We start from the raw sequence: 57,671 nt of genomic DNA on the forward strand, positions 1-57,671 counted from the left end.
TTCCCTGCGCAAAATATCGTGCATACCGAATCCTTAGCGTTGGGTTCTGCGTCGTTTACCCCAATGCAGTTGGTTCGCGGCTATGCGGTATTTGCTAACGGCGGTTACTTAGTTGACCCTTACTTCATCACCAAAATTATCGACGGTGAAGATAAAGTGGTCTTCGAAGCTAAACCGAAGGTTGTTTGCGAAAGCTGTAATCTGCCAGTGATCTATGGGCAAACGCCAAAATCCGTTGCGCTTACCGATGATAGCGTCGAAAACGTCGCCGTATCTCAGGATAGCAACGCTAACGCAGCGGTGCCGATGCCTCAGCTTGAGCAAGTTACACCAGCTCAGATGAATCAGGATTCAGATCAACAATATGCACCGCATGTGATCAACACGCCGTTGGCGTTCCTGATGCATGACGCGCTCAACAGTAACATCTGGGGTGAACCAGGTGGCGGCTGGATGGGTACCGGCTGGCGTGCAGGGCGTGATCTGAAGCGTCATGATATCGGTGGTAAAACCGGTACGACCAACAGTTCAAAAGATGCGTGGTTCTCTGGCTATGGTCCAGATATCGTGACCAGCGTTTGGATTGGTTTTGACGATCATCGCCGCGATTTAGGCCGCACCACCGCTTCTGGCGCGATTAAAGATCAAATCTCCGGCGGCGAAGGCGGGGCGAAAAGCGCCCAGCCAGCGTGGGACGACTTTATGAAAGCCGCATTAGAAGGCGTTCCTGAGCAGAAAATGGCACCACCACCGGGTATTGTTAGCGTAACTATCGACAAATACACCGGCAAACTCTCAGGCGGGGGCGCTGGCAGCAAGTCTGAATACTTCATTGATGGCACGCAGCCAACGGAGTACTCGGTACATGAAGCGGGTACCACGGTGACCGACAGCGGTGGTGAAAGCCACGAACTGTTCTAGTGCAGAACCACTGATACGATAAAGGGGCCAATTGGCCCCTTTTTTATATCTAGCGTTTGCGTTAATCAGCCAACGTTAACGGCTCGTGCAGCCAAAAGTTCTCGCACTAAGAACAATGCACTGACGCTGCGAGCTTCGCGGAAGTCAGGATCGTCAAGCAGCTCCATCATGCGCGCTATCGGCCAGCGTACAACCGGCATCTGTTCGGGTTCATCCCCTTCCAAACGCTCAGGGAAGAGGTCTTCCGCTAAAACAATATTCATCCTGCTGGAAAAATAGGAAGGCGCCATCGTCAGTTTATGCAAAAAAGTAAACTGCTCGGCACCAAAACCGGCCTCTTCCATTAACTCTCGATTTGCCGCCTGAAAAATGTCTTCTCCAGGATCAATCAGCCCTTTAGGAAAACCAAGCTCATAGCTCTCAATTCCGACAGCATATTCACGGATCAGCAGCAGATCGTCGCCGAGAATTGGCACAATCATCACTGCTTCGCGCTCTGAGGGACGCATACGCTCATACACGCGGCGCACACCATTGCTAAACTCTAAGTCCACCGACTCCACATTAAACAGGCGTGAGCGTGCAATGGTTTCCACGCTGAGAATTTTTGGCTTTTGTGGGAGTTTTTCCATGATGGCCCCGAATTAATGGTTTCCCGTCGATTATCGTAATACTGCAATATCCAAATCATGGGAATGGCGACTGACAGGCGACATATTTTGATTCGATATTTTCGTTTATAGATGCAGATCACAGTATTTAGTTACTCTGCATTGTGCGCAGAAGGTGTGAGATTCGCAACAATTGTTGAGTATATTTTGCAGTCTTGTTTCCAGCCAGCCTGAGCCAAAAAATTCCACTCAATATGCCGCTATTACTTGCCACACATGAGAAAAATCGGATAATGCCGATATAATCAGCAGACTCCGACTGCTAACCTTTTTACTTGAATATGCGACAATCTTTGCAAAACTATAAATAAAATCATTTCATAACATATATTTATATTCGCTTTATAATTCATCCGTATAATGTCCTTTTGGACAAGGTGGAAAGGTGATGATTACCAAACGGGGTCGGCATGAGCGCACCAGTTATCGCATCAATCCTACTGATCCTTTGCCTGCTGATTGCCGGATGTGCCTATTGGTCTAAGATGAAAAAATCTGCCTTATTAACAACATCTTTCCCATTTCTTAAAACTAAACTGCGCAAACTGCAAAAAGATGAACTTCAGGCCATTGAGCAATATCTCAATAAGCTAGAGTCTCCTTCAGGTTCTTCTCATGCACCCATGCCCGTAGCTCAACATCGCCTGATGCCTCAGGGGGATCGCGTTTACCCGCTCGTCCACGCGATAACCCGTTACGAACTCACTACCGACGATCCCAATAAAAGGCGCTATTACCTTGATAACATTGAGGTTCACCTGCCTGTTTTTTGGGAACAATATATCGCCGACGATAACCAGCTTGAGGTGATCAAAACTCATAGCATTCCTTTGGTTATCTCCATCAACGGCCACTCGTTGGTTGACGCTGCACAAGAGGATTTACTTCCTCCTCCCGATAGCACCAGCAGCGCTTCAATTCGTCAGACAGAAAGTGAAAAAGTCGAGCTGCAAGGCGTTCGCAAAGAAACCCAGTTGGAGTATCAGCTCAGCCAGCAAGGCGGCATCCGCGAATCTATCGTGATCGTGGTAGCATTACTGATGTTGTATGCCAGCCTAATGAGTCCTAATGCTTTAATGCCGTGGCTGCTTACCGTCGCCACTGGGCTTATTGCGTGGGGCATTTGGCGCTTATACAGTCGCCCTTCTGAACGCGACCTGAAAGAAATCCACTGCATTCGCGGTATCCCCAAGCGCTGGGGGTTATTTGGCGAGTCTAACGTTGGGCAAATCAACAACGTCTCGTTAGGCACCTTAGATCTCATCTATCCGGCACATTGGCAGAACTATATTCAAAAAGATCTCGGGCATAAAACCGATATCGAAATGTATCTCAGCCGCCACGTAGTACGTCAAGGCCGCTTCCTCTCGCTGCACGATGAGGTTAAAAACTTTCCCCTACAGCGCTGGGGACGTAATATCGTGCTGCTAGGCGGAGCGCTTCTTACGCTCACGTTGCTGCTCACGACTCAGCCTCTCAGCATCCCGTTCAAACTTAGCTCCGCGTGGTTACATGGAACACACAGCGTTGATGTGAATAGCGTGAAATCGCTGGCTGCACTGCCGCTGCACGTTGGGGATACTTTAAATATTCAAGGTACCGGCATGTGCCGTGTTCCCGCGTCCTATCAAGATGGCGTACGTTATCCCTTTATGCCTTTCGATTGCTCGGCGATTTACTGGAGCAATGCGACTCCGATGTCTGCACCCGCGTCTGATATCGTGGATAACGCAGCGGCGTTGCTTGCGACGGTGAACCGCCAGTTGAACGCGAACAATGAAGACCAGAAAGTTAACCCTGGACTGGCTAGCGCAATTCAAAAATCCGGCATGATCTTGCTGGATGACTTTGCCGATATTGTTCTGCGTACCGAAGATCTCTGTGCGCAGCAGTCAGAATGCACAAGGCTAAAAAATTCGCTGGTGAATCTTGGTAACAGCAAGTCATGGAGCGCCCTGCTGAAAAAAGCGCAAAACGGGGGGTTGGACGGTGTGAACGTGCTGCTACGTCCGGCAAGTGCCCAGCTATTATCAAACATCGTTAATAGCGCCGTCTCTTCGTTCTATTATCGCGAAACGCATCAGGCCGCACAGTCTCTCACCGCAACGCCGCCGGGCGGATTTTTGATTATCAGCGATGAAGGTAAGCAGTTGGTTAATCATCCACAGCCTGCCATTTCACTCTACGATTACACGGCTATCGATCAGTGGCGTGAGCTGGAGTCACTCTCACAGCAACTTCTGATGACGCCATTTAAAGCCAGCGGCGTGATCACCGAACTCAGCACCGATGCCAACGGTACTCGGCATATTATGTTGCACAGCGAACCCGATGGTCTAACGCTGTGGCGATACATTTTAACCTGCGCACTATTGCTCGCCGTCACACTGATTATTATCGTTAACGCACTGATGTTTATGTTCAGAATACAGAAATCTATGAATCGTATTCCTGAGATACAACGCTACTACGACCAGTGCATTAACCACAGCATCATGCCTTTTGATACCGCCCCGCGACGTTAATTTCATCGGTTGGCATGACAAGCCAATAGAGTAAAAATATAATTCCTTAAGGCCAGCATCCGCTGGCCTTTTCGCCTATCTAGCAGGAGCCTGTATGTCCCCTACCCTGAACCATCAGCCTAATTTTAATTGGCAAGAAATCGAAACCGTATTGCTAGATATGGATGGAACACTGCTCGATCTGGAGTTTGACAGCTATTTTTGGCTTAATCTGGTGCCGCAGACCCTGAGCGAGCGCCGCGGCATTACGCTCGATGAAGCCAAAAAACTCATCCGCCATGAATATAACGCGGTGCAACATACGCTGAATTGGTACTGTTTTGACTATTGGAGCGATCGTCTAGACTTAGACATCTATCAAATGACCTCCGACGTCGGCGCTCGTGCGCGTTTACGCCAAGATACCCAACCGTTTTTAGAGGCGCTTCGTACCAGCGGCAGAAAAACTATTTTGCTGACTAACGCCCATCCACACGGGCTTGCGGTGAAGTTGCAGCACACCGGACTCGATCAGCATCTTGATTTATTATTTTCCACCCACACATTTGGTTATCCGAAGGAAGATCAGCGACTGTGGCAGGCGGTACAAAAACGTACTGGTTTTAATCCTGCAACAACGCTGTTTGTCGATGATGCCGAACCCATTCTGGATGCAGCCCAAAGCTATGGTATTCGCTACTGCCTTGGCGTTCGCAACCCGGACTCAAGCATGGCCGAGAAACAATTCTCACGCCATCCGTCCATGAATGATTACCGCACATTATTACCAGCCTTTTAGCCACAGTAGTTCGCTGCGGCAGTAAAAGCTCGGTACCTTGGGCGAACTCATACAGGTAGGAGCCGACATGAAAGGTAAGAACGAACAGGAAGACAGCGCCATTCGTTTGGATAAATGGCTCTGGGCCGCACGATTCTATAAAACCCGCGCCATTGCCCGCAACATGGTCGACGGCGGTAAAGTCCATTACAACGGACAGCGCGGCAAACCGAGTAAGGCCGTGGAGATTGGCGCTGAAATCAAGCTACGCCAAGGCAATGACGACCGAACCGTTATCGTCACCGCGCTCACGGCACAGCGACGCGGCGCCGTAGATGCTCAGCAGCTTTATGAAGAAACGGCGGCCAGCATTGAAAACCGCGAAAAGGTGGCACTCGCACGCAAGATGAATGCGCTAACCATGCCGCATCCCGATCGACGTCCTGACAAAAAAGAGCGTCGCACGTTGCTGAAATTTAAAAGCGAACAAGCTTCAAACGAATAAATTTAAAAACGGCTAGCTGGATAAACCGGCAGTCCTAAGAGAGAAAACCATGTCTAATCACGACCAATTACATCGCTATCTGTTTGAAAATATGGCCGTTCGCGGCGAGCTGGTCACCGCCAGCCACACTTTCCAGCAGATGCTCGAAAACCACAGCTATCCGGCACCGGTACAAACGCTGCTGGGCGAACTGTTGGTTGCCACTAGCCTTCTAACCGCTACGCTGAAATTTGACGGTGACATCACCGTTCAGCTTCAGGGCGATGGTCCATTGAAAATGGCCGTCATCAACGGTAACAACCAGCAGGAAATGCGCGGCGTTGCACGTTTGCAGGGCGATATTGCCGAAGGCAGTAGCATGCGTGAAATGTTAGGTAATGCGGTGATGGTTATCACCATCACACCAAGCGAAGGCGAACGTTATCAAGGCGTCGTAGGTCTGGAAGGTGAAACGCTGGCTGAATGTTTAGAAGCCTATTTCATGCAGTCCGAACAGTTGCCAACCCGTTTGTTCATCCGTACCGGTGAGCACGATGGCAATGCATGTGCAGCCGGTATGCTGCTGCAAATCATGCCTGCACAGCCGAATAACGTGGAAGATTTATCGCATCTGGCTCAGCTGACCGCGACGGTAAAATCCGAAGAGCTGTTTAGTCTTCCGGCGAACGAAGTGCTTTATCGTCTTTATCATCAGGAAGAAGTCACCCTGTACGAGCCACAAGACGTCACTTTCCGCTGCACCTGTTCACGCGAGCGCAGCGCCAGTGCACTGCTGACCGTTCCAGTGGAAGAGCTGAACCACATGTTAGAAGAAGATGGCAACATCGATATGCACTGTGATTACTGCGGTAACCACTATGTATTTGATAAAATTGATATCGAATCATTACTGGCAGGTGGACAAAACCACAACGACGAGTGCGTTCACTAAGCATAAATGTCGTCATGCCGAACACGAAGCCCGCCATTGTGCGGGCTTTTTCATTGATCCTGCTCAGCATATATAGATTATCTACGCGCAAATTCCGTGGCATCCATCTCATAACTGAATGAAAGCCGGATGAAAATTGTTTTTTTTGATGGTTCTCTCGGTTAAACACGCTCCAATCTTTGACACTAGACCTAGTAAAAAATCTAATCTTACAAGGAAAGGAGTAGTGTCATGCATACGAAAGGCTTAACCCCACAGGATTTAGCAGAATATGGAATTACTGACGCAGCTGAGATCATCTACAACCCTAGCTATGACCTGCTCTTCCAAGAAGAAACCGCTCCTAATCTAGAGGGATATGAACGCGGAACAGTGACAACGCTTGGCGCAGTTGCCGTTGATACTGGGATTTTTACCGGTCGTTCACCGAAAGATAAGTACATTGTGCGCGACGATGTGACTCGCGATACCGTTTGGTGGTCAGATCAAGGGAAAGGCAAAAACGATAACCACCCTCTTTCCGTTGAAACTTGGCAGCATCTGAAATCGCTCGTCACCAAAGAGCTTTCAGGCAAGCGTTTATTCATTGTCGATGCATTCTGCGGAGCAAACAGCGACACCCGCCTAAGCGTTCGTTTCATTACCGAAGTGGCATGGCAGGCTCATTTCGTTAAAAACATGTTTATCCGCCCAACTGACGAAGAACTGGCAAGCTTCAAGCCCGATTTCATCGTTATGAACGGCGCCAAATGCACCAACCCACAGTGGAAAGAGCAGGGATTAAACTCTGAGAACTTTGTGGCGTTTAACCTTACTGAACGCATCCAGTTGATCGGCGGTACGTGGTACGGCGGCGAGATGAAGAAAGGGATGTTCTCCATCATGAACTACCTACTGCCGCTGAAAAATATCGCGTCTATGCACTGTTCTGCCAACGTGGGCGAAAAAGGCGATGTGGCGATTTTCTTCGGCCTATCTGGCACCGGGAAAACAACGCTCTCCACCGATCCAAAGCGCCAGCTCATAGGCGATGACGAGCACGGCTGGGACGACGATGGCGTATTTAACTTCGAAGGCGGTTGCTACGCGAAAACCATCAAACTGTCTGAAGAAGCAGAACCAGACATCTACCACGCGATTACCCGCGATGCACTGCTGGAGAACGTGGTTGTTCTGGAAGATGGTACGGTCGATTTTAACGACGGTTCAAAAACTGAAAACACCCGCGTTTCTTACCCGATTTATCATATTCAGAACATTGTTAAGCCGGTTTCAAAAGCCGGTCACGCGAAGAAGGTTATTTTCTTAACCGCCGACGCATTTGGCGTGCTGCCACCGGTATCTCGCTTAACCGCAGACCAAACTCAATATCACTTCTTGTCTGGGTTTACCGCTAAACTGGCAGGTACCGAACGCGGCGTAACAGAACCAACGCCAACCTTCTCTGCCTGTTTCGGTGCGGCGTTCCTGTCTCTGCATCCAACCAAATATGCAGAAGTGCTGGTTAAACGCATGCAGGCCGCGGGCGCTCAGGCCTATCTGGTGAATACCGGGTGGAATGGAACGGGCAAACGTATTTCCATCAAAGATACGCGCGCCATTATCGATGCCATCCTGAGCGGTGAGATTGATAACGCTGAAACCTTCACGCTACCAATTTTCGATCTGGCAGTACCAACGGCGCTGCCGGGTGTGAATCCTGACATTCTGGATCCACGCGATACCTACGCTAGCAAAGAACAGTGGCAAGAAAAAGCGCAAGATCTGGCGCAGCGTTTTGTCACTAACTTTGATAAATACACCGACACGCCAGCAGGTGCTGCACTGGTAAAAGTCGGCCCTAAAGTTTGATTTAGCGGTAAAAATACAAAAGGAGCCATTTGGCTCCTTTTATTTTTCTAGCTTGTTTAACTCAACTTATTCACATCGGCAAAGACGGCGAATCATCAGTGATGAGACTCTTTGTCTTTCTTCTTATGACTTGATTTTGAGTCATGCGCTGTAAGAGGATCTGACTCAGGCATTAATAGCAATGCGCGGATACGCAGCCCACCGCGTTCGCTGGTGCCGATATCCAAGCTGCCAGAGTGCCCGTCGATAATACGTTGCAGGATCGCCAGCCCCAGCCCTGTTCCGCTGGTTGTTCGGGCGCTTTCGCCCCGCACAAAAGGTTGGAAGAGATGCGCTAACTGCTCTGGCGCGATACCAGGGCCGTCATCTTCCACTTGGAACCATGCTCTTTTGCCTTCGGTGCCGCTGCTCACTTTAATCCAGCCGTTACCGTAGCGGGTAGCGTTAACCACCATATTGACCGCGGCACGCTTAATCGACAGCGGATGCACATCAACCAGTAGTTCGCCTTCGGCAAGATCGGTGTCGATCACCCGTTCATAACCACTTTCCGCAGCCACGACTTCGGCCAAAATACCGTTCAGATCGCAAACCTCGGTCTGCATTTCCTGCCCAGTACGCAGATAATCAATGAACTGCTCAATGATGGCATTACACTCTTCGGTATCTTTATTTATCGATTCCGCCAGATAGCCATCTTCGCTGCTCATCATCTCCGTCGCTAAACGAATACGCGTCAGCGGCGTGCGTAAGTCGTGGCTCACGCCCGCCATCAGCAGAGTGCGATCGTCGGCAAGTTGCTTAACCCCTGCCGCCATTTGGTTAAATGCCCGCGTCACGGAACGAACTTCAGACGCGCCATATTCACGCAGCGGTGGCGGTATATGTCCTTTCCCCACCTGTATGGCAGCATGTTCAAGTTCCACCAAGGGTCGGTTCTGAATACGAATGAATAGCCATGCGCCACCAATCGCCAGCAGCATAATCGCCAAGGTATATCTGAACAGCGGGGAGAAGTCCCCCTGATGGATCTCCGTCAGCGGAACGCGTACCCAAATATCAGGTGATAACCATGTTTTGAGCCACACCACCGGTGTGTTCTTACTTATTTCAACGCGAACATCGGTTGGGCCACCCAGCTGTTGCGCCATCTGCTGGCTGAGGAATTGATAGTGCTGCGCCCAACGCAGACCACTCTCCTCCGCCGCAGAATTGGTATACAGAGAAATGCCCAGCTCACGATAAATTTCGCGCCGAAACGCCGGAGGAACCTCCAGCTGTGTACCATCCTCAAGCTGTAGCTTGTCCGTCATCAACATACGGACTTCATACGCCAGCACTTTATTGAATTGCTGTAGGCTAGGCAGAATCGCGAAATTCAGCACCACCAAATAGGTTGTCACCAAACTGACAAACAGTAAGGTGACAATCAGCAACAACGTGCGGGCAAATGAGCTACGCGGCGAGAAGCGCAGTCGCCTCATGCTTTACTGCCGTCCGGCACAAAGACGTAGCCCAAACCCCAAACGGTTTGGATATAGCGAGGATGTGCAGGATCTTCTTCAACCATGCGGCGCAGACGTGAAATTTGCACGTCGATAGAACGTTCCATCGCACTGTATTCACGGCCACGTGCCAGATTCATCAGCTTATCGCGAGACAGTGGCTCACGCGGATGACTGACTAACGCTTTTAGTACCGCAAATTCGCCGCTGGTTAATGGCATAGGCTCATCTTCACGGAACATCTCGCGTGTACCGAGGTTCAGTTTGAATTTACCGAAGGAGATCACCGCATCTTCTTGTGATGGCGCACCCGGCAATTCATTGGCCTGACGGCGTAACACCGCACGGATACGAGCCAGCAGCTCACGCGGGTTAAACGGCTTAGGAATATAGTCATCGGCACCAATTTCCAGCCCAACAATACGATCGACCTCTTCACCTTTTGCCGTCACCATAATGATCGGCATAGGGTTACTTTGGCTGCGCAGACGGCGGCAGATAGACAAACCATCTTCGCCCGGTAGCATTAAATCCAGCACCATCAGGTGGAAAGATTCACGGGTTAGCAAGCGATCCATTTGCTCGGCGTTGGCGACACTGCGTACCTGAAAACCCTGTTCGGTCAGGTAACGCTCTAACAACGCACGTAGGCGCATGTCGTCATCAACAACTAAAATCTTGTAGTTCTCTTGCATGGTGTACTCCCAAAGGCGCCAAAGGCGGTATGCCCGACACGCTGAGCCGATATAATTAAAGCGATCTTTTTAAGGATGCCTATTGTTCAGAAACTGTGGCAATTGAGACAGCAGATAATGGTTTATATTCTAGCCTAAATTGTTACAAAGGTTATTTATCTTATGCTTACGGGCAGTTATTACACTTTTTATCACAAAAGTTATCGCAAAATGCGATCAAATTAGCATCGCAAGATGAAGCTTCTCGCCGCGAATTGTAATCTTACGATTCGTGATATAACGTTCCATCCCCGCCTCATGCAGGCAGAAATGAATACCTCGACTTCTTTTTCATGTGTTTTACAGGGCAGCAAAGAATGAAAACGCAACTGATTACACGCGGCGGCTACGAAAAGCTCAAGCAGGAGCTAGATTATTTGTGGCGCGAAGAGCGTCCTGAAGTGACAAAGAAAGTGACATGGGCAGCCAGCCTCGGTGACCGCAGCGAAAACGCAGACTATCAATATAACAAAAAGCGCCTACGCGAAATCGACCGTCGAGTCCGCTATCTCACCAAATGCCTTGAGCAACTGCGTATCGTTGATTATTCACCGCAGCAGGATGGAAAGGTCTTCTTCGGCGCATGGGTAGAAGTCGAAAATGATGAAGGCGTCATTAAGCGTTTTCGCATCGTGGGCTACGATGAAATTTTCGGCCAAAAAGACTATATCTCTATCGACTCACCGATGGCGCGCGCGTTGCTAAAAAAAGAGGTTGGCGATGCGGTTACCGTGACCACGCCGTTAGGTGACGCAGTGTGGTACATCAATGAGATTGAATATCCGAAAGCATAATTCGGCATTATCCGAGCGCTTCGCGGCCCCTTGAGCTGGCATGTTTATGCATCAAAAAGTATATACTTGCCCATAATTTTTAAACTTACGGACATACTGATTCTATGAATGATTCATTGAGCCGCATTATTGCGAGTGAACTGCAAGCGCGACCAGAGCAGGTTGATTCAGCCATTCGCCTCTTGGACGAAGGGAACACCGTCCCCTTTATTGCTCGCTACCGTAAAGAAGTTACCGGCGGTTTAGATGATACCCAGCTACGCCAGTTAGAAACCCGTTTGGGGTATCTGCGCGAGTTGGAAGAACGTCGAGCCACCATTCTGAAATCTATCGACGATCAGGGCAAACTGACCGAGCAGCTTGCCGGTGCCATCAACGGCACCATGAGCAAAACCGAGCTGGAAGATTTATATCTTCCCTACAAGCCTAAGCGCCGCACCCGTGGGCAAATCGCGATTGAAGCAGGTCTTGAGCCGCTGGCCGATTCGCTGTGGCAAGACCCGCAGCAAGATCCTGAAACGCTGGCCGCCAACTATGTTGATGCCGATAAAGGCGTTGCCGACACCAAAGCCGCGCTCGATGGCGCTCGCTATATTCTGATGGAGCGTTTCTCTGAGGATGCCGCACTGCTGGCTAAAGTGCGTAACTATCTCTGGAAAAATGCTCATCTGGTTTCCAAAGTGGTCGAAGGCAAAGAGGACGAAGGTGCGAAATTCCGTGACTACTTCGACCATCACGAGCCGATTGCTAATGTGCCTTCCCATCGCGCACTGGCGATGTTCCGCGGCCGCAACGAGGGAGTATTACAACTCTCCCTGAATGCCGATCCTCAGTTTGAACAAGCCCCGCGCGAAAGCTATTGCGAACAAATCATTATCGATCATTTAGGTTTACGCCTAAACAATGCACCGGCTGATGCATGGCGCAAAGCGGTGGTGAACTGGACTTGGCGCATCAAAGTGTTGCTGCACCTTGAAACTGAGCTGATGGGCACCTTGCGCGAACGCGCTGAAGATGAAGCGATTAACGTTTTTGCACGCAACATGCACGATCTGCTTATGGCTGCTCCGGCAGGTATGCGAGCAACTATGGGCCTCGATCCTGGTTTACGTACCGGCGTTAAAGTGGCCGTGGTTGATGGCACGGGTAAACTCGTCGCAACAGACACCATTTATCCACACACCGGACAGGCCGCAAAAGCCGCTGCCTCAGTGGCAGCGCTGTGTATCAAACACAACGTGGAACTGGTGGCGATTGGTAACGGTACCGCATCTCGCGAAACTGAGCGTTTCTATTTAGATGTTCAGCGCCAGTTCCCTGAAGTTAAAGGCCAAAAAGTTATCGTCAGCGAAGCGGGCGCATCCGTTTATTCAGCGTCTGAGCTCGCGGCGCAAGAATTCCCAGACTTGGATGTGTCAATCCGCGGAGCGGTATCTATCGCCCGCCGTCTGCAAGATCCACTGGCTGAGCTGGTGAAAATCGATCCGAAATCAATCGGGGTCGGTCAGTATCAGCACGACGTTAGCCAAACCCAACTGGCACGAAAACTTGATGCCGTTGTAGAAGACTGCGTGAACGCCGTTGGCGTCGATCTCAACACCGCATCGGTTCCACTGTTGGCTCGCGTTGCAGGGCTCACTCGTTTGATGGCGCAAAATATCGTCGGATGGCGTGACGAAAATGGCCGTTTCAGCAACCGTGAACAGCTGTTGAAAGTCAGCCGTTTAGGCCCTAAAGCATTCGAGCAGTGTGCTGGCTTCCTACGTATTAACCACGGTGACAATCCGCTGGATGCATCAACCGTTCACCCGGAAGCCTATCCTATCGTTGAACGTATTTTGGCAGCCACACGCCAGAGCCTACAAGAATTGATGGGCAACCCAACTGAGCTGCGCGGCCTGAAAGCTAGCGAGTTTACCGACGAGCGTTTTGGTGTGCCAACGGTCACCGATATCATCAAGGAACTGGAAAAACCAGGACGCGACCCACGCCCTGAGTTCAAAACCGCGACCTTTGCCGACGGCGTTGAAACCATGAACGACCTGCAGCTGGGGATGATTCTGGAAGGCTCTGTCACTAACGTCACCAACTTTGGTGCCTTTGTTGATATCGGCGTTCACCAAGATGGTTTGGTGCATATTTCTTCACTGGCGGATAAATTTGTCGATGACCCGCATAAAGTCGTAAAAGCTGGCGACATTGTTAAGGTCAAAGTGATGGAAGTCGATCTGCAGCGTAAACGTATTGCATTGACGATGCGTTTGGACGAGCAACCGGGCGAAAGCGGCTCTCGTCGCAGCAACCCAGAACGCACGCCAGATCGCCAACGTCCTGCGAACAATAATGCTCGCCAAGCGAGAAATGACAAAAAACCAGACAGCGGTAATAACAGCGTAATGGGCGACGCACTAGCCGCCGCCTTTGGCAAAATGAAGCGCTAACCGCGCAATAAGCCAATCTCCTTTCCCTCGCCATTATCGCGAGGGAAAGTGAGATGCATCACAATTTACAAATCTAAATGAGTATTCATTGCAATTACACACACAAAGTTCAAATGCATATGTATCTGCATTGAAAATAAATAGTTAATGGATTTATTTTTGAAGCGTAATTTTTAACACCGTTAATATTTCGAAACTCAGTTTTATTAACGCACAAATATTCCCGCCACGCAGTCAAACCGCCGTTATTAATTCTCAAACCGCCGCTTACCCCTACATTTGCTATTGATTCCATCAAATATATTGAATATATGCTCTGGATATCGCCTTAATTCAAACGCATAAATCATGAAAATAAGAACAAATTCTTAACCGTTTTAACCAATGATTCTCATTTGCGATAGCTGAAAAATAGTGCTAAAACGGCATAATAAGGACCGAATCATAGTTGAAACGCCGAGAGAGCTGGAAACACACTTCAGTATGAACTCGGCGGTTTTTGTTCTGTGATTACAATAATAATTCTCAATATTATTATTTTACGCATTCTCCGTTGCCAATTTGCATCACCTATCTAGAATGCACGGCGCTATCGCCAAGGATAAAGATAATCCGGTTCTCCTGTCTGACCTATAAGCTTCAGACCCGAGTGTTTCCTCGTAGCAAATTACCGAATGTAAGAAGGTTTTTTATGCATCAGCTTCTTCCGGGCCACCAATATAAAATCATTGGCTTCTCGCCTTTAATTAGCCCTGCCTATCGTCAGAAATTACTTTCTCTGGGTTTTTTGCCTGGTTCTCCATTTAGCGTGGTGCGTATTGCACCGCTAGGCGATCCCATTGAGGTGAAATCTCGTCGCGTCAGCCTTGTGCTGCGCAAGAAAGATCTGGAGCTATTGATAATTGAGCCAATCGCTCAGGCAGACGCCAGCCAAGCTAACGTCATCGCCTCACGGATCACCGCCAACGGCGCATAAACAAACGGCTCGCTTTGCTGCTGACCTTTTACCAGCAGCCATTTTTAGGGATGGCGACAGTACGGCCTGTGGTCTTGTCGTCGACTACAAACTCTTCTTATACAATGTTGGATTATGAAACAGCTCACCATCGGGTTAATCGGTAACCCCAACTCGGGAAAAACCACGTTATTCAACCAGCTTACGGGCGCTCGCCAGCGCGTAGGTAACTGGGCGGGCGTCACCGTGGAGCGCAAGGAAGGCCATTTTTCTACCCTAGAAAATCAGGTCAAACTGGTAGATCTACCAGGGACTTACTCCCTGACCACGATTTCTGAGCAAACGTCGCTGGACGAGCAAATCGCTTGCCACTACATCCTGAGCGGCGACGCTGATTTAATTATCAACGTGGTTGATGCATCTAACCTAGAGCGCAACCTCTATCTGACTTTGCAACTGCTTGAGCTGGGTATTCCGTGCATCATCGCACTGAACATGCTGGATATCGCTCGCAGCCAGAAAATTGATATTGATATCGAGGCGCTGTCCAAACGTCTTGGTTGCCCTGTTATTCCTTTAGTATCGACGCGTGCCAACGGTATTGCCGAGCTGAAAAAAGCCATTGATTTACCCCCAACCTGCGCCGTTGAGGCATTGGTTGAATACCCGCCGCTGCTGTTGGGTCAGGTCGATCGTCTGTCTCAGGCCATGCCGGATACGCTTGCCGTTCAGCAACGTCGTTGGTTAGCGCTGCAACTGCTCGAAGGGGATATCTACAGTTCTACCCGCGCCAGCAATGCGTTAAAAATCCTGCCAGAAGTTCAGGAAACGCTAAAACGCACCCTCAACGAAGATCCGGCGCTGATCATTGCTGACTCACGCTATAAAAGCATTACCGACATCTGTGATTCTGTGAGCAACACGGCCACCGCACTGCCGAATATTCTGACGGAAAAACTGGACCGCATCATTCTTAACCGCTGGCTGGGAATACCTATTTTTCTGCTAGTGATGTATGTGATGTTCGTTCTGGCGATTAATATCGGTGGCGCACTTCAGCCGCTGTTTGATGTGGGCTCATCAACCATCTTTATTCAGGGTTTGCAATGGGTTGGCTACACCCTACACTTCCCAGAATGGCTAACCATTTTCCTTGCACAAGGGATTGGTGGCGGTATCAACACCGTGCTGCCGCTCGTGCCACAAATCGGCATGATGTACCTGTTCCTCTCCTTCCTTGAGGATTCCGGTTACATGGCGCGTGCCGCCTTCGTGGTCGACCGCATGATGCAGGCATTAGGCTTGCCGGGTAAATCATTCGTTCCGTTAATCGTTGGCTTTGGCTGCAACGTGCCTTCCGTTATGGGTGCACGTACTCTGGATGCGCCTCGTGAACGCTTAATTACCGTATTGATGGCACCGTTCATGTCCTGCGGCGCACGCTTGGCCATCTTTGCCGTCTTCTCTGCCGCATTCTTTGGCCAGGGCGGCGCACTGGTCGTATTCTCGCTATACATGCTCGGCATTGTGATGGCGATTCTGACCGGACTGATGCTCAAACACACAATCATGCGTGGCGAAGCCTCTCCATTCGTAATGGAACTGCCGGTTTACCACGTGCCACACCTGAAAAGCCTGCTACTGCAAACTTGGCAGCGCCTGAAAGGCTTCGTCATGCGCGCCGGTAAAGTCATCATCATCGTTAGTATTTTCATTGGCGCGCTGAACAGCTTCTCCTTTAGCGGTAAAGCCGTTGATAGCATCAATGACTCGGCGCTGGCCTCAGTAAGTAAAGTAATGACGCCGTTGCTGAAACCGATCGGCGTGCATAGCGACAACTGGCAGGCCACCGTTGGTTTAGTCACCGGCGCAATGGCGAAAGAAGTGGTCGTGGGGACGTTGAATACCCTGTATACCGCTGAGCAAATCCATGAAGAAGAGTTTGATCCAGCCGCATACAGCTTGATTGGTGGGCTTGAAGGTGCCGTTGGTGAAACTTGGCAGAGCCTGAAAGACACCTTCAGCCTGAGCGTGTTTGCTAACCCAATTGAAGCCAGCAAAGGCGACGGCGAAATGGAATCTGGCTCCATGGGCGTGATGGGCAGCAAATTCGGCAGCGCCAGCGCCGCCTATGCTTATTTGATCTTCGTGCTGCTGTATGTGCCTTGCGTATCGGTAATGGGTGCGATTGCGCGTGAAAGCAGCCGTGGCTGGATGACCTTCTCCATTCTGTGGGGACTCAACGTCGCCTACTCACTGGCAGCCGTGTTCTATCAGGTGGCTAATTTCGCCTCTCATCCGCAGTACAGCTCAATCACGATTGCGGCGGTGGTGATATTCAATGCGCTGGTGTTAGTTGCACTACGCCGCTCACGCGACCGTGTAACCGTACGCTTAGTCAATGATCCGGCCAGCGAATGCTGCTGCGATACCGGCAAAGGCAGCTGCCACTAGTGGCAGCTACGCGTCATTGAGCGAAGAGGACGAACTATGGCAAGCCTGTTAAAAGTACGCGATACGGTAGCCTTACATGGCCGTATCGAACTCAACCAGCTCTGCCGCGAAGTCAATGGATCGCCAGCCATGGTGCTGGCGATGCTACAACGCTTAGAGCAAATGGGTTGTGTGGAAAAGGTCGATGATATCGACAACGGTTGTGTCAGCGGCAGCTGCAAAGGCTGTCCTGAAACCAGTAAGAACTGTGAGACGGTGGTGTATCAGGCGAAGAGTGTTCATTGATTACTGAGGCTTGTATAGCCTTTTGTAACTCTAGTGCATCACCAAATATCTATGATCTCACGAGGTAAGATTTCGGTCGCCTATCAGTAACGGTATTCACATACAAACTAAGTCGAAGGCGTCCGATAAGGGTGGGCCAGAGCGCCCACCCTTAACCCGCGCTCTTTTATCCGCAATGCCATCTCCGCGCCGGGTCGGCATGCGCCATCCTTGGCGCCTCCTCCCCTCGTAGAAACATCCTGTTTCTACTGCTCTATCTACCAAGACTTAAACAATTTAAAAGATAAGAAGACAAAAATAACTTTTGTCTTTTTTATGTTGAAAGAACACATTTTAGAGCCGCCAGCAGGGATGCTGGTGGCAGGTTGAGGGCGCACAGGACGTGCGCTCCGAGACCGGTCGGACAAACGGCTCGGTAAAAAGCGCGAGAGTCGAGAGGTTGCGCGCTGGCAACCTCTCGTCGGACGCCTACGCCAGCGGTTTCATAGGTCATATTTGCTAATGGGCGGACGAAAACCTTCACCGCTCTAATAAAGGCACCCGAAATTTTCACCGAAACCTAAATAATGACCTTAATAAACTCTTCCACTACCCCACAAAACTCCCCCGGATGTGACACAAACGGCGCATGCGCCGATTTCTGAATAACAACAGACTCACTATTGGGGCAAGATTCATCGAGCAGCGCAGCAACCTTACGCGGCACCAATCCATCCAAATAACCGTAAATACGCAGCAACGGCATTTTCAAACCAGCAATTTGCTCACGTAAATCCACGGAGCGCAGGATATCTAGTCCACCGTTTAATACTTCCACGGAAGGCATCGGCTGAGTCAGGACGACGTCTTTTAAAATTCGCGCATCCTGTCGAGCGCTCTCAGTACCGAAGGTTTGTAAGGCTAAAAAGCGTTCTACGGTACGTTTAAAATCTTCACTCAGTTGGCGCTGAAATCCGCTTAACACTTCACTTTTTATACCCGGCCACTCGCCTTGAGCGGTGAAACATGGCGAAGACGATACCGTCACCAACGCGGCAACACGTTCTGGGTAACGCAGTGCAATATCACTGGCCACCAAGCCGCCCATTGACCAACCGAGCCAAACCGCATTGTCAGGTGCCTGCTGCACTACGATATCGCTCATTTGCTCCAGCGTTAAAGCACCAAAACCTTGGCTGCGCCCATAGCCCGGTAAGTCGACGAGATGCACGCGAAACTGCGTACTCAATCGCGGCAAAATGCAACGCCATACCTCTGCGTTCAACCCCCATCCGTGTAACAACACAAGATCGCGATCGCCTTCACCACAGGTATGCCAATAAAGCTTATTCATCAGGTATTGTCCGTCTGTTTAGTATCATCTCAGGAGGAGAAATATGTTTAACCTCAGCGCGCATTGCTGGATTTGCCAGCTCCCGCTCGTCATTCCTACACAAGGGATCTGTAGCTTTTGTTCTGCGGCCTGTCTGCTAAAAACTCGAGTTTGTCCCTGCTGTGGCCTTCCTAGCGAGCACACCACGCGTGCCTGTGGCCGCTGCATACAAAAGGCACCCTACTGGCAGCAACTTATATTTGTTAGTGATTATCAGCCACCGCTCAGTCAGTTAGTGCATCGTCTAAAATATCAGGGCAAATGGCAAATCGCATCGGCACTCTCGCGCCTGATGCTGTTGAGTTATCTGTACGCACGCCGTACTCGGCACCTGCCAAAGCCCGATCTTATCACCGTGATCCCTTTGCATCATCAACGCCAATGGCGACGAGGATTCAACCAAAGCGACCGCTTAGCTCGTCCTTTAGCCCGATGGCTACGGTGCAACTATTTCCCCGATATCATTAAACGTACGCGGAAAACGAAGCCACAGCAGAGCCTAAATGCAATCCAGCGGCGACGTAATTTACGCAACGCATTCAGTTGCCAACAGAATCTGAGCGGTAAACATGTTTTAGTGGTCGATGACGTACTCACTACCGGTAGCACGATTGGAGAAGTTAGCCGCCTTCTCCTCGCCCAAGGCGCTAAATCCATACAAGTTGTATGCCTTTGTAGAACCTTGTGAGCACTTTGCAATCGGCGTATTATAACCAACCAGATAAGTCAACTATTGAGCAAATGCCATGATCCGTATTACCGAAGCTGCCCAAGAGCACTTTGCCAAGCTGCTGGCAAACCAAGAAGCAGGCACCCAAATCCGTGTTTTCGTTATCAATCCAGGCACCCCAACGGCTGAATGCGGCGTGTCTTATTGCCCGCCGGATGCGGTAGAAGCGAACGATACCAAGCTCGATTTTGAGAAATTATCGGCCTATGTTGACGACGTGAGTGCACCGTATCTGGAAGACGCGGAAATCGATTTTGTGACCGACCAATTGGGCTCTCAGCTAACGCTGAAAGCGCCAAATGCCAAAATGCGCAAAGTAGATGACGATGCACCGTTGATCGAACGCGTTGAATACGTTCTGCAATCACAGATCAACCCACAACTGGCTGGCCACGGCGGCAAAGTGACGCTGATGGAAATTACCGAAGAAGGTATTGCGATTCTGCAATTCGGTGGCGGTTGTAACGGTTGTTCTATGGTCGATTACACGCTGAAAGAAGGCATCGAAAAAGAGCTGCTGCAGAAATTCCCTGAACTCAAGGGCGTGCGTGACCTCACTGAACATGAGCGTGGCGAGCACTCTTACTACTAATATTAGCCACTGCTAATAGTAAAGCCCTGCTCTTATTGCTAAGAAGCAGGGCTTTTAAAATAGGATACGACTTAAACCAAAATCACCTCAACGCCCTGCGCTTTCAATTGCTCAATCACTTTCTCGTCGGCGTCTTTGCCAGTAATCACAATATCAATCTGCTCTGCGCGACTAAACAACATACCAGCACGCTGGCCTACTTTGCTGCTATCGGCTAATATCACCAATTTTCCTACATAGTTCAACATCTTCTGCTCGGCCATCGCCGTGAGCATATCGGTTTTATACAGGCCTTCGGCGGTCAGCCCCTTACCGCTGGTAAACATCCAATGTCCCGCATAAAGAGAAGATTCCCCCTCCTGTGGTGCCAGCGTAATCGCCTGACTACGGTTATATTGGCCGCCCATAATAACTACGCTATCGTGCTCCTGCTCAATCAAAAAATTAGCCAGTGGCAGGTAGTTGGTGATCACCTGAGTATCTTTGCCACAGATTTCACGCCCCAGCGTGAAAGCCGTCGAACCACAGTTAATCACGATACTTTCGCCGGGCTGAACCAGCTGTGAAGCCGCACGCGCAATGCGTACCTTCTCTTCATGATTCTGTGCCTGATGAATGTTCATCGGCGTCCAAGCCACACGATTTTGGCTTACCGCCTCTGCACCATTACGGACTTTCTTCAGCTTGCCACTGTCGCCGAGCTTATTAATGTCACGACGCGCCGTTGCAGGAGAAACCTGAAGGCGATCAATCACCTGCTCAACGGTAACAAACCCCGTTTGTTGCAGCATTTCCAGTAAAGTCTGGTGTCTTTGCGATTCAGTCATGATTAATTCCAGCGCATAAATGATTATTTGGTGATTATATTTGAAAACGATCAAAAATAACACGCTTAAAAACACAAAAGCCGAGCATATAGCCCGGCTTGAGATACCGATATTATACTGATAACTATAAGAATGATTTGAACGGCAAGTCCGGCTCAATGGTGAAGCAATCGTCAAACCCACGTGGATAATGATACTCAAAATTATCCTTATCCAACGGATAGGTAAACTTGCCTCCTACCTGCCAAATAAACGGCTTAAAGCCATATTTCAGGCGATCTTTCTTCATCTCCCACAGCACACGAATTTCCTGTGGATCGGCTTGGAAGTTTGACCAGATATCATGGTGGAAAGGAATAACCACCTGAGTTTTAAGCGACTCAGCCATACGCAGAATATCAGAGCTGGTCATTTTATCCGTAATACCTCGCGGATTTTCTCCATACGATCCTAACGCCACATCAATTTTATGCTCATTACCGTGTTTGGCATAGTAGTTAGAATAATGTGAGTCACCACTGTGATACAGGTTTCCGCCAGGTGTTTTAAATAAATAGTTTACAGCTCGTTTATCCATACCATCGGGTAAAACGCCTGCCGCTTTTTCATTCGCTGGCAGCGTAATTAACGCCGTGCGGTCAAAAGCATCAAGCGCATGGATCTCAACATCTTTGATTTTCACCACATCGCCCGGCTTCATGACGATACAGCGTTCACGTGGTACGCCCCAGCCAATCCATAAATCCACACAGGTTTGCGGGCCAATAAACGGCACGCTGCTGTCGCAGTTTTGCATTACCGCAGCGGCGACGTTAACGTCAATGTGGTCGTTATGATCGTGAGTAGAAAGCACCGCATCAATCTGGCGAATTGCAAAAGGATCCAGTACAAACGGCGTAGTACGCAGGTTAGGCTGTAGTTTTTTCACCCCAGCCATGCGCTGCATCTGATGGCCATCTTTCATCAGCGGGTTACCGTGACTCTGTTTCCCAGTACCGCACCAGAAATCGACGCAGATATTGGCACCCCCTTCAGATTTCAGCCAAATACCCGTGCAGCCTAGCCACCACATCGCAAAAGTCCCTGGAGCAACGTTCTCTTGTTCAATTTCTTCGTTTAACCAAGAACCCCACTCAGGGAATGTGCTCAGGATCCAAGACTCACGGCTGATGCTTTCAATCTTACTCATGGTATGCCCCTCATAATATTCACGTCTGCGATAAGTAAATAGCGTTACCCTCGCGCTAATTAATCAATATAAATCACAAAAAGATTAAATATGATTTGTTGTGAAAAATCTACCACGATTACGTGACTGAGCAAAAGCAAATTTTTTATGATTTAGTTCACATATAAACCATCACTAAAAACAATCACAAACGCTAAAATTCGCCTCATGAATAGGTAATATACTGTTTTAAATGGTAAAAATAAACATGCCGTTACTTTTCATCTTTTATTTTATATCCACACAATTCAAGTTGAGATACAAATCACAAATAATCAAATTAAATCTTTAAGTGATTCTTTGTGATTGCTAGAGTGATTTTGTACAAAACAGAACCTGTCTGTGACACAAGAAAGAAAAACACGGCAGGAATGAAAGCCAAAAGCCGAGCGGAGTGCTTTATGGAAACCCTCTACAACATCTTCACCATATTTTTTAATCAGGTCATGACCAACGCCCCACTACTACTGGGTATCGTGACATGTTTGGGATATTTGCTGTTACGCAAGAGTGCAACGGTCATTATCAAAGGCACCATTAAAACCATCATCGGTTTCATGCTGCTACAAGCCGGTTCGGGGATCCTGACAGGCACATTTAAACCTGTTGTTGCCAAATTATCCGAAGTCTATGGCATCAACGGCGCCATCTCAGATACTTATGCAGCAATGATGGCAACCGTCGAACGCATGGGGGATGCATATAGCTGGGTCGGCTACGCCGTGCTTCTCGCTCTAGCGCTTAACATTCTCTACGTGCTTTTCCGCCGTGTGACCGGCATCCGCACCATTATGCTCACTGGCCACATCATGTTTCAGCAGGCGGGTTTAATTGCCGTATTTTTCTATATCTTCGGCTACCCGATGTGGACAACCATCATCTGCACCGCAATTCTGGTGTCTCTCTATTGGGGTATAACCTCCAATATGATGTTTAAACCCACGCAGGATGTTACCGAGGGCTGCGGGTTTTCAATCGGTCACCAGCAGCAGTTTGCCGCATGGATAGCCTGTAAAATCGCACCTTATCTGGGAAAAAAAGAAGAAAGCGTTGAAGAGTTAAAACTTCCCGGCTGGCTCAACATCTTCCACGACAATATTGTGTCTACCGCCATCGTCATGACCATTTTCTTCGGCGCAATCCTGTGCTCCTTTGGAATTGATACCGTACAAAAAATGGCAGGAAAAACTCACTGGACGATTTATATCCTACAAACTGGCTTCCAATTTGCCGTCGCCATTTTCATCATCATCCAAGGCGTGCGTATGTTCGTGGCCGAACTCTCTGAAGCCTTCAACGGGATTTCTCAGCGCCTAATTCCCGGCGCTGTACTGGCAATCGACTGTGCGGCCATCTACAGCTTCGCACCTAACGCTGTAGTTTGGGGATTCATGTGGGGCACCATCGGACAACTCATCGCCGTGGGTGTTTTGGTTGGAATCGGTTCTTCAATCATGATCATTCCGGGATTCATCCCGATGTTCTTCTCAAACGCAACCATCGGCGTATTTGCTAACCACTATGGTGGCTGGCGAGCAGCGCTGAAAATCTGCCTGCTGATGGGCATGATTGAAATATTTGGCTGCGTATGGGCGATAAAACTCACTGGACTCAGTGCATGGATGGGAATGGCTGACTGGTCAATTCTGGCACCACCGATTATGCAAGGATTCACCCTTGGTCTGTGGTTTATGGGCGTCATTATCGTTATTGCACTGCTTTATATGTTCTTCGCTGGCCGTACTCTGCGAGCCGAGGAAGACGCCGAAAAAATAGCACTCAACGAATCTTCTACAAATTAATTAACTGGAGCAAAAATCATGACAGTACGAATCCTCGCGGTATGCGGTTGTGGGCAAGGCAGTTCCATGATTATGAAAATGAAAGTTGACCAGTTTCTGACCCAGCAAAATATCGACCACAGCGTTAACAGCTGCGCCGTTGGCGAATATAAATCTGAACTCAGCGGTGCTGACATCATCATTGCATCGACCCATGTCGCCGATGAAATTACGGTTACGGGCAATAAATACGTGGTTGGCGTGCGCAACATGCTTTCTGCCGCCGACTTCGGTCCCAAGCTGATGGATGTGATTAAAGCGCACTTCCCTAAAGATATTAAGTAATAGGAGCGGATATGAAACTGCGCGATTCACTGGCACAAAACCACTCCATTCGTTTGCAGGCCGAAGCAAACACTTGGCAGGAAGCGGTAAAAATCGGCGTCGATCTGTTGGTTCAGGCCGACGTCGTCGAGCCGCGTTACTATCAAGCCATTTTGGATGGGGTTGAGCGCTTCGGGCCTTATTTTGTTCTTTGCCCCGGTTTAGCAATGCCGCATGGCAGGCCGGAAGAAGGCGTGAAGAAAACAGGGTTCTCGCTAGTCACGCTAAAAACGCCGCTTTCGTTTAATCATGAAGATAACGATCCCGTCGATATCCTGATCACTATGGCTGCCGTTGATGCCAATACTCACCAAGAGGTGGGGATCATGCAAATCGTTAACCTGTTCGAAGACGAAGCAAACTTTGATCGTCTACGTGCATGTCGCACCGAACAGGATGTTTTAGATCTGATCGATCAGACCAACGCCGCACAGGCCTAACACTTACTTTTCGCCCTAGCCCTCCCCTGCATTGGGGAGGGAATGCAATGTACCAATTTGCTCCTCCCTTACAACGGGAGGCTGGGGATGATCATGCCAAAAACTGGCTTTTGGAGTACAAAAATGTCTCATTCATTACCTATGCTGCAAGTTGCTTTAGATAACCAAACCCTAGACGACGCGTATAAAACCACCCGTCTGATTGCGGAAGAGGTCGATATTATTGAAGTCGGCACAATCCTTTGCGTTGGCGAAGGCGTGCGCGCCGTTCGCGACCTGAAAGCGCTCTATCCACACAAAATCGTACTGGCTGATGCCAAAATCGCCGACGCAGGAAAAATCCTTTCACGCATGTGCTTTGAAGCCAATGCAGATTGGGTCACCGTTATTTGCTGCGCCGATATCAACACCGCCAAGGGTGCCCTCGACACAGCAAAAGAGTTTAACGGCGACGTGCAAATTGAGCTGACCGGCTTTTGGACGTGGGAACAAGCCGCTGAGTGGCGTACCGCGGGCATTCAGCAGGTGGTTTATCACCGCAGCCGTGATGCGCAGGCCGCTGGCGTTGCATGGAGCGAAGCTGATATCTCCGCTATCCGCCGCCTCGCCGATATGGGCTTTAAGGTTACCGTCACTGGCGGATTGGCGTTAGAAGATTTGCCGCTGTTTAAAGGTATCCCAATTCACGTATTTATCGCTGGCCGTAGCATTCGTGATGCCGCAAGCCCAGTTGAAGCGGCTCGCCAATTCAAACGTTCTATCGCCCAGCTGTGGGGCTAAGGTAAATATCATGCTCCAGAAAGCCGTTCCTCTCGGAATTTACGAAAAAGCGCTCCCTGCGGGAGAAGACTGGCTGCCTCGATTGCAGTTGGCAGCCGAACTCGGTTTCGATTTTGTCGAGATGTCAGTCGATGAAAGCGATGCACGTCTGGCACGGCTTGACTGGAGTCGTGAACAACGTTTGGCACTGGTGAATGCCATTGCCCAAACCGGCGTGCGCGTCCCCTCGATGTGCCTAAGCGCGCATCGCCGTTTTCCTTTGGGTTCTGAAGACGATAGCGTTCGTGCTCAAGGCCTAGAAATCATGCGCAAGGCTATTCGCTTGGCACAAGACGTCGGCATTCGGGTGATCCAGCTCGCGGGCTACGACGTTTACTATCAAGAAGCCAACAACGCGACCCGCGAGCGCTTCCGCGAAGGATTGAAACAGTCGGTCGAGATGGCTAGCCGTGCTCAGGTCACGTTGGCCATGGAAATCATGGACTACCCGCTAATGAATTCAATCAGCAAAGCCATGGGCTATGCCCATTATCTGAATAATCCTTGGTTCCAGCTCTATCCAGACATCGGCAATCTCTCTGCGTGGGATAACGATGTGCAAATGGAGTTACAGGCAGGAAGTGGCCACATTGTGGCGGTTCATGTCAAAGATACTCAGCCGGGCGTATTCAAAAACGTGCCGTTTGGTACCGGGGTCGTTGATTTTGAGGGCTGTTTTACCACCCTCAAAGAAACCGGCTACTGTGGCCCTTATCTAATTGAAATGTGGAGCGAAACGGCTGCCGATCCGGTTAAAGAAGTTAAGGCCGCACGCGACTGGGTGAAACAGCGTATGACCAACGCAGGACTGAATGTGGAGGAGACAATCTAATGCAGCAGCTCAAACAGCAGGTTTTTGACGCTAATATGGCCCTCCCGCATTACGGTCTGGTCACGTTCACATGGGGCAACGTCAGCGCTATCGATCGCGAGCGCGGTTGGGTAGTTATCAAGCCGAGCGGCGTGCCGTATGAAACCATGCAGGCTGAAGACATGGTGGTGGTAGACCTTCAGGGCAATATCATCGAAGGCCGCTATCGTCCCTCCTCCGATACGCCGACGCACCTTGAACTCTACCGCCGCTATCCACACCTCGGCGGCATTGTGCACACCCATTCCACTCACGCTACCGCATGGGCGCAGGCAGGGTTACCCATTCCCGCGCTTGGCACTACCCATGCAGACTATTTCTTTGGTGATATTCCCTGCACTCGCGCCCTAACCGCCGCTGAAGTCGCTGGAGAATATGAGCTCAACACCGGCAAAGTGATTGTGGAAACGTTGGGTGATACCAATCCACTGCATACGCCTGGGATCGTGGTGTATCAGCATGGGCCGTTCTCATGGGGCAAAGATGCCGCTGATGCGGTACATAACGCCGTCGTAATGGAAGAGGTGGCAAAAATGGCGTGGATTGCCTGTGGTATTAACCCACGGTTACGCCACATTGACGGGTATCTGATGGATAAGCATTTCAGCCGCAAACATGGGCCGAATGCTTATTACGGGCAGAAGTAATTCTTTGATATCTAAGGAAGGCTACCATGACAATTAACGCGTTATTTGTACAAACTAATCCGGCACGCCGTCGCTATGGCGTAGCGGCGTTAGTCGGCTTCGCCGCGGGGATTATGTCGGCGTTTGTGAAATGGGGGGCTGAAGTTCCCCTACCGCCGCGAACCATTACCGATGGCCGCGCTGAGTTTAATCCGCCCTATCTGTTCTTACGTGATTATCTTGGCATCGATCCAACCACCACGGTGTATACGTTCTCTGAACATATTATTAATCCGGTGATGGTGACTCACATTATCTTCTCATTGGTATTTGCCATCGGCTACTGCATCGTGGCAGAACGTTTTCCAAAGGTGAAAATGTGGCAAGGGCTGATGGCGGGGATTATTTCAACGATTGCGGTTCACGGTATTAGTTTCCCATTGCTGGGCCTCACTCCGCCGCTGTCTCAACTCCCCGTTGATGAATATGTCTCTGAGATTTTGGGGCATCTCTTTTGGTTTTGGTCGATTGAGCTGATTCGCCGCGATCTGCGTAACCGAATTACTCATGAGCCAGATGCAGAAGTACCTATCACAGCCATGAGTCGGTAAATCTAGCACGTTCTCCTGTAGCCCTCGCTAACCTTCCCTGCCACAGGGGAAGGTTAGATGGCGTTAACTACACGCCATACCCCATCATTTTCATAATATTTTGCGCCTGTTGCACGGCCTCTTGGCGATGCGCGACGCCGAGCTTTTGATACAAATTACGAATATGGGTTTTAATGGTTGTTGCGGCAACGTCAAGCTCACCGGCGATTTGTTCATTGCTATAGCCAGAATAAATCAGCCCCAGAACCTGCCATTCTCGCTGGGTTAACGGGCTGGTACGAATCAGCTCCGGCACCTGTGGGTGATTGAGCAGTCGTTCAACAAAGCCCTCATCAAAATGCGCAAACTTATGCCGATGATGCTGGTTGATATCACGCAGAATGCGCTGAGCGCGGTGCTGATCCAGCTCTGGCAGCGTATTGAGCTGCAATAGCTGACGCAGCTGCTGTGCCATTACTTCGCCCTCAACCACGAAATGACTGACAAAACCGGTACGATTAGCCAAACTTAGCGCTTCAATCAATACGCGCAGCGCTTCGCTTTTGCGATCGGTGCTCCAATACAGCAAATTGCACAGCAGCAGGTTACGATTGAGATCGCTCACCAAGCGCAAACGCCTTGCCTCTTCGTTTAGCTCATCGAGCACCACTTCGGCTTCTTCATAGCGTCCCAGCAGAATTTGTACTCGCGCAATGTTGCGCCACTGCCCTTGTAGAAAATGGTTATCGGCCCGTGATGGTTTTTCCGCCTGCATCAGCCACTGCGTAGCGGCAGCGCGGTCGCCGGTCATCTGCCACGCAATCACCCGCGGCTTATCGGTATTGGTTTGCCAGTCTCGATGGTAATGGCCAGCCTGCAATAAATTCTCACAGCGCCGCAAATATTGGTTCGCGTTGTCCAGATCGCCACGCGCCAAAGAGCACTTGGCTAACATTGCCAAGCATTGCAGCTGCTGCTGCGGTTCATAGTTCGCCAGCACTTCCAGACCTTTGCGGGCGGCTTCTTCGGCTTCGTCTAAACGCATCCACGACCACAAAACCTGCGAACGAATACGCAGCAGGAATTCATGCATCGGCAATTGTTCTAAATGCTGCTCATGAATCAGCTCAAAAGCTTTGTCTTGAGTCTCATAGGCCGCTTGCAAAAAGCCCTGCGCAATGAGGATTTCGCTTTGTTGCAGCATCGCCCACAGCGCGTAATGGTAGGCCTGATGGCGGCGCGCAACCTGCTCCGTTTGTTGCATCATCGGAAGCGCACGGGCTAAATCGCCTTTGCAGTGGTGGACTTCACCTATCACTGAGCTGGTAACAATTCGGCTGTAATAGCTGCTGATCGGCAAATGTTTTAACGCTTCCACGGCCAGCCGTTCGGCATCGTCAGGGCGACCATCGTTGATCGCCACCTGTGCCCGCAACGCATCAAACTCGGCTAACATCACGCCATCTATTTCAATTTTCTGCACATGCATTTCATGCTCAGCGCGCTCCAGCAGAGTATTCACCTCACTGTAACGATGCTGGCTCTGTGCCAGCCACGCTTGTAGCAGCGCTAAGCGAGGGTTTTGAATCAGTTTTTCATACGGCAGGGCTTTTAAGCACTCCTCCAGCAAGGAAAGTTCGCTTTGATGGAACAGCTCCCACGCATGCTGGAGTAATACATCGCGCAGCATCTCTACGTCGCCTGCCGCTAATGCATGATGGATTGCCTCGGCGGGAAATCCCTGATCGAGCCAACCCTGCGCCGCTCGACGATGAAGATCGGGCAAATCTGCCGCCAGTTCCCATTGGCAACGCTGACGTAAAAAATTGGCAAATAATGGATGGAAACAAAACCATTCGCCATCGGCGTCCATTCGATGAATAAACAACCCCTGCCGCTCAAGCTCTTCCAACTGTTGCTGACCGTTATCTTCACCGGTTAAGCGAGTCAACAGCACATCATTCATCGAACGCAGCACTGAGCAGCGCAGCAAAAAGTTACGCGTCGTAGCATCAACGCGATCGAGCACTTCATCCACCAAATAATCAGAAAGATGGCTAGCGTTGATCTTCGCTAAACGTCGCGCCGACTCTTGCGCCGTGGTTGTTGATTGGCGCACGGAAAGCGCAATCAGCTGTAGCGCAGTCGGCCAACCTTCAACCTCATCGCACAGCTGATGGCTTTCAGTGTCTGCCATCGGCGATTTCAAACGATGATTGAAAAACTGTGACGCTTCTTGATGGGTAAAGGCCAGCTGCTTAGTGCCCACTTCCAAAAGCTGCTCGCGCACGCGTAAATTAGCGATGCCCAGCGGGGGAAGCGTGCGTGACAATAAAATAACGGTGAGATTATCTGGCTGATGGCGCAGGAAAAAGCGCATCGCTTCATGGATTTGCGCATTAGTGATCAGATGATAATCATCAATAACCAAACATAGCGGTGCCGACCAGTCAGAAAGCTCAATAAAAAGCTGAGCAAACAGCGCCGACAGCGTGGCGTACTGATGCTTTTGGCTCATGGCTTCACTTTTGCTGCAATGTCCGCCGGTGGCTTGCTGCAATGCCGCAATCAGATAGCTGGCAAAGCGCTCGGGTTGGTTGTCGCTTTCATCCAAAGAAAACCAACCTAAATGCGCATTTTCCTCTGCCCACTGCGCTAATAGCGTGGTTTTACCATACCCCGCCGGCCCATTAACCAGCACCAGACGGTAGTTACCGGCTGACGCAAGCTTGGTTAATAACCGTTCGCGTACCACCGTATTTTGCAGCCGCACAGGGCGACTTAATTTCGACGGAATGAGCATGGTAAATTCCCACAAAGAAAGCCCAAAGCAAACCACAGCAATATATAAGTTTTAAATATTGCTTAATTATTTCGCGCTTCGTAATTAATTAGTCCTGTTTAACTTGGGATATCACACCAATTAATGCAACAGAGCATGACGACTAGGTAGCAGGAAATTGCAGTCGATCACACTTCTCACATCTTCTTACATCTTTGCCGAGAAAATGACTGAATACGGTTTCATTGATTCTCTGTTTAGGTTAGCGCTTCATCTTTTTCTCTTGCTGGCGCAAAGCCGCATTTCAGCACGGCTTCCCTCGACATAGGAACATTTTTGCTCCTATTCTTAATCCTTTAGTTGCGAGTTTATTGCACAGCCTTTGTCGATTTTATGGGCTACATCTTGGTAATCAGAGCTGAATTTTCACGCCTGTGACGCGAAAGATAACGGGTTTGGATCACAGTTTTGACTACGCCCCGCCCCTCCTCCCCGCCTCATCCCCCTTCGGGAGGATGTTATAAAACCGGTGGGTCGGCAGGATAACGTCAATTCCTGAACTTTATGCTTTGAGAGAGACTGATATGTCGCACATACCATTTGATAAGGACGTATTCTTGGCGGCGCTTACCCGCCAATGGCAGCACTTCGGACTAACCGCATCGAGCCAGATGACGGAGCATCAATGGTGGCAGGCTGTGAGTGCGGCAATTGCCGAGCAGCTGTCTGCATTACCGCAGCCAAAGGCCGTGGCAAAAAGCGAGCTGCGCCATGTTAACTACCTATCCATGGAGTTTCTGATTGGGCGCTTAACCGCAAACAATTTGATTAATCTGGGCTGGTATGACGCCGTAGAAAAAGCTCTCGCAGCGCATGACGTTCTGCTCAGCGATTTGTTAGAGCAAGAAACCGACCCGGCGTTGGGCAACGGCGGCTTAGGTCGTTTAGCGGCCTGCTTCTTGGACTCTATGGCAACCGTTGAGCAACCAGCAACAGGCTATGGCCTGTGCTATCAATATGGTCTCTTCCGTCAATCCTTCAGCGAAGGTCACCAGATGGAGGCTCCAGACAACTGGGAGCGCGAAAGCTACCCATGGTTCCGCCATAACAGCGCCCTGAACGTAGACGTTAACTTTGGCGGTAAGCTGGTCAAACAGCCAGACGGTTCGGTGAGATGGCAGCCAGCGCTCACGCTGCGCGGCGAAGCATGGGATTTACCGATTCTGGGCTATCACAACGGCGTAAGCCAACCGCTACGCCTGTGGCAGGCCACTCATGCGCATCCATTTGATTTAACTAAGTTCAATGATGGCGAGTTCCTCAAAGCAGAAAGTGACGGTATTGAAGCTGCCAAACTCACCAAAGTGCTTTACCCCAATGACAACCATCAGGCCGGTAAACGCTTACGCCTGATGCAGCAATATTTCCACTGTGCCTGCTCCGTGGCTGACATTCTGCACAAACACCATCTGGCAGGCCGCAAGCTGGCCGACTTACCGAAATATGAGGTGATTCAGCTCAATGACACGCATCCAACGATTGCGATCCCTGAGCTGCTGCGCGTGCTGCTGGACGAACATCAAATGTCATGGGATGAGGCGTGGGCTATCACCAGCAACACCTTTGCCTATACCAACCATACGTTAATGCCCGAAGCGCTTGAATGCTGGGACGAACGCTTGGTACGCAGCCTGCTGCCACGCCACTTTGATATCATCAAACAGATCAACGCCCGCTTCAAAAAACAGGTTCAAAAGCAATGGCCTAACGATGAAGCGATATGGGCCAAATTGGCCGTTCACTATGATAAACAAGTGCGCATGGCAAACCTATGCGTGGTGGGCGGTTTTGCGGTCAACGGCGTTGCCCAGTTGCATTCTGATTTAGTGGTCAAAGATCTGTTCCCTGAATACCACCAGCTCTGGCCCAACAAATTCCACAACGTCACCAACGGCATCACGCCGCGTCGCTGGCTAAAACAGTGTAATCCTGCGCTGGCTAGCCTTATCGACAAGACGCTGAAAAAAGAGTGGGCGAACGATTTAGACGTGCTGAAAGGTCTCGAATCCTATGCCGACGATGCGAAGTTCCGCCAAAAATATCAGGCCATAAAGCGTGACAACAAAATCGCATTAGCCAAATACGTTAAAAACGTGATGGGTCTGGAGCTTAACGTCGATGCAATCTTTGATGTGCAAATCAAACGCCTGCACGAATACAAACGCCAGCACCTGAATCTCTTGCACATTCTGGCGCTCTACCACGAACTACGCGACAACCCGCAGGCTGACCGCGTACCACGCGTTTTCCTGTTCGGCGCAAAAGCCGCTCCTGGCTACTATTTGGCTAAAAATATTATCTACGCGATCAACAAAGTCGCGGAGAAGATCAATAACGATCCGCTGATGAAAGGACGTCTTCAGGTCGCATTCATTCCTGACTATCGTGTTTCCGTCGCTGAACTCATGATCCCTGCGGCTGATATCTCCGAGCAGATCTCTACAGCGGGTAAAGAGGCCTCAGGCACCGGTAACATGAAACTTGCCCTCAACGGTGCATTAACCGTGGGAACGCTGGACGGTGCAAACGTCGAAATTGCGCAGGAAGTGGGTGAGGAAAACATCTTTATCTTCGGCCAAACCGTAGAGCAGGTGAAAGCCACGCTGGCCAAAGGCTACCAGCCTAAGGCGATTTATCGTAAAGATAAGCAACTGAAATTGATTCTGGATGAGTTGGCCAAAGGCCATTACAGCAACGGCGATAAGCAAGCGTTCGATCAAATGCTGCATAGCCTGTTAGACGGCGGTGACCCGTACTTGGTCTTGGCCGATTTTGCTGACTACTGCCGCGCGCAAAAAGAAGTGGACGTGTTATATCGCGATCAAGAGCAATGGACACGCGCCACGATTTTAAATACCGCACGCGTCGGTATGTTCAGCTCAGACCGGTCAATCCGCGATTACCAGAAGAGAATCTGGCAGGCAAAGCGTTAAGGAGCTGTTCCATGCAAGAGAAAACAACGCCACCAATGGAACAAATAACGGAGCATCAGCAGGCCGAGCGGAAGCTGCTGGAAAGTCTGGCGGCGGAAGCCGGTATCGCGGCCAGCTATATCAATGCTCATGGCAAACAACAGGCGATCAGTGCGGAAACCAAGCAGCGCCTGCTGGAAGCGATGCATCCATTTACGCCGACTCAGGTCGGCTCACCGGTTCCGCCGGTGATGGTGTTTACCCAAGGACGCCCATGCATTCTCAATCTCCATACCACCGGAGAATACACCTGGGCGCTCGCGTTAGAAGCCCACTCGTCTGACAAACCAGCGCATAGCGGCACTAATCGCCAAGAGAATCTACAAGGGAATCTCCAAGGAAAAATACAGCGACGCAAAACGCTGACTCTGCCCCGCGATCTACCGCTGGGCTATCATCAGCTCACGTTAAGTGATGAAACGCAGCAGTGGACTTGCCAGATTATCGTGACACCTCAACGCTGTTATGAGCCAGACGCCTTGCTGACTGGCCGTAAACTTTGGGGTGCCTGCGTACAGCTTTATACGCTGCGGTCTGATAATAATTGGGGCATCGGCGATTTCGGCGATCTCAAACAGATGGTGCTAAACGTGGCGAAGCGTGGAGGGGCGTTTGTCGGCCTCAATCCGATCCACTCGCTCTACCCTGCTAACCCAGAAAGCGCCAGCCCCTACAGCCCATCCTCGCGTCGCTGGTTGAACGTGGCCTACATTGATGTCAATCAAGTGGAAGAGTTTAAGCTCAGTGACGAAGCACAAGCGTGGTGGAACAATACCGAAACGCAGCGACGCCTAAGCGAAGCTCGCGCCAGCGAATGGGTCGATTATTCCAGCGTTATCTCACTGAAGATCAATGCGCTACAGCGCGCATTCCCCGCATTTATCCAGCAGAAAAGCAGCAGTAAGCGCCTGAAAGCGTTCCGTCAGTTTGTTGAACAAGGCGGTCATAGCCTGTACCAGCAAGCGGCGTTCGATGCATTACATGCGCATCTGAATGCCCAAGATCCCACCATGTGGGGCTGGCCAGTATGGCCAGATAATCTGCGCAGCGCAGACAGCAGCGGCGTAGCCGATTTTTGCCGTCAGCACGCGGATAAAGTCGATTTCTTCCTCTGGCTGCAATGGCTCGCGTACAGCCAGCTTTCAGAATGTTTCGAAGTTTGCCAGCAACAAAAGATGCCGATTGGTCTGTACCGCGATCTCGCCGTTGGCGTAGCCGAAGGTGGCGCTGAAACCTGGGGTGAAACCGGGCTGTATTGCCTGAAAGCCTCGGTAGGCGCACCGCCGGATATTCTTGGCCCACTGGGGCAAAACTGGGGGCTTCCGCCGATGGATCCCCACGTTATGGCTGCGCGGGCCTATCAGCCGTTCATTGATATGCTGCGTGCTAACATGACCTGCTGCGGCGCATTACGTATCGATCATGTGATGTCGATGCTGCGCCTGTGGTGGATCCCCTATGGCGAAACCGCCGATAAAGGCGCCTATGTGCGCTATCCGGTTGATGATTTACTGGCCATTTTAGCGCTAGAAAGCCAGCGCAATCAGTGCATGGTTATCGGTGAGGATCTCGGCACGGTGCCCGTTGAAATCATCGCTAAACTGCGTGATTGTGGCGTCTACTCCTACAAAGTTCTCTATTTTGAGCACGATCAGGAAAACAGCTTCCGCGCACCGCAGTCATACACCGTACAGGCGATGGCAACCATCACCACCCACGATCTGCCAACGCTACGCGGCTATTGGCAAGCCGATGATTTACATTTAGGCAGGGAGCTGGGGCTTTATCCCGATCTTGAGGTGCTGAGAAAACTGCATCAGGATCGCGAGGCAGCTAAGCAAGGATTGCTGGATGGCCTGCATCAATACGGCTGTATACCGCAAAAGGTTGGACGCCGAGCTGACCGCTTAGCCATGAGTCCGGTTCTCAACCGTGGTTTGCAGCGTTACGTGGCGGATAGCGCCAGCGCTTTACTGGGTCTACAGCCAGAAGATTGGCTGGATATGGAAAAGCCCGTCAATATTCCGGGTACCAGTGACCAGTATCCTAACTGGCGGCGTAAGCTTACCCAAACCCTAGAGCAGATGTTTAGCGATCCTGATATTAATCTGCTTATCAGCGATTTAGATAAACGCCGCCGCAAGGTTTCGGCGGCTTAACTCAGCGTCTCTGCCAATAGACCGTGAAAACCATTTTCGCGGTCTACTTTTCCGCTAATTCTTTTTTCCCATTCGTTATCACAAAAAATAACCCTCCGTTTAGCAAATGTATCTAGAAAAGCTGGCTATGCTTAAAAATGGTTAATTTATAAGTTAGCCACCCAATAAAAAAGCCAGCAGGCGGTGATGCTGTAGCGATTTGTGCCTTTGTGTTTTTACTCAAAAATTATCGAGTAACACTCACAAAAAATATTCTGAATGGCGGGCATGATGTCTATTAGCAATTATTCAGAAACGAATGATTGAATGATGGATTCATGCTGTGAATCTAAGGAAGAATGCCATGTCCGTACTTCCCAGCAGTCAAATGCTGCAACAGCTTCTAGCGGGTCATTGTGCTGACCCTTTTTCTATCTTAGGCATGCATCAAACCTCCAAAGGTTTGGTGGTACGCGCTCTGCTGCCTGATGCAACGTCCGTACAGGTGCTCGACCGAAAAACAACGCGTATGGTTGCTCAGCTTGATCTGATCGACGAACGTGGTTTTTTTACTGGCCTGTTGCCGCGCCGTAAAAATCCGTTTGATTATTTGCTCAACGTCGCGTGGAACGATCATCAACAAATCATCGAAGATCCCTACCGCTTTGGCCCTTTACTCGGCGAAGTCGATAATTGGCTGCTCACCGAAGGCAAGCATCTACGCCCCTATGAAAGTTTAGGTGCCCACCCCACGCATCTGGCTGATATCAGCGGCGTCAGCTTTGCCGTTTGGGCACCGAATGCGCAGCGGGTTTCCGTGGTTGGTGAATTTAATTTTTGGGACGGCCGCCGCCATCCCATGCGTATCCGACAAGAGAGCGGCATTTGGGAGCTTTTCATTCCCGGCGTTCAGGCGGGGCAGCTGTATAAATTCGAGCTTATCGATGCGCATGGAAACACCGTGCTTAAAGCCGATCCCTATGCCTTTGAAGCGCAAATGCGCCCAGACACCGCTTCGCTAGTGACGCCATTGCCAGACAAAGTTCCGCCAGATGAAAAACGCAGCGCGGCTAATCAGCTCAACGCACCGGTTTCCATCTATGAAGTGCATTTGGGCTCATGGCGACGCCACAGCGATAACAACTTCTGGCTCAGCTATCGTGAAATGGCGGAACAGCTGGTGCCCTACGTCAAAGACATGGGCTTCACTCATATCGAACTGCTGCCGATTAACGAACACCCATTCGATGGCTCATGGGGCTATCAGCCGCTGGGCATGTACGCGCCAACCCGCCGTTTCGGTACGCCAGAAGACTTCCGCTACTTTATGGATAAAGCCCATGAAGCGGGGCTCAACATACTGCTGGATTGGGTTCCCGGCCATTTCCCTAGCGATACTTGGGGGCTGGCAGAGTTCGACGGCACCGATTTATATGAATATTCAGATCCGCGTGAAGGCTATCATCAGGACTGGAACACGCTGATTTATAACTATTCCCGCTACGAAGTACGCAATTTTTTAGCCGGAAACGCGCTGTACTGGATGGAGCGTTACGGCATTGACGGCCTGCGCGTAGACGCCGTTGCGTCGATGATCCACCGCGATTACAGCCGCAAAGAGGGAGAATGGATCCCAAACTGTTTCGGCGGAAACCATAACCTCGAAGCCATCGATTTTCTGCGCTATACCAATAAAACCATCGGCGAACAGCGCCCCGGCGCCGTCACTATGGCAGAAGAGTCCACCGACTTCCCCGGCGTTACACTGCCGCCCGACGCCAACGGTCTAGGCTTTCACTACAAGTGGAATATGGGCTGGATGCACGACACGCTGGACTACATGAAGCTCGATCCGGTCCATCGTAAATATCACCATAATTTAATGACGTTTGGCCTGCTGTACGCATGGAGTGAAAACTTCGTCCTGGCGCTGTCGCATGACGAAGTCGTGCACGGCAAGCGCTCCATGCTCGACAAAATGCCCGGCGATGCATGGCAAAAATTTGCCAACCTGCGCGCCTACTACGGTTTTATGTGGGCTCATCCGGGCAAAAAACTGCTGTTTATGGGCTGTGAATTTGCCCAAGGCCGCGAATGGAATTTCGAGACCAGCCTTGACTGGCATTTGCTGGAAGGTGAAGACAACTGGCACAACGGCGTACAGCGTCTAGTGCGCGATCTCAATCATTGCTATCGCGACTATCCAGCGCTGCATCGCTGGGATTGTGATGCGCGCGGTTTCCACTGGCGCGTCGTCGACGATCATGAGAATTCGGTGTTTGCCTTCGTTCGCCGCGATGAAACAGGCAACGAAGTTTTGGTTGTCAGCAACTTCACGCCGGTACCACGCGAGAATTATCGCATCGGTGTTGAGCATGCAGGGCACTATCAAGAAATCATGAACACCGATTCTTACTATTACCACGGCAGTAATTTTGGCAATCAGGGTGGCGTCGATAGCCAATCCGTTGGCAGCCACGGCTGTCAATATTCTATCGAGATCGCCGTGCCACCGCTGGCAACGCTCTATTTACAGCTAGCGCCTCAACCAGCGCCATCCTCGGAGGCTGTGTCTGATGCTAAAACCCGGTAATCCGGGCCCGTTGGGAGCCCACATCACGCCTGAAGGCGTTAATTTTGCGCTCTTCTCGTCTCACGCGACGCGGGTTGAGCTCTGCATTTTTGACAAAACTGGGCATCAGGAATCCTACGAGCTTCCAGCACGCAGCGGCGACGTTTGGCACGGGCTGTTACCTGGGGCAAAAGCGGGGTTGGAATATGGTTATCGCGTTCATGGCTCGTGGCGTCCTGAAAAGGGCCAGCGCTTTAACCCCGCTAAATTACTGATCGATCCTTACGCTCGCGAACTCACGGGCACATTGCCGTTGGACGATCGGTTGTGTGGCGGCCTACACGAGCCAGACTGGCGGGACGACCGTGACGTCGTTCCACACTGCATCGTGCATGAAGAAACCTACGATTGGGAAAACGATCGCCCCCCTCATGTTTTATGGGGGGATACCGTGATTTATGAAGCTCATGTGCGCGGACTTACCCAGCAACATCCTGGGATTCCAAAGGAATTACGCGGCAGCTACGCCGCCCTCTCACATCCAGTGATGATTGAATACTTGAAGCGATTGGGTATTACCGCGTTGGAATTGCTGCCGGTGCAACTGCATGCCGATGAGCCTCGTCTACAGAAAATCGGCCTAACCAACTATTGGGGCTACAACGTTCTCGCCCCTTTTGCCATCGAGCCTAGCTTTCACTCTGGCCGCAGCAAAACTACCGCGCTGAGTGAGTTTCGCGACGCGGTCAAAGCGCTACACGCCGCCGGAATTGAAGTCATTCTGGATGTGGTGTTTAACCATACCGCCGAGCTGGACGAAACCGGCCCGATGGTGTCATTGCGCGGCATCGATAGCCGCAGCTATTACTGGCGAAACGCGCAGGGTGCGTTAGAAAACTGGACTGGCTGTGGCAACGCGCTGAGGTTAACGCAGCCGCATAGCGTGCAGTGGGTCATGGACTGTCTGCGCTATTGGGTTGAAGAGTGCCATGTGGATGGTTTTCGCTTTGATCTAGGCACCGTGCTTGGGCGCAACGCTGATTTTCATCGGCATGCGCCGTTGTTTATTACCATCGCCCAAGATCCTGTTCTCTCTCGGGTGAAGTTCATCGCCGAACCGTGGGATATCGGCCCTAATGGCTACCAGCTTGGGCATTTTCCTCTCACCTTTTCGGAATGGAACGATCGTTATCGGGATGAAGTTCGTCAGTTTTGGTTGCAAGGCTCTATCAGCGCAGGCGCGTTTGCAGAGCGTTTTGCGGCTTCAAGCCAGTTATTTCGCCATCACGGGCGCGCGCCGTCGTCGAGTATCAACCAAATCACCGCTCACGATGGCTTTACCCTGCACGATTTAGTGAGTTTTAACGACAAACACAATCTGGCGAACGGCGAGGAAAACCGCGACGGCACTAACAGTAATTACAGCAACAACCACGGCGTGGAAGGGATAGACGCCGATGAAGACGTTCAGCGCCGAAGAAGCCGGAGCCAGCGGGCGTTGCTCGCCACGCTACTGCTCTCACAAGGCGCACCGATGATTCTGGCCGGTGATGAAATGGGCCACAGTCAGCAAGGCAATAACAATGCGTACTGCCAAGACAATGAAATCGCTTGGCTAGATTGGTCCTGCGCAGATACCGCGTTAACGGAGTACACCGCCTCGCTGATTCAGCTGCGCAAGCGCATTCCCGCGCTCTGCGCCAACCGGTGGTGGGATGAAAACGATGGCAACGTTGTCTGGCTGAATGCCCATGCGCAACCGCTCACGCCCGATGAATGGCAGGCTATCGCTCCGTCACTGCTACAGATTCAGCTATCTGGCGACTGGTTAATGATCGTGAATCCAGCGCAGAACGACGCAGAGGTTTGCCTTCCTACGGGTCATTGGCAAGCGTCTGCGCCATTCAACGCATTGGATACCGTAAACAACACTGAACGCGTGGTCATGCCTGCACACAGCATATGCGTACTGATTCGTTCATAGCCCTACAACGCGCAGTCCAAGGCCTAAAGAGCGGACTGCACGCATAAAAACAAGGAGTCAGAAATGGTTAAGTCAGAAAATCAGAACCAGTTGATGTTGGCCCGTCAATTACCTCAGCAGTCTGTGGCCCTGATTCTGGCAGGTGGCCGCGGCTCTCGCTTGAAGGATCTCACCAAAACGCGTGCGAAACCGGCCGTTCACTTTGGCGGTAAATTTCGTATCGTCGATTTTGCGCTATCAAACTGCATCAACTCAGGCATTCGTCGCATTGGGGTAATCACCCAATATCACTCGCATACCTTGGTGCAGCATATTCAGCGTGGCTGGTCATTCCTGAACGAGTCAATGAATGAGTTTGTCGATCTCCTGCCCGCTCAGCAGCGCGATGCCTCAGAACACTGGTACAAAGGAACCGCCGATGCGGTGTACCAAAATCTGGATATCATTCGGCGCTATGATGCTGAATTTGTGGTCATTCTGGCTGGCGACCATATCTACAAAATGGACTATTCGCGCATGCTGATCGACCACGTGGAGAGCGGTGCCGAATGTACCGTGGCCTGTATCCCCGTGCCGCGTAGTGAAGCGAGCGAATTTGGCGTGATGGAAGTTGGCGACGATCACCAGATATTGAAGTTTCTGGAGAAACCACAGAATCCACCCGCTATGCCCGGCAATGAAGACATGTCGCTCGCCAGCATGGGTATTTATGTGTTTAACGCAGAATATCTTTATCAGCTGCTGGAAGAAGACATGAGTCTCACGGATTCCTTCCACGACTTTGGTAAAGACCTGATCCCCAAAATTACCGCGCAGGGAAAAGCGTGGGCGCATCCCTTCACGCTTTCTTGCGTCACCAGCACCGACGAGCACGACGTTGCCCCGTACTGGCGCGACGTTGGAACCTTGGACGCCTATTGGCGCGCCAATCTCGATTTAGCTTCGGTCACGCCAGAACTCGACATGTACGACAAACGCTGGCCAATTCGCACCTATATGGAATCGCTGCCGCCCGCCAAGTTCGTTCAGGACCGCTCAGGCAGCCACGGGATGACCATGAATTCTCTGGTGTCGGGCGGCTGCATTATTTCCGGCTCCGTGGTCGTTCACTCGGTGCTGTTCCCTCGGGTTCGCGTTAATTCGTTCTGCACCATTGATTCATCTGTTTTATTACCTGACGTCAACATTGGCCGCTCATGCCGCCTACGCCGCTGCATTATCGACCGCGCCTGCGTTCTGCCTGAAGGCATGGTGATTGGAGAAAATGCAGAAGAAGACAGCAAGCGTTTTTACCGTTCTGAAGGCGGGGTTGTCTTGGTCACGCGCGAAATGCTGGCTCGTTTATGAGATGAAATTTTGGGTGTGACTCCCTGCAAACAGAAAGGCTGACGGGAGCTCGCGCCCAATTTGACTGAGGACTACCGATGTACGTATTGCACGTCTGTTCCGAACTGTTTCCCCTGCTAAAAACAGGTGGATTAGCCGACGTTGTCGGTGCAATGCCTGCTGCGCAAATTGCTCAGGGAGCGAATGTCCGCGTTCTGCTCCCTGGTTTTCCGGCGCTGAAAGAGGGTATCCCTGAAACACATGAAGTCGCTACGCTGGATACATTCGCCGGTCGCGTTACGCTACGCTTTGGTCATTATCAGGGCGTTGGTATCTATTTGATTGATGCCCCGCATCTTTATGACCGCCCCGGCAGCCCGTATCACGATCAGGCGATGTATGCCTACTCAGATAACCATCGGCGTTTCGGTTTGCTGGGATGGGTTGCGGCAGAGCTGGCCAGCGGCTGTGATCACTATTGGCGTCCACAGGTAGTTCATGCTCATGATTGGCATGCAGGCCTTGCCTGTGCTTATCTGGCGGCGCGTGGTCGCCCAGCTCGCTCTGTATTTACCGTGCACAATCTTGCCTATCAGGGCTTATTTTCTGCCCATCACATGGCTGAGCTGTATCTACCGCAGGATTTCTTCCAGATTTATGGGCTGGAATTCTATGGCCAAATCTCATTCTTAAAAGCCGGGCTATTTTACGCCGATCACGTCACGACGGTCAGCCCTACCTATGCGAAAGAAATCACCCGCCCTGAATTCGCCTATGGCATGGAAGGACTATTACAGCAGCTTGAACGGGAAGGCAGGCTCAGCGGTATTCTCAACGGGGTTGATGATGCTATTTGGGATCCCGCGACCGATAAACTCATCGCCAACTGTTATCAGCGGGAAAATCTCAAAGAGAAGGCGCTAAACAAACAGCATCTGCAAACCGCCATGGGGTTAGACGTCGATCCGGAGAAACCGATCTTTGCGGTTGTCAGCCGTTTAACCAGCCAAAAGGGATTGGATTTGGTGCTTGAAGCGCTGCCCACGCTATTAAACGGCGGCGGACAGCTGGCGCTTCTCGGCGCGGGCGATGCTCCTTTGCAAGAGGCATTTCTGGCCGCTGCAGCTGCCTATCCCGGTCAGGTTGGCGTGCAAATCGGCTATCACGAAGCCTTTTCGCATCGAATCATTGCGGGTGCCGACGTTATTTTAGTTCCGAGCCGCTTTGAGCCCTGCGGGCTAACCCAGCTATACGGACTTAAATACGGCACCCTGCCATTGGTGCGCCATACCGGCGGCTTAGCCGACACGGTGAACGACTGCTCGCTGGAAAATCTCTCCGAAGGCAGCGCCAGCGGTTTTGTCTTTAATGACTGTGATGCCAAAGATTTGTCGAATGCGCTACGCCGCGCCTTTGTTCTCTGGACGCGGCCAACGCTGTGGCGCTACGTGCAGCGCCAAGCCATGGCGCAAAACTTCAGCTGGGAAAAAGCGGCCGTGAGCTATATGGATCTCTACCACCGACTTTAGCCAGATACAGAATTCATCGGCATTGATGGTGCCAATTGCATGACTTGCCATCGATGCTGTAACCCATATTTTTCATTATCGGGGTGTACTGATTATGACTTCACCGTTTAGCTATACTTCGCCCGTTGTCAGCGTCGAGGCGCTTAAACACTCGATTGCTTACAAACTGATGTTTGTGGTTGGTAAAGATCCGTCCATCGCCAACCAGCATGACTGGTTAAACGCCACGCTATTCGCGGTGCGAGACAGAATGGTCGAGCGCTGGCTGCGTTCCACACGCGCTCAGTTCTCACAGGATGTACGTCAGGTTTACTACCTTTCTATGGAGTTTTTGCTTGGCCGGACGCTTTCTAACGCCTTAATGGCGATGGGTGTATATGACGAAACCAAACAAGCCTTAGATGAAATGGGGCTCGACCTTGAAGAGCTTATCGATGAAGAGATCGACCCGGGTCTTGGCAACGGTGGTCTTGGTCGGTTAGCGGCCTGTTTTCTGGATTCTATGGCGACGCTCGCCCTACCGGCACGCGGCTACGGTATCCGCTATGAATACGGTATGTTCAAGCAGAACATCGTGAATGGACAGCAGGCGGAATCACCCGATAACTGGCTGGAATACGGCAATGCGTGGGAGTTCGTGCGGCATAACACGCGCTATCGAGTTCGGTTCGGTGGCCGTATTCAGCAAGAAGGCAATCGCGCCCGCTGGTTGGAAACTGAAGAAGTGCTGGCGCTGGCTTTTGACCAAATTATTCCAGGCTTTGACACCGATGCGACTAACACTCTGCGTTTATGGTCAGCGCGCGCCAGTAGCGAAATCAATTTAGGTAAGTTTAATCAGGGCGATTACTTTGCCGCAGTGGAGGATAAAAACCACTCGGAAAACGTGTCTCGCGTGCTCTATCCGGACGATTCAACCTATTCAGGCCGTGAGCTGCGCCTGCGTCAGGAGTACTTCCTCGTCTCCGCGACGGTGCAAGATATTCTCCATCATCATTGGCAAACGCATCACACCTTAGAGAATCTCGCCGAGAAAATTGCCATTCACCTGAACGATACTCATCCGGTGCTTTCGATTCCTGAATTGATGCGGCTGCTCATTGACGATCATAAATTCACGTGGGAAAAAGCGTGGTCCATCGTGGTGCAGGTTTTCTCCTACACCAACCATACGTTAATGAGCGAAGCCCTCGAAACGTGGCCGGTAGACATGTTGGGCAAAATTTTACCGCGCCATCTACAGCTTATTTTCCAGATCAACGACCATTTCCTGAAAGACGTGAAAGAGCAATATCCTAATGATGATGCGTTGCTGTCACGCGTTTCTATTATCGATGAAACCAATGGGCGTCGCGTGCGTATGGCGTGGTTGGCGGTGATTGCCAGCCATAAGGTAAACGGCGTATCTGAGCTGCATTCCGAACTGATGGTGCAATCGCTGTTTGCCGATTTTGCTCGCCTATTCCCGAACCGTTTCTGTAATAAAACTAACGGCGTAACGCCACGTCGCTGGTTGGCTCTGGCTAACCAACCGCTGTCAAAAGTGTTGGATGAAAACATCGGACAGAGATGGCGCACCGACTTAAGCCAGCTTAATGAGCTGTTAGCACACATCGACTACCCTACGTTCATTCGTGGTGTGCAACAGGCCAAACTGCACAATAAAAAGCAGCTCGCCGTATACGTCGCGCAAAAGCTTAATGTGGTGCTAGATCCTAATGCGCTATTCGACGTGCAGATCAAAAGGATCCACGAATATAAGCGCCAATTGCTGAACGTGCTCCATGTCATCACCCACTACAATCGTATCTTGCAAGATCCTGAAAACGATTGGACACCACGGGTGAAGATCTTTGCCGGTAAAGCCGCCTCAGCCTATTACAACGCCAAGCAAATCATCCATTTGATCAACGATGTAGCGAAAGTGATCAACAACGATGAGCGCATCAAAGGCAAGCTCAAAGTTGTTTTCATCCCTAACTATGGCGTCAGTTTGGCTCAGATGATTATTCCAGCCGCCGATCTTTCAGAACAGATTTCTACCGCGGGCACCGAAGCATCGGGTACCAGCAACATGAAATTTGCGCTCAACGGTGCATTGACCATCGGTACGTTAGACGGCGCAAACGTGGAAATGCTCAAGCACGTAGGTGAAGAGAATATCTTTATCTTCGGCAATACCACCGAGCAGGTTGAAGCACTGCGTAATAATGGCTATAACCCGCGCCAAATCTACGAACAGGATCCTGAGCTAAACCAAGCACTCACCCAAATTGCGACGGGCGCATTCAGCCCTGAAGATCCACGCCGCTATGCAAGCCTCTTTGATTCATTGGTGAACTTCGGCGATCACTATCAGCTACTGGCGGATTACCGTAGCTATATTGATACACAGGATAAAGTGGATGAGCTTTATAAAACGCCAATTGAATGGACGCACCGCGCGGTGATGAATATCGCCAATATGGGGTATTTCTCGTCTGACCGAACGATTCAGGAGTACGCGGATGAGATATGGAATATTAAAGCGGTGAAATTGTAGAGAACGAAGAAAAGACCCCCTCCCAACCTCCCCCTTCGCAGGGGGAGGAGCAGATCGAGGATCTTTCAACCATCACCGAACAGTTCCCTCCCCTGCGAAGGGGAGGGTTAGGGTGGGGTCATGTTATGACTTATGCTTTGCCAGCCACTGCGCGACGCGCTGTTTCTGGGCATCATCCAGCCACATACCTAACTTGGTACGGCGCCAGATCGCATCATCAAGCTCAACCACCCACTCTTCGGCAACCAGATAACGTAGCTCAGCCTCATACAGATGATGGCCAAAGTGCTCGCCCAGATCTTCCAGCGATTGTGCGGTTCCGATCAGTTGTTCAGCGCGAGTGCCGTAAGTGCGTGCGTAGCGGCGGGCTAACGCTTCCGGCAACCACGTAAAGCGGCGACGCAGCTGCGCGGCATAGCTATCACGATCGGTGCCTAAATCGCCCCCCGGCAATACACCATTTTTAGTCCATGCAGGACCACAGTTATCGTAATAACCAGACAGTTTCTCTAGCGCATGTTCAGCCAGTTTGCGATAGGTGGTGAGCTTACCGCCAAATACGGAAAGCAGCGGCGCTTTGCCATCCTGATCGTGCACGTCGAGCGTATAGTCACGGGTGATCGCCTGTGGCGAATCTGATTCGTCATCACACAGCGGACGCACACCGGAATAAGTCCAGACGATGTCGTCTTTGCTCAACTGTTTCTTGAAGTGATCGTTATAAACCTTCAGCAGGTAATTCACTTCATTATCATCAATCTTCACATCATGCGGATCGCCGTTATATTCCACGTCGGTAGTCCCGATGATAGAAAACTCATCCATCCACGGGATCACAAAAACAATACGATGATCTTCGTTTTGCAGGATATAAGCCTGCGGCTGATTATGGACACGAGGAACCACAATATGGCTGCCTTTGATAAGACGGATACCATAAGGAGATTTCAGCTCCAATCCATTATCGAAGAAATGTTTTACCCATGGGCCGGTGGCATTCACCAGACCTTTGGCACGCCAGGTAAAGACTTCACCCGTATCTGCGTTTTTGGCTTCAACCACCCACAATCCATTTTCACGATAGGCGCGAGTGACCTGAGTGCGAGTGCGAACTTCACCACCGCGCACCACCACTTCTTGCGCGTTTAACAGCACCAAACGAGCATCATCAACCCAGCAATCTGAATACTCAAACCCACGCGTTAAACTGGATTTCAAGACTGATTCAGGGCCAAAGCGCAGGCCTTTGCTGCTTGGTAAGCTGGTACGTTTACCCAAATGATCGTAAAGGAACAGGCCTGTACGGATCATCCAAGCTGGGCGCAAATGTGGCTGATGTGGTAAGCGGAAACGCATCGGGAAGGCGATATGCGGCGCAAGTTTCAGCAGAACTTCACGCTCTGCCAAGGCTTCGCTCACCAAACGAAACTCATAGTGCTCCAGATAGCGCAGGCCACCGTGGATTAATTTGGAGCTCGCAGATGACGTGGCACAGGCCAAATCTTTAGCCTCCAGCATCAGAACGGAAAGCCCGCGTCCTGCCGCATCCGCAGCGATACCGGCACCGTTAATGCCACCACCGATAACGATCAAGTCTTTGGTTTCCACTTTCCCCTCCGGATGCTCGAAACAGTTCTAATTTTGTCGTTGATGATAGAAAAACAATCGAATAATGTTCGTTTGCGAGCATTATAATACTCACAAACAAACATTAGCGCCAGAAATTAACCAAACAAAAACATTTCAGCGTGATGAAGATAACAGTTAAGAGATAATAAAATTACATACTGTGTGGGTATTAGGAAGTATAGCCGCCCAAGCTGATAAGCTTAGGCGTCGAAAGAGGAAGGTTAGTTACGAATTTCTTCGAGCAATTCTGGATACTTATCAAGCAGTTTTAACAGCTTGATGGTCGATACATGGGGCAGCGCCTTGCCCGTTTCGTAGCGCGAAAACGCGTTTACACCGCCACCAAAGATCTCACCCGCTTCACTTTGGGAAAGGTTCAGCTTTTTTCGCATCGCCACCACATACTCAGGATCGATGATGGAAGCATTAACCTGCTTGTTGAACTCCGTCAAAATGCTGTCGATACGCAGAGACTCTTCTTTAAAAATCACGCCTTCACCGCAGTCTAAGCACCAATCAGCCCCCACAGCTTTAACCACTGTAGACTGCCCTTTATAGGTAAATGGGATGTCACGGTAATCTTTAATCGTATTTTTCGAACCACATTCAGGGCAGTGCATGATTTAACTCCTTAAACGAAACGATGAGAACATCATCAACAACCGTTAATTTCACATAGAGAGACACCTTGTCCAGATGGCAATGGTAAACATCCTGCCAGATGCGATGGTCATCGTAAGTTGTCATACTCTTATAAAACTCTTGAGGCGAAAGCTCACAGACAACGCGATACATATCAGCTAGGCCAAAATGCATCAGTTCAGCATCGCGGTGCGCTGATTTGGTTATCCTAACCATCCCCTTCCCAAGCAAGTTCCGTACCTTTTCCAAGCTACAATGCGGCGTTCGCTTCTCCATCTGCTCTCCTTAGCAATATAACCTAATAGGTTAATTTTATCGATTAATAAACCATCAATAACAATTTATTGGAGCTTAAAATTGACTCAAGGACAGCCGCACGTAACTGCGAAACCGATTCAGAGAAATTCGCGAGACTTACAGCGCTGCAAGCGCTTTTGGAATCTAGGGCACATTAAAAAGCGAGGGGAAAAGGCAAAGCAAAACGCACAGACCAAACTGGCTCTGTGCGTTTAGAAATAGAGAGGAAAAGGCTTAGCAGATTTCGAGCTGAACTTCGTGCTGCTCGATGATTTTCTGAATACTGGCCGGTGGCTGTTCATCGGTGAACAGGTAATCAATGAGATCCATGTTGCCTAGATTCACCATCGCATTACGACCAAATTTAGAGTGATCCGTAACTAAGATTACGCAGCGTGAGTTTTCGATGATAGCGCGCTTGGTGCGCACTTCATGGTAATCAAACTCCAGCAGTGAGCCATCCATATCAATACCGCTGATACCGAGAATGCCGTAATCCAAACGGAACTGAGAGATAAAATCTAGCGTAGCTTCACCCATGATGCCACCGTCACGGGTTCTCACTTCGCCACCCGCCAGTATCAACCGAAAATCTTCTTTGCCCATCAGCAAAGTAGCAACGTTGAGGTTATTGGTGACGACACGCAAATTACGATGATTTAGCAATGCATGCGCGACCGCTTCCGGCGTGGTGCCAATATCAATAAACAGCGTGGCACCGTCGGGGATCAGGCTGGCAACGTGCTGCGCAATACGCGCTTTTTCCGCCGACCACATGATTTTGCGATCGTGATAAGCCGCATTCACCGAGCTGGATGGCAGTGCTGCGCCACCGTGATGACGCTGAATTTTGTTTTGCTCCGCCAAGTCATTCAGATCGCGGCGAATCGTCTGCGGGCTCACCGCAAAGTGCTCGACCAATTCCTCCGTGCTCACATATCCTTGCTGGCGAACGAGATCGATTATCGCGTCATGGCGCTGTGTCTGCTTCACATCAATTCCCCTGAGTTACCGGATGTCCGGCGGTTAGACGTTGCTCTTACGCTGATGTCTTGCGCTGATGATGAGCATCCCAAAATGCCATCAACAATCCAATCACTAAGCCTGCAATATGCGCACCGTTTGCGACCGACATTCCAAACCATTCAAAATGTCCGGCCACCAGCCATAGCACTGAAAAAACCATCAGGCCACGTGGCATGTTAATACCCATTTGCGGAGCTCGTTCACCGCACCACCACACATAGCCCATCAATGCATACACGACGCCAGACAGGCCACCAAAATTAGAACCACTAAACAGTGACTGCGCCCAGCCGCTCATAAAGGCCGCAACTAACGCAATTTGCAACAGTTTGCCAGCACCTAAGCGTTTCTCAACCTGCCCGCCAAGATACCACCACCACATGAGATTAAAGATGATATGCACCGCAGAGAAATGCAGAAACGCATGGCTAACCCAGCGCCAAACCTGAAAGTATTGGCTTGAATCTGCGGGCCACGCCAGCCAGTTCATGACTGTCTCATCGCCCAATAGCAGCATTAACAAATAGACCACCACGCAGATTGCCGTGATCCCAACCGTTAAGGGGCCGGTCTGTCGGGTAAAGCTTTTCAGGTAGCTAAAGCTGCCATATTTCAAGCCGCTGTGCGTTGATCCCGCATGCCAGCTGGCTGCCTGATAACGCGGATGTAAAGGCTCTTGCAGAAAACGTGCAAGCTCTTGTTCAACCTGCGCCTGTTGGGCATCGTCGGCGAGCCACAGCACAACTTCGTCGTTGTGCACTTCTAGCTCTAAACGCACGCCCTGCGTCGCCATATAATCAATAAACGCCTGCGCCAGCCTTGGGTTAGGCAGGGAAATAATACGAACCATGAATACCTGCTTGTTAAAATGGGCACCATACTTGATGCCTAATAGGCGCTACAGGGATGAGCTCTCGACCTGCTGCGGATAAGCACGGGCCCATGCTTCAAATCCGCCATCGATGCTGTATACCTCTTCAAATCCTTGGTGCAGCAAATACTGTGCTGCGCCACGGCTGCTATTACCGTGATAGCACATCACCATCACCGGTGTATCGAATTCATTGTTTTGCATAAAGTTTTGCAACGTCTCATTGGTCAGATGAAATGCGCCTTCGGCATGCCCAGCGGCATAGCTCTGCGGATCGCGAATATCAACCAACGCGACACCCGATTGTTGTAACTTTTGCTGTGCCTGCTCAACTGAAATAACGACAAACTGTTCCATAACACCATTCCATTACTGTATTCAAATTGCCCGCATTGTAACGAACATGTTACTGACAAAAAACCGCATTAAGCATATGGAATTGTTGCTAAAACCGTGGAACACAACAACCTAAAGACCACCAAGAGATTGCGGTTTTTAGCCAGAAATGCAAGAACTAAACGAGCGATTCCGAAAATTCATGGTATTTATTCGCTCATTTTTCCCTTCTCTTGCCACGCAAACCAAGGCGAAATGCCATAGACTTAAGGGAATAGCATCACAGGAGGTCTTATGAAAAACCTAATTCGTGCTGTGCTCCCCGCCCTGTTACTTTCGCCATTGTCACTTTTTTGCAGTGCAAATGCCTATGCGCAGTCGGCCGTCATACAGCAGCAACAGCAAATGATCCAACAACAGCAACAAGGTTTCCAAAACCAAAACAACAGCTTCAATCAACAGCAGCTGCGTAATACGCAAACTCAAATCCAGCGAGATAACCAAGCGCAGCAGATACACCAGGTGAATGAAAACATGCGTCTGAATGCCGATCAGCAGTGGCAGAATAACAATCAGCAACGCATGCTCAATAATCAGAATCGCCAGCAACGTCAACAGCAGCTACAACTTAATCAGATGGATCAGCAGAAAAAAGTGAATAATCAAAGAATGCTGAACCAGCAGAATACCGTGGATCAGAATAGAAAAAATAACGGTGGGCAGTAGGTCGTATATATTGAATGACCCCCTCCCAACCTCCCCCTTAGCAGGGGGAGGAGCAGATCGAGATTCTTACAAACATCACCGAACGGCCCCCTCCCCTGCGAAGGGGAGGGCTGGGGTGGGGTCAGCTCTCCAATTTAAACGGATTCACGATCTGCAAAATCAGCACCAATCACATCAATTTTATCAGTACAGATGCAATCAACACCCCAATCCAGCAGCAATCGGGCGCGTTTCGGGTTATTCACCGTATACACCAGAATACGCAGCCCCGCAGCTTTGATATCCGCAACGCGTTCCGCCGTTAGCTCATTGTGATCGATATGCAATGAAACGCAGCCTAAGCGCGTGGTTAACGCCAACCACTCTTCATCCCATGTTTCAAGCAGCAAACCACGTGGCAATTCAGGAACAGCCTCTTGCGCCGCGGCCAATGACTCAACCGAAAAAGAGGAGAGCAAAGGCGGAACTGGGTGCGTTGCCCACAGCGTTTTTGCAGCCAACGCAACGACGCGGCCTGTTTCACGCTCAACGCCAGTCGTTGGTTTAATCTCAATATTCGCCGCTAGGCCAAATTCACGACAGCGATCGGCAACCTGAGAGAGCAGCGGCAAAGGTTCGTCGCGAAACGCGCGACCAAACCAGCCTCCGGCATCGAGACTCACCAATTTTTCCCAAGGCAAATCACCGGCGACGCCCCAACCGTTAGTGGTGCGTTCTAGATTATCATCGTGCAGCAAAAAAATTTGCCCATCGGCGCTGAGCTTGGCATCAAACTCAATCATTTTATGCCCATACTCCGCGCCAATATCAATGGCCGCTAAGGTGTTCTCTGGCGCCAATTTGCCACCACCGCGGTGGGCGATAATTTTTGGATAGGGCCAATATGTTGTCATCTTTTACTCCGCCATAAAGGCTTTACTTCTGGTTCACGGCTCGATGCGCAAACCGGTTGTTATATCGAAGAAATGCAGGTTTTCCTGTGGCAAAACCAATCGCAGCTCGCTTCCTGACTCAGGCAGGATTTGATGCGGCAAGCGCAGGATCACACCATGTTCACCCCACTGCCCGTGCGCTAGATTATCGGCGCCCAGCAGCTCCAGCGTCATTACCGTAAACGAGTTTCCAGCTTCTGCTTCAGCCGCACGACGCAGATGTTCAGGGCGAATACCAAGCGTCAGCGTTTGCCCTGCCAGCTTGCTCAGTGGGTGTTCAAAACACAGCTGCGGGCCATTGTTAACCTCGAACGTCAGTCCGTCGGCGCTAATCTGACCATCAAGCAGATTCATCGCAGGCGATCCCATAAAACCAGCGACAAAACGACTGGCCGGACGATGATAAATCTCGGTCGGCGTTCCTATCTGCTCAGCGACACCCTTGTTAAGCACAATCACGCGCTGGGCGAGCGTCATGGCCTCAACCTGATCATGCGTCACATACAGGCTGGTCGTTTTTAAGCGGCGGTGCAACTGTTGCAGCTCAAGACGCATCTGAACGCGCAGTTTTGCATCAAGATTGGATAACGGTTCGTCAAACAGGAATACCGCGGGCTCACGCACGATTGCGCGCCCCATCGCGACTCGCTGGCGTTGCCCGCCGGACAACTCGCTTGGCTTGCGGTTTAAGAGCGGCTCTAATTCAAGAATGGCCGCCACTTCTTCTACCTTGGTGCGAATGAGTTCTTTGCCCAAACCACGAATTTTCAGGCCATAGGCCATGTTATCAAATACGCTCATGTGCGGATAAAGCGCATAGTTTTGGAACACCATCGCCACGCCACGATCTTTAGGTTCTTTATGCGTCACGCGGTCGTCATCGATATAAATATCACCGCCGGTCGTTTCTTCAAGCCCAGCGACCATCCGCAACAGCGTCGATTTCCCACAGCCTGACGGGCCAACCATCACGATGAACTCACCGTCGGCGACATCCAAATCGATACCTTTGATTATCGCATTCTTGCCGTCATAGCTTTTGCTAACGGTCTGTAATTTTAAACGTGCCATTCAGTTATTTCTCGCTATCAACCAGACCACGGACGAACCAGCGCTGCATGCCCAATACCACCAACAGCGGAGGTAATAGCGTCATCAGCAATGCGGCCATCACAAGTTGCCACTGCGTTGCACTTTCTCCACTGGAGATAGCGCTTTTGATACCCGCAACCGCCGTTCCCATTGAGGGATCGCTGGTTATCAGCAGCGGCCAAAGATATTGATTCCACCCATAGATAAACGTAATGACAAACAGCGCCGCTAAATTCGTTTTAGAGAGAGGAAACAGTACATCGCGGAAAAAGCGCATCGGCCCAGCACCATCGATACGCGCAGCCTCTAGCAGCTCATGCGGTAGCGTCATAAAAAACTGTCGGAATAAAAACGTGGCGGTTGCCGAAGCCATCAGCGGCAGAGTTAATCCCGTGTAGCTATCCATCAGATTTAGGTTTGCCATCACTTCTACCGTAGGGAAAATCCTCACCTCGACCGGCAGCATTAAGGTTATGAATATCAACCAGAAGAACAGGTTACGCAATGGAAAACGGAAATAGACAATGGCAAATGCTGAAAGCATCGACACCGTAATTTTCCCCACCGTAATCACGAGCGCCATAATAAAGCTATTCATCAACTGAATGCCAAACGGCGCTCCAGCGCTGCCTACCCCCTGATGCCAAACCTGCGAAACGTTATGCCACAGTTGGGAGCCGGGGATCAGCGTCATCGGTACGTCGAACACCTGTTGCTTATCAAGCGTTGCGGCAACGAACGCCACATACAGAGGGAATAAAATCACCATCACGCCCAACACCAGCATAATGTGACAAAACACATCTAGGCCTTTGCGGTTCTCAATCATTGGTAACGTACCTTACGCTCAACGTAGCGGAATTGGATCAGGGTTAACGCAATGACCATCAGCATCAGAACCACCGACTGCGCAGCTGAGCTGGAAAGATCGAGCCCCGCAAATCCTTCACGGTAGATTTTATAAATCAGCGTCGTTGTGGATTGCCCTGGACCACCGCCGGTGGCTGCATCAATAACCGGAAAGGTGTCGAAGAAGGCGTAAACCAGATTAACCACCAGCAAGAAGAAACTCACCGGAGAAATCAGCGGCAACACAATATGAAAGAATCGACGAATCGGCCCCGCACCGTCGATGGCGGCAGCTTCAAGCAAAGACTTAGGAACAGACTGTAATGCGGCGAGGAAAAACAAGAAGTTATAGCTCACCTGTTTCCATACCGAGGCCAGCACCACCAAAAACATGGCCTGACCGCTGTTTTGTGCATGGTTCCAGTTATAGCCCATCGCGCCAAGAAAATGCGATACCAACCCCAGCCCCGGATTAAACAAAAACATCCACAGCACGGCAGCGATAGTGGGCGCAACCGCGTAAGGCAAGATAAACAAGGTTTGATAAATGCGGCGGCCACGCAAAACATGATTCACCAGCGCGGCAAAAAATAGCGACAGCACCAAGCCAAAAAACGTGACCAAGCCACTAAACCATAACGTGGTACGAAACGCGCCCAAATAGTAGGGATCGTGCCAAAGCGAAACAAAGTTTTGCCAACCGACAAACTCACTGGAGAGACCGAAAGGATCAAGGCTTTGTACCGAATACCACAGCGCTTCACCCGCAGGCCACAGGAAGAAAATCGCGGTGATTAAAAGCTGTGGAGCCACCAGCGCATAGGGCAACCAGCTGCATTTAAACGTGGGAGTTAGGGAACTCATAACACCTCAAAATTTGCTACCAGATACAGACACCAGCCAATCGCCCCATCTTTAAGGCGATTGGCAAGGTAGAACAAAAACTACTTCAGCTACTTCGCCGATTTTTCAAAGCGCTCTAACAGCTGGTTGCCGCGTAATACCGCTTCATCTAATGCCTGTTGTGGCGTTTTCTTACCGGTCCAAACGCCCTCAAGCTCTTCATCAACCACGGTACGAATTTGCGGCATATTGCCTAAACGAACGCCCTTGGTGAACGCCAACGGTGGCTTGTTCAGCATTTGTCGCGTAGCAACATCTGCGCCCGGATTTTTATCGTAGAAGCCCTGCTGTTTAGTCAGCTCATAGGCCGCCGTCGTGATCGGCAGATAGCCGGTTTTTTGATGCCATTCGGCGGCAATCTCTGGCTTGGCTAAGAATTGGAAGAACTCCGCTACGCCTTTGTAAGTCTCAGGCTTTTTGCCGTTCATCACCCACAGGCTAGCACCGCCGATAATGGCATTTTGCGGTGCATCTTTTGCGTCGGCATCGTAGGGCATAAAGGCCACGCCATAGTTAAATTTGGCATACTGCTTAATGTTGGCAAGCGAGCCGGAAGAACCGGTCATCATCGCGCAGTCACCGTTATAGAATTTCGCCGTTGGCTCATCTTTACGGCCAAAATAGCTGAAATCGCCTTTTTTGAGCATGTCTGACAGCAGTTGAATATGCTTCACCTGCAGCGGCTTATTAAACTCTAAACGCGCCGATGGACCACCAAAGCCGTTGTTTTCAGTGGCAAAAGGAACGCCGTTCCACGCGCTAAAGTTTTCCAGTTGTACCCAGCCCTGCCAGCCAGACGCATATCCGCAGCTCATACCGCTCGCACGTAGCTTCGCCGCATCCTCTGCCAGTGCCTGCCATGTTTTGGGTGGCTCATCCGGATTTAAGCCCGCCTTTTTAAAAGCGTCTTTGTTGTAGTAGAGAACCGGCGTTGAACTGTTGAACGGCTGAGAAAGAAGTTGCCCAGAAGTATTATCGGCGTAGTAGCCTGCGACGGTTGGAACAAACTGGGATTCATCGAACGGAATACCCGCATCTTTAAATACCTGATAAACCGGCTTAATCGCCTGTTTAGCCTGCATCATGGTGGCCGTGCCGACTTCATAAACCTGCAAGATTGCCGGCGCTTTACCCGCACGGAAAGCCGCAATACCCGCCGCTAGGCTTTGCTCATAGTCGCCTTTGTAAACCGGCACCACTTTGTATTCATTTTGAGATTGGTTAAAGCGCTGAGCAAGGCTATCGACTTCAGTACCGAGCTCCGCTTCCATCGAATGCCAGAAGGGAATTTCAGTGACCGCCCACGCTGGAGCGCTGAGGCAAAACGTGACCGCTAAACTACAAATGCTGCGCTTTATTATCTTATTCATCATGCTAAATCCCCGTCGAATGAGTGTTATCACCGTAAAAGTTGAGTGATAAAGAACGTCTTATTTTCGGGATGTACCATGACATGCGCGTATGACAGAAAAATAACCGATAGGTGAAGGAAATATGACGGAGGGATGACGGTGACGAGGAAAAATCAGCCATCCTCAAATAAACGAAGATGGCTGAGAATTCTACCCGCCCAAATACGCGCTACGTACGGCGCTGTTTGCTAACAGTGCTGAACCGCTGTCTTCCAGCACCACGTGGCCGTTTTCAAGCACATAGCCACGGTCGGCCAGCTTGAGCGCCTGATTGGCATTTTGTTCGACCAGAAATATGGTCATGCCCTCTTCGCGCAGCTGTTGAATGGTATCGAAAATTTGCAGAATGATGATGGGCGCTAGGCCTAGCGACGGCTCATCGAGCAGCAACAGCTTAGGCTGACTCATCAAGGCACGCCCGATTGCCAGCATCTGTTGTTCACCGCCGGACATGGTGCCTGCGCGCTGTATACGACGTTCATGCAAGCGAGGGAACAGATCATAAACTCGAGCAATACGTTCTTGATACTGGTGACGATCGGCAAAGAAGCCACCCATCGCCAAGTTCTCTTCAACCGTCATACGCGAGAATACCCGACGCCCCTCCGGCACAATCGCTATTGCCTCGCGCATAATACGGGCCGTCTGCCAGTCGGTGATGTCTTGTCCAAGAAAATTGATGCGCCCCGAAGTCGCTCGCGGCTCACCGCATAACGTACCCAACAGCGTCGTTTTTCCTGCACCGTTTGCGCCGATAAGCGTTACGATTTCACCCTTCTGGATCTGAATACTGACGTTGTGCAGCGCCTGAATTTTTCCGTAATGAGCCGAGACATTGTCTAAAGTCAGCATAGTTACGCCTCTCCCAAATAAGCACGGATGACATCCGGATTATTGCGCACTTCTTCAGGAGAACCTTGTGCCAGCGGGGTTCCCTGATTCACCACGTAAATTCTGTCTGAAATATCCATCACCAATTTCATATCATGCTCAATCAACAGCACGGAGACCTGATGATGATTGCGTAAATCGGCGATCAGCTCGTTAAGCTCTTCGGTTTCTTTTGGGTTAAGCCCTGCGGCCGGTTCATCCAGCATCAGCAATTCAGGACGCGTCACCATACAGCGGGCTATCTCTAGTCGGCGCTGCTGACCATAGGCTAAATTCCCCGCCTGACGGTTTGAGAACTCCAGCAATCCCACGCGATCTAACCATACGGCGGCACGCTCTAGCGCATCGGCTTCAGCGCGGCGAAACGTTGGCGTTTTTAGCAGGCCCGCGAACACCCCGCTTTTCAGATGCTGATGCTGTGCAACCAGCAGGTTTTCAACCACCGTCATCTCTTTGAACAAGCGGACATGCTGGAACGTGCGTACCACGCCCATTCGTGCAATTTGCTGCCCAGCCAACCCAGCAAGCTCACGGTCGCGCAGTTTAATCGAGCCGCTGCTCGGGCGATAAA

48 protein-coding genes (2 of these 48 cut by a window edge) are annotated in these 57,671 nt (G+C 50.6%); 28 read left to right on the plus strand and 20 right to left on the minus strand.

Annotated features, from left to right (window positions below; all coding sequences use genetic code 11):
- Positions 1 to 921: the 3' portion of a peptidoglycan glycosyltransferase/peptidoglycan DD-transpeptidase MrcA gene (gene mrcA / locus RSC70_RS04425; protein ID WP_040047004.1), read on the plus strand. 1,650 nt of this gene lie to the left of the window's left edge; only the last 921 of its 2,571 coding nucleotides appear in the window; the start codon falls outside the window, past its left edge; the stop codon is at positions 919 to 921.
- 65 nt (positions 922 to 986) lie between these two features.
- Here the strand turns inward: mrcA and nudE are convergent, their stop codons facing one another.
- Positions 987 to 1,553: an ADP compounds hydrolase NudE gene (nudE, locus tag RSC70_RS04430; RefSeq protein WP_234618678.1), complete on the minus strand. Its 567-nt coding sequence runs from the start codon at positions 1,551 to 1,553 to the stop codon at positions 987 to 989.
- A 449-nt stretch (positions 1,554 to 2,002) separates the two neighbouring features.
- Here nudE and RSC70_RS04435 point away from each other — a divergent pair, with 449 nt between their 5' ends.
- The 5 genes from RSC70_RS04435 (at position 2,003) to pckA (ending at position 8,161) form a co-directional block, all read left to right on the plus strand.
- Complete coding sequence (locus tag RSC70_RS04435) at positions 2,003 to 4,117, plus strand: IgaA/UmoB family intracellular growth attenuator (protein ID WP_130970713.1); 2,115 nt, start codon at positions 2,003 to 2,005, stop codon at positions 4,115 to 4,117.
- A gap of 94 nt (positions 4,118 to 4,211) precedes the next feature.
- Positions 4,212 to 4,895, plus strand: a complete 684-nt coding sequence (gene yrfG / locus RSC70_RS04440) for a GMP/IMP nucleotidase (RefSeq protein ID WP_332541823.1) — start codon at positions 4,212 to 4,214, stop codon at positions 4,893 to 4,895.
- Between the two features lie 67 nt (positions 4,896 to 4,962).
- Positions 4,963 to 5,379, plus strand: coding sequence for a ribosome-associated heat shock protein Hsp15 (hslR, locus tag RSC70_RS04445; RefSeq protein ID WP_332541824.1), 417 nt, complete (start codon positions 4,963 to 4,965; stop codon positions 5,377 to 5,379).
- Between the two features lie 49 nt (positions 5,380 to 5,428).
- The gene (hslO, locus tag RSC70_RS04450; RefSeq protein WP_332541825.1) at positions 5,429 to 6,310 is read left to right on the plus strand and encodes an Hsp33 family molecular chaperone HslO; all 882 of its coding nucleotides are present in this window, start codon (positions 5,429 to 5,431) and stop codon (positions 6,308 to 6,310) included.
- Between the two features lie 231 nt (positions 6,311 to 6,541).
- Positions 6,542 to 8,161, plus strand: a complete 1,620-nt coding sequence (gene pckA / locus RSC70_RS04455) for a phosphoenolpyruvate carboxykinase (ATP) (protein ID WP_040047010.1) — start codon at positions 6,542 to 6,544, stop codon at positions 8,159 to 8,161.
- Between the two features lie 95 nt (positions 8,162 to 8,256).
- Here pckA and envZ read toward each other — a convergent pair whose 3' ends face one another.
- Complete coding sequence (gene envZ, locus RSC70_RS04460) at positions 8,257 to 9,645, minus strand: two-component system sensor histidine kinase EnvZ (protein WP_332541827.1); 1,389 nt, start codon at positions 9,643 to 9,645, stop codon at positions 8,257 to 8,259.
- Complete coding sequence (ompR, locus tag RSC70_RS04465) at positions 9,642 to 10,361, minus strand: osmolarity response regulator transcription factor OmpR (RefSeq protein ID WP_004091002.1); 720 nt, start codon at positions 10,359 to 10,361, stop codon at positions 9,642 to 9,644. The genes envZ and ompR overlap by 4 nt, the downstream gene beginning before the upstream one ends.
- A 356-nt stretch (positions 10,362 to 10,717) precedes the next feature.
- On the opposite strand from ompR, the gene greB reads away from it, so the two are divergent.
- The 5 genes from greB to RSC70_RS04490 all read left to right on the plus strand — a co-directional run bounded on the left by greB (position 10,718) and on the right by RSC70_RS04490 (position 17,329).
- The gene (gene greB / locus RSC70_RS04470; RefSeq protein WP_063586247.1) at positions 10,718 to 11,194 is read left to right on the plus strand and encodes a transcription elongation factor GreB; all 477 of its coding nucleotides are present in this window, start codon (positions 10,718 to 10,720) and stop codon (positions 11,192 to 11,194) included.
- Positions 11,195 to 11,298: 104 nt separating this feature from the next.
- A complete protein-coding gene (locus tag RSC70_RS04475; protein ID WP_332541828.1) occupies positions 11,299 to 13,635 on the plus strand; it encodes a Tex family protein in 2,337 nt (778 codons plus the stop codon).
- A gap of 691 nt (positions 13,636 to 14,326) precedes the next feature.
- Positions 14,327 to 14,611 (plus strand): ferrous iron transporter A, encoded by a 285-nt coding sequence (gene feoA / locus RSC70_RS04480; RefSeq protein WP_063586245.1) that lies wholly within the window; start codon positions 14,327 to 14,329, stop codon positions 14,609 to 14,611.
- Between the two features lie 114 nt (positions 14,612 to 14,725).
- A complete protein-coding gene (gene feoB, locus RSC70_RS04485) occupies positions 14,726 to 17,044 on the plus strand; it encodes a Fe(2+) transporter permease subunit FeoB (RefSeq protein WP_063586244.1) in 2,319 nt (772 codons plus the stop codon).
- Between the two features lie 36 nt (positions 17,045 to 17,080).
- Positions 17,081 to 17,329, plus strand: coding sequence for a FeoC-like transcriptional regulator (locus RSC70_RS04490; protein WP_025799321.1), 249 nt, complete (start codon positions 17,081 to 17,083; stop codon positions 17,327 to 17,329).
- A gap of 559 nt (positions 17,330 to 17,888) precedes the next feature.
- Here RSC70_RS04490 and bioH read toward each other — a convergent pair.
- The gene (bioH, locus tag RSC70_RS04495) at positions 17,889 to 18,662 is read right to left on the minus strand and encodes a pimeloyl-ACP methyl ester esterase BioH (RefSeq protein ID WP_332541829.1); all 774 of its coding nucleotides are present in this window, start codon (positions 18,660 to 18,662) and stop codon (positions 17,889 to 17,891) included.
- Positions 18,663 to 18,705: 43 nt separating this feature from the next.
- Between bioH and gntX the strand changes: the two genes are divergently transcribed.
- Both gntX and nfuA read left to right on the plus strand, forming a co-directional pair.
- On the plus strand, positions 18,706 to 19,389 hold the full coding sequence (gntX, locus tag RSC70_RS04500) for a DNA utilization protein GntX (RefSeq protein WP_234618684.1): 684 nt from the start codon (positions 18,706 to 18,708) through the stop codon (positions 19,387 to 19,389).
- A gap of 58 nt (positions 19,390 to 19,447) precedes the next feature.
- Entirely contained in the window at positions 19,448 to 20,023 is a 576-nt protein-coding gene (nfuA, locus tag RSC70_RS04505; RefSeq protein WP_025799326.1) for a Fe-S biogenesis protein NfuA, read from the plus strand.
- A 71-nt stretch (positions 20,024 to 20,094) separates the two neighbouring features.
- On the opposite strand, the gene ulaR is transcribed toward nfuA, so the two are convergent.
- Together ulaR and ulaG are read right to left on the minus strand one after the other, a co-directional pair.
- Positions 20,095 to 20,850: an HTH-type transcriptional regulator UlaR gene (ulaR, locus tag RSC70_RS04510; RefSeq protein ID WP_234618685.1), complete on the minus strand. Its 756-nt coding sequence runs from the start codon at positions 20,848 to 20,850 to the stop codon at positions 20,095 to 20,097.
- 124 nt (positions 20,851 to 20,974) lie between these two features.
- Complete coding sequence (ulaG, locus tag RSC70_RS04515) at positions 20,975 to 22,039, minus strand: L-ascorbate 6-phosphate lactonase (protein ID WP_040047018.1); 1,065 nt, start codon at positions 22,037 to 22,039, stop codon at positions 20,975 to 20,977.
- A gap of 440 nt (positions 22,040 to 22,479) precedes the next feature.
- Between ulaG and ulaA the strand changes: the two genes are divergently transcribed.
- The 7 genes from ulaA to RSC70_RS04550 all read left to right on the plus strand — a co-directional run bounded on the left by ulaA (position 22,480) and on the right by RSC70_RS04550 (position 27,610).
- The gene (ulaA, locus tag RSC70_RS04520) at positions 22,480 to 23,880 is read left to right on the plus strand and encodes a PTS ascorbate transporter subunit IIC (RefSeq protein WP_063586241.1); all 1,401 of its coding nucleotides are present in this window, start codon (positions 22,480 to 22,482) and stop codon (positions 23,878 to 23,880) included.
- Between the two features lie 18 nt (positions 23,881 to 23,898).
- Entirely contained in the window at positions 23,899 to 24,204 is a 306-nt protein-coding gene (ulaB, locus tag RSC70_RS04525; RefSeq protein ID WP_040047020.1) for a PTS ascorbate transporter subunit IIB, read from the plus strand.
- A gap of 11 nt (positions 24,205 to 24,215) precedes the next feature.
- The gene (gene ulaC, locus RSC70_RS04530; protein ID WP_025799335.1) at positions 24,216 to 24,683 is read left to right on the plus strand and encodes a PTS ascorbate transporter subunit IIA; all 468 of its coding nucleotides are present in this window, start codon (positions 24,216 to 24,218) and stop codon (positions 24,681 to 24,683) included.
- A 123-nt stretch (positions 24,684 to 24,806) separates the two neighbouring features.
- On the plus strand, positions 24,807 to 25,463 hold the full coding sequence (locus RSC70_RS04535) for a 3-keto-L-gulonate-6-phosphate decarboxylase UlaD (RefSeq protein ID WP_096388616.1): 657 nt from the start codon (positions 24,807 to 24,809) through the stop codon (positions 25,461 to 25,463).
- Positions 25,464 to 25,473: 10 nt separating this feature from the next.
- Positions 25,474 to 26,334 (plus strand): L-ribulose-5-phosphate 3-epimerase, encoded by an 861-nt coding sequence (locus RSC70_RS04540; RefSeq protein WP_332541830.1) that lies wholly within the window; start codon positions 25,474 to 25,476, stop codon positions 26,332 to 26,334.
- Entirely contained in the window at positions 26,334 to 27,020 is a 687-nt protein-coding gene (locus tag RSC70_RS04545) for an L-ribulose-5-phosphate 4-epimerase (protein WP_332541832.1), read from the plus strand. The genes RSC70_RS04540 and RSC70_RS04545 overlap by 1 nt, the downstream gene beginning before the upstream one ends.
- 26 nt (positions 27,021 to 27,046) lie before the next feature.
- Entirely contained in the window at positions 27,047 to 27,610 is a 564-nt protein-coding gene (locus RSC70_RS04550; RefSeq protein WP_332541833.1) for a YagU family protein, read from the plus strand.
- 67 nt (positions 27,611 to 27,677) lie between these two features.
- Here RSC70_RS04550 and malT read toward each other — a convergent pair whose 3' ends face one another.
- The gene (gene malT / locus RSC70_RS04555; RefSeq protein WP_332541834.1) at positions 27,678 to 30,392 is read right to left on the minus strand and encodes an HTH-type transcriptional regulator MalT; all 2,715 of its coding nucleotides are present in this window, start codon (positions 30,390 to 30,392) and stop codon (positions 27,678 to 27,680) included.
- Positions 30,393 to 30,955: 563 nt separating this feature from the next.
- Here malT and malP point away from each other — a divergent pair.
- The 7 genes from malP (at position 30,956) to glgP (ending at position 45,494) form a co-directional block, all read left to right on the plus strand.
- Positions 30,956 to 33,364, plus strand: a complete 2,409-nt coding sequence (gene malP, locus RSC70_RS04560; protein WP_282814781.1) for a maltodextrin phosphorylase — start codon at positions 30,956 to 30,958, stop codon at positions 33,362 to 33,364.
- A gap of 35 nt (positions 33,365 to 33,399) precedes the next feature.
- The gene (malQ, locus tag RSC70_RS04565; protein ID WP_332541908.1) at positions 33,400 to 35,562 is read left to right on the plus strand and encodes a 4-alpha-glucanotransferase; all 2,163 of its coding nucleotides are present in this window, start codon (positions 33,400 to 33,402) and stop codon (positions 35,560 to 35,562) included.
- A 343-nt stretch (positions 35,563 to 35,905) separates the two neighbouring features.
- Complete coding sequence (glgB, locus tag RSC70_RS04570; protein ID WP_332541836.1) at positions 35,906 to 38,134, plus strand: 1,4-alpha-glucan branching protein GlgB; 2,229 nt, start codon at positions 35,906 to 35,908, stop codon at positions 38,132 to 38,134.
- Positions 38,118 to 40,097: a glycogen debranching protein GlgX gene (gene glgX, locus RSC70_RS04575; RefSeq protein WP_234618692.1), complete on the plus strand. Its 1,980-nt coding sequence runs from the start codon at positions 38,118 to 38,120 to the stop codon at positions 40,095 to 40,097. Before glgB ends, glgX begins: the two co-directional genes overlap by 17 nt.
- A 63-nt stretch (positions 40,098 to 40,160) precedes the next feature.
- Complete coding sequence (gene glgC / locus RSC70_RS04580) at positions 40,161 to 41,444, plus strand: glucose-1-phosphate adenylyltransferase (RefSeq protein ID WP_025799356.1); 1,284 nt, start codon at positions 40,161 to 40,163, stop codon at positions 41,442 to 41,444.
- Positions 41,445 to 41,521: 77 nt separating this feature from the next.
- A complete protein-coding gene (gene glgA / locus RSC70_RS04585; RefSeq protein ID WP_130998184.1) occupies positions 41,522 to 42,952 on the plus strand; it encodes a glycogen synthase GlgA in 1,431 nt (476 codons plus the stop codon).
- Positions 42,953 to 43,046: 94 nt separating this feature from the next.
- Positions 43,047 to 45,494, plus strand: a complete 2,448-nt coding sequence (gene glgP / locus RSC70_RS04590; protein WP_332541837.1) for a glycogen phosphorylase — start codon at positions 43,047 to 43,049, stop codon at positions 45,492 to 45,494.
- 123 nt (positions 45,495 to 45,617) lie between these two features.
- Here the strand turns inward: glgP and glpD are convergent, their stop codons facing one another.
- The 6 genes from glpD to glpE all read right to left on the minus strand — a co-directional run bounded on the left by glpD (position 45,618) and on the right by glpE (position 50,316).
- A complete protein-coding gene (gene glpD / locus RSC70_RS04595) occupies positions 45,618 to 47,102 on the minus strand; it encodes a glycerol-3-phosphate dehydrogenase (protein WP_282807593.1) in 1,485 nt (494 codons plus the stop codon).
- Between the two features lie 242 nt (positions 47,103 to 47,344).
- Positions 47,345 to 47,743 carry a type II TA system antitoxin MqsA family protein gene (locus RSC70_RS04600; protein WP_130971711.1) on the minus strand — a complete coding sequence of 133 codons (399 nt, stop codon included), beginning with the start codon at positions 47,741 to 47,743 and terminating at the stop codon, positions 47,345 to 47,347.
- A complete protein-coding gene (locus tag RSC70_RS04605; protein WP_332541839.1) occupies positions 47,730 to 48,041 on the minus strand; it encodes a type II toxin-antitoxin system MqsR family toxin in 312 nt (103 codons plus the stop codon). The genes RSC70_RS04600 and RSC70_RS04605 overlap by 14 nt, the downstream gene beginning before the upstream one ends.
- 255 nt (positions 48,042 to 48,296) lie before the next feature.
- Positions 48,297 to 49,055: a DeoR/GlpR family transcriptional regulator gene (locus RSC70_RS04610; RefSeq protein ID WP_025799366.1), complete on the minus strand. Its 759-nt coding sequence runs from the start codon at positions 49,053 to 49,055 to the stop codon at positions 48,297 to 48,299.
- 46 nt (positions 49,056 to 49,101) lie between these two features.
- On the minus strand, positions 49,102 to 49,938 hold the full coding sequence (gene glpG, locus RSC70_RS04615) for a rhomboid family intramembrane serine protease GlpG (RefSeq protein WP_332541840.1): 837 nt from the start codon (positions 49,936 to 49,938) through the stop codon (positions 49,102 to 49,104).
- A gap of 48 nt (positions 49,939 to 49,986) precedes the next feature.
- Entirely contained in the window at positions 49,987 to 50,316 is a 330-nt protein-coding gene (glpE, locus tag RSC70_RS04620; protein WP_040046471.1) for a thiosulfate sulfurtransferase GlpE, read from the minus strand.
- A 273-nt stretch (positions 50,317 to 50,589) separates the two neighbouring features.
- On the opposite strand from glpE, the gene RSC70_RS04625 reads away from it, so the two are divergent.
- A complete protein-coding gene (locus tag RSC70_RS04625; protein WP_332541841.1) occupies positions 50,590 to 51,021 on the plus strand; it encodes a hypothetical protein in 432 nt (143 codons plus the stop codon).
- Positions 51,022 to 51,155: 134 nt separating this feature from the next.
- Here the strand turns inward: RSC70_RS04625 and ugpQ are convergent, their stop codons facing one another.
- From ugpQ to livG, 7 genes are all read right to left on the minus strand, one after another.
- On the minus strand, positions 51,156 to 51,914 hold the full coding sequence (gene ugpQ / locus RSC70_RS04630; RefSeq protein WP_046360074.1) for a glycerophosphodiester phosphodiesterase: 759 nt from the start codon (positions 51,912 to 51,914) through the stop codon (positions 51,156 to 51,158).
- Positions 51,915 to 51,947: 33 nt separating this feature from the next.
- The gene (locus tag RSC70_RS04635) at positions 51,948 to 53,024 is read right to left on the minus strand and encodes a sn-glycerol-3-phosphate import ATP-binding protein UgpC (RefSeq protein ID WP_234618317.1); all 1,077 of its coding nucleotides are present in this window, start codon (positions 53,022 to 53,024) and stop codon (positions 51,948 to 51,950) included.
- Between the two features lie 4 nt (positions 53,025 to 53,028).
- The gene (ugpE, locus tag RSC70_RS04640) at positions 53,029 to 53,874 is read right to left on the minus strand and encodes a sn-glycerol-3-phosphate ABC transporter permease UgpE (RefSeq protein ID WP_025799379.1); all 846 of its coding nucleotides are present in this window, start codon (positions 53,872 to 53,874) and stop codon (positions 53,029 to 53,031) included.
- Positions 53,871 to 54,758 (minus strand): sn-glycerol-3-phosphate ABC transporter permease UgpA, encoded by an 888-nt coding sequence (gene ugpA / locus RSC70_RS04645; protein WP_025799382.1) that lies wholly within the window; start codon positions 54,756 to 54,758, stop codon positions 53,871 to 53,873. Before ugpA ends, ugpE begins: the two co-directional genes overlap by 4 nt.
- Before the next feature lie 89 nt (positions 54,759 to 54,847).
- Entirely contained in the window at positions 54,848 to 56,167 is a 1,320-nt protein-coding gene (gene ugpB, locus RSC70_RS04650) for a sn-glycerol-3-phosphate ABC transporter substrate-binding protein UgpB (protein WP_442904250.1), read from the minus strand.
- A 192-nt stretch (positions 56,168 to 56,359) separates the two neighbouring features.
- Positions 56,360 to 57,061 (minus strand): high-affinity branched-chain amino acid ABC transporter ATP-binding protein LivF, encoded by a 702-nt coding sequence (gene livF, locus RSC70_RS04655; protein WP_040046465.1) that lies wholly within the window; start codon positions 57,059 to 57,061, stop codon positions 56,360 to 56,362.
- Between the two features lie 2 nt (positions 57,062 to 57,063).
- A protein-coding gene (livG, locus tag RSC70_RS04660; RefSeq protein ID WP_332541844.1) for a high-affinity branched-chain amino acid ABC transporter ATP-binding protein LivG crosses the window boundary here: on the minus strand, positions 57,064 to 57,671 show its 3' portion. The gene runs 163 nt beyond the window's last position; 608 of the gene's 771 nt are visible here — the last part of the coding sequence; its start codon lies beyond the right edge, outside the window — the gene reads right to left on this strand; it ends in the stop codon at positions 57,064 to 57,066.

This window comes from Hafnia sp. (assembly GCF_036648275.1).
GTDB lineage: Bacteria > Pseudomonadota > Gammaproteobacteria > Enterobacterales > Enterobacteriaceae > Hafnia > Hafnia alvei.

What these genes read in the sequence shown, in the direction of transcription:
- nudE (WP_234618678.1), bottom strand. Translation starts at nt 1,553, where the DNA reads ATGGAAAAACTCCCACAAAAGCCAAAAATTCTCAGCGTGGAAACCATT.
- RSC70_RS04435 (WP_130970713.1), top strand. Translation starts at nt 2,003, where the DNA reads ATGAGCGCACCAGTTATCGCATCAATCCTACTGATCCTTTGCCTGCTG.
- yrfG (WP_332541823.1), top strand. Translation starts at nt 4,212, where the DNA reads ATGTCCCCTACCCTGAACCATCAGCCTAATTTTAATTGGCAAGAAATC.
- hslR (WP_332541824.1), top strand. Translation starts at nt 4,963, where the DNA reads ATGAAAGGTAAGAACGAACAGGAAGACAGCGCCATTCGTTTGGATAAA.
- hslO (WP_332541825.1), top strand. Translation starts at nt 5,429, where the DNA reads ATGTCTAATCACGACCAATTACATCGCTATCTGTTTGAAAATATGGCC.
- pckA (WP_040047010.1), top strand. Translation starts at nt 6,542, where the DNA reads ATGCATACGAAAGGCTTAACCCCACAGGATTTAGCAGAATATGGAATT.
- envZ (WP_332541827.1), bottom strand. Translation starts at nt 9,645, where the DNA reads ATGAGGCGACTGCGCTTCTCGCCGCGTAGCTCATTTGCCCGCACGTTG.
- ompR (WP_004091002.1), bottom strand. Translation starts at nt 10,361, where the DNA reads ATGCAAGAGAACTACAAGATTTTAGTTGTTGATGACGACATGCGCCTA.
- greB (WP_063586247.1), top strand. Translation starts at nt 10,718, where the DNA reads ATGAAAACGCAACTGATTACACGCGGCGGCTACGAAAAGCTCAAGCAG.
- RSC70_RS04475 (WP_332541828.1), top strand. Translation starts at nt 11,299, where the DNA reads ATGAATGATTCATTGAGCCGCATTATTGCGAGTGAACTGCAAGCGCGA.
- feoA (WP_063586245.1), top strand. Translation starts at nt 14,327, where the DNA reads ATGCATCAGCTTCTTCCGGGCCACCAATATAAAATCATTGGCTTCTCG.
- feoB (WP_063586244.1), top strand. Translation starts at nt 14,726, where the DNA reads ATGAAACAGCTCACCATCGGGTTAATCGGTAACCCCAACTCGGGAAAA.
- RSC70_RS04490 (WP_025799321.1), top strand. Translation starts at nt 17,081, where the DNA reads ATGGCAAGCCTGTTAAAAGTACGCGATACGGTAGCCTTACATGGCCGT.
- bioH (WP_332541829.1), bottom strand. Translation starts at nt 18,662, where the DNA reads ATGAATAAGCTTTATTGGCATACCTGTGGTGAAGGCGATCGCGATCTT.
- gntX (WP_234618684.1), top strand. Translation starts at nt 18,706, where the DNA reads ATGTTTAACCTCAGCGCGCATTGCTGGATTTGCCAGCTCCCGCTCGTC.
- nfuA (WP_025799326.1), top strand. Translation starts at nt 19,448, where the DNA reads ATGATCCGTATTACCGAAGCTGCCCAAGAGCACTTTGCCAAGCTGCTG.
- ulaR (WP_234618685.1), bottom strand. Translation starts at nt 20,850, where the DNA reads ATGACTGAATCGCAAAGACACCAGACTTTACTGGAAATGCTGCAACAA.
- ulaG (WP_040047018.1), bottom strand. Translation starts at nt 22,039, where the DNA reads ATGAGTAAGATTGAAAGCATCAGCCGTGAGTCTTGGATCCTGAGCACA.
- ulaA (WP_063586241.1), top strand. Translation starts at nt 22,480, where the DNA reads ATGGAAACCCTCTACAACATCTTCACCATATTTTTTAATCAGGTCATG.
- ulaB (WP_040047020.1), top strand. Translation starts at nt 23,899, where the DNA reads ATGACAGTACGAATCCTCGCGGTATGCGGTTGTGGGCAAGGCAGTTCC.
- ulaC (WP_025799335.1), top strand. Translation starts at nt 24,216, where the DNA reads ATGAAACTGCGCGATTCACTGGCACAAAACCACTCCATTCGTTTGCAG.
- RSC70_RS04535 (WP_096388616.1), top strand. Translation starts at nt 24,807, where the DNA reads ATGTCTCATTCATTACCTATGCTGCAAGTTGCTTTAGATAACCAAACC.
- RSC70_RS04540 (WP_332541830.1), top strand. Translation starts at nt 25,474, where the DNA reads ATGCTCCAGAAAGCCGTTCCTCTCGGAATTTACGAAAAAGCGCTCCCT.
- RSC70_RS04545 (WP_332541832.1), top strand. Translation starts at nt 26,334, where the DNA reads ATGCAGCAGCTCAAACAGCAGGTTTTTGACGCTAATATGGCCCTCCCG.
- RSC70_RS04550 (WP_332541833.1), top strand. Translation starts at nt 27,047, where the DNA reads ATGACAATTAACGCGTTATTTGTACAAACTAATCCGGCACGCCGTCGC.
- malT (WP_332541834.1), bottom strand. Translation starts at nt 30,392, where the DNA reads ATGCTCATTCCGTCGAAATTAAGTCGCCCTGTGCGGCTGCAAAATACG.
- malP (WP_282814781.1), top strand. Translation starts at nt 30,956, where the DNA reads ATGTCGCACATACCATTTGATAAGGACGTATTCTTGGCGGCGCTTACC.
- malQ (WP_332541908.1), top strand. Translation starts at nt 33,400, where the DNA reads ATGGAACAAATAACGGAGCATCAGCAGGCCGAGCGGAAGCTGCTGGAA.
- glgB (WP_332541836.1), top strand. Translation starts at nt 35,906, where the DNA reads ATGTCCGTACTTCCCAGCAGTCAAATGCTGCAACAGCTTCTAGCGGGT.
- glgX (WP_234618692.1), top strand. Translation starts at nt 38,118, where the DNA reads ATGCTAAAACCCGGTAATCCGGGCCCGTTGGGAGCCCACATCACGCCT.
- glgC (WP_025799356.1), top strand. Translation starts at nt 40,161, where the DNA reads ATGGTTAAGTCAGAAAATCAGAACCAGTTGATGTTGGCCCGTCAATTA.
- glgA (WP_130998184.1), top strand. Translation starts at nt 41,522, where the DNA reads ATGTACGTATTGCACGTCTGTTCCGAACTGTTTCCCCTGCTAAAAACA.
- glgP (WP_332541837.1), top strand. Translation starts at nt 43,047, where the DNA reads ATGACTTCACCGTTTAGCTATACTTCGCCCGTTGTCAGCGTCGAGGCG.
- RSC70_RS04600 (WP_130971711.1), bottom strand. Translation starts at nt 47,743, where the DNA reads ATGCACTGCCCTGAATGTGGTTCGAAAAATACGATTAAAGATTACCGT.
- RSC70_RS04605 (WP_332541839.1), bottom strand. Translation starts at nt 48,041, where the DNA reads ATGGAGAAGCGAACGCCGCATTGTAGCTTGGAAAAGGTACGGAACTTG.
- glpG (WP_332541840.1), bottom strand. Translation starts at nt 49,938, where the DNA reads ATGGTTCGTATTATTTCCCTGCCTAACCCAAGGCTGGCGCAGGCGTTT.
- glpE (WP_040046471.1), bottom strand. Translation starts at nt 50,316, where the DNA reads ATGGAACAGTTTGTCGTTATTTCAGTTGAGCAGGCACAGCAAAAGTTA.
- RSC70_RS04625 (WP_332541841.1), top strand. Translation starts at nt 50,590, where the DNA reads ATGAAAAACCTAATTCGTGCTGTGCTCCCCGCCCTGTTACTTTCGCCA.
- ugpQ (WP_046360074.1), bottom strand. Translation starts at nt 51,914, where the DNA reads ATGACAACATATTGGCCCTATCCAAAAATTATCGCCCACCGCGGTGGT.
- RSC70_RS04635 (WP_234618317.1), bottom strand. Translation starts at nt 53,024, where the DNA reads ATGGCACGTTTAAAATTACAGACCGTTAGCAAAAGCTATGACGGCAAG.
- ugpE (WP_025799379.1), bottom strand. Translation starts at nt 53,874, where the DNA reads ATGATTGAGAACCGCAAAGGCCTAGATGTGTTTTGTCACATTATGCTG.
- ugpA (WP_025799382.1), bottom strand. Translation starts at nt 54,758, where the DNA reads ATGAGTTCCCTAACTCCCACGTTTAAATGCAGCTGGTTGCCCTATGCG.
- ugpB (WP_442904250.1), bottom strand. Translation starts at nt 56,167, where the DNA reads ATGAATAAGATAATAAAGCGCAGCATTTGTAGTTTAGCGGTCACGTTT.
- livF (WP_040046465.1), bottom strand. Translation starts at nt 57,061, where the DNA reads ATGCTGACTTTAGACAATGTCTCGGCTCATTACGGAAAAATTCAGGCG.